Genomic DNA, 54163 nt, shown 5'->3' on the forward strand with positions numbered 1-54163 from the left:
CATGGATTTGAGCGTGTCGATATCGCGGTAGATCGAGCGCTTGGAAACGCCCATTTCCTCGGCGAGGATCCGGGCGCTGACCGGGCGCTTGCGGCGTCTCAAGGCCTGCATCAGTTCAAGCAAACGCTCGGAACGGGCGGACATTTGCGGTTCGCGATCCTGCTGACAAAAACTGGCACAATGCCGCGTCAGCATAGCGCCATTGGACGCATCGGCAAGGAGATGAACGATGACACGGTTGGCAATCCTTTTGACGGAAGGCTTTGCAGATTGGGAGTGCGCGCATGTGATGGCATCGGGGCGGGAATATTTCGGGATGGAGATCGTCGTTGCAACGCCCGGTGGGATGCCCGTTACGTCGTCGGGCGGGCTCAAGGTGACGCCGGATGCGGATTGCGATGCGCTCGATCCTGAAGAGTTCGACGGCATTGCGATTTGCGGCGGTACCATCTGGGAGACCGACGCGGCGCCGGATATTTCGGGTGTGGTGCAGCGGTTTACGGAGGCCGGCAAGCTGGTTGCGGGCATTTGCGCGGGCGTTCTGGCGTTGGCGCGGACCGGGGTGCTCAATGACAAGCCGCATACGGGAAACGATGTCGGACAGCTCAAGTCCGCTCCGGCCTACGAGGGGCACGCGCATTATGTCGATACGCCCCGGGCGATGCGCGCGGAGGGGCTGGTGACGGCGTCCGGTCTGGCACCGGTGACGTTCATGGTGGAGGTGTTCAATGCGCTCGGGTTCGGCGGTGACGATCTTGAGGCTTATCGGGGCATGCTCGCTGCCGAGCATCGGCCCGCGTAAGGGGCTGGTCACTATTGGTAACCTGGGCTAAATTGGGTGCCCGATTGTAAAGTGAGAGTGCCCAATTGTGACCCAGGCCCAACCCCTTGCCACGAAACCGCTCGCCAAGCGGGAGCCCGATCCGGCGGATCACACCACCTGCGCGGTAATGAGCGATATTCTCAACCGGATCGGAGACAAATGGAGTGTGATGATCGTCGGTCGCCTCGGGCACGGGACTAAGCGGTTTTCCGAGCTCAAGCGGGCGGTGGAGGGGATTTCCCAGCGCATGCTGACGCTCACCTTGCGCAATCTCGAGCGCGACGGGCTGGTTGTCCGTACCGTGTATCCGGAAATTCCGCCCCGGGTGGAGTACAAGCTCACGCCCTTGGGCGAGACGCTGCTCGAGCCGATCAACGCGCTCTGGGATTGGGCCAGTGTGCACGGGGAGGACATCGCCCGGGCGCGCGAACGCTATGACGGGCCTTGAGAACCCGAGTTTTAGATCGGGCTCTGAACCGATCAGAAGCCCAGCCGTTCGCGGACGTCCTCGGGCGTCCAACCCAACGCCCGCAGGTCGCGCAGGCTTTGCGATCCTCGGGATTTCGCCAGCTTTTCGTCGTGTGGATCGCGAATGAGGGTGTGGTGGCAATAAACCGGTGAGGGCAATCCCAGAAGCGCCTGCAAGAGCACGTGGATGTCGGTCGACCAGTAGAGGTCCATCCCGCGCGTCACGTGGGTGATGCCTTGCACCGCGTCGTCGAGGGTCACCGACAGGTGGTAGCTCGTGGGTGTGTCTTTTCTGACGATCACCACATCGCCCCAGCGCTCGGGGACGGCCTTGCGCATACGTATGGGATCGGCGGGTGAGGGTTCGGCTTGTGCGATTTCGAGTGCGCAGGCTTCGGCGGTCGCTCCTGCCATATCGAGGCGCCATTGTACCGGCACGCCTGCTGCCAGCAGCCCCTGCCGCTCAGCCATGCTCAAGCGCTTGCAAGTGCCCGGATAGATCGGCGCGCCATCGGGGTCGGTCTGTCCGCCGCTTGCCGCGCGTATGTCGCTACGGGAACAAAAGCAGGGGTAGAGCAATCCCTTCGTTCGCAGGATGTCGGCGGCTGCGGCATAGTCCGCGAAATGCCTGGACTGGCGCCGGACCGGTTCGGGATAGGTGAGCCCGAGCCATGCCAGATCCTCAATGGCGGCGGTGATAAAATCGGGTCGACAGCGCACCGTATCGATGTCTTCGATCCGCAGCAGCGCTATCCCGCCCATCTTGCGCGCCCAGCAATCGGTAAACAGCGCCGAATAGGCGTGGCCGAGATGCAGGTAACCGTTCGGGCTTGGCGCGAAACGAAAAATCGGTTGAGATGCCGCCACTTGCAATCCGCCGGACGAAAACGAGGAAAGTCATTCCCTATCATGACCGTACCCGACACTCCACTGCGCCTCGATACCGAAGAAGCGTTGGCCGTCCATCTTAGCGGCCTTGCGCAAAAGGACGAGCGGCTGGCGCGCGCCATCGCTCGAGCGGGCGCAGTCTCGCTGCGCACCTCACCGCGGGGGTTTGAGGGCATGGCGCGAATCGTCTGCGGGCAGCAACTCTCGGTCGCCAGCGCGCGGGCGATATGGGGCCGCGTCGAGGCATTGGGCGCGGTTCGAGCGGACGCCTATCTGTCGTTCGACGAGCCGACCCTGCGCGCGACCGGGCTTTCGCGGAGCAAATACGAAACGATTCGCGGGGTTGCCGAGGCGGTTTCGGCAGGGGCGCTCGATTTCGACATCATCGACGACCTTCCCGCCGAGGAAGCCATCGCGGCCCTCACCGAGCTCAAGGGTGTGGGGCCATGGACCGCCGAGATTTACCTGCTTTTCTGCGCGGGGCATCCGGATATCTTTCCAGCAGGGGATCTTGCGCTGCAAAAGGCCGTCGCGCATGCCTTCGAACTGCCTGAACTCCCGCCGGCGAAGGCGCTCATCGATATCGTAAGCCCCTGGTCGCCCCATCGCGGCGCAGCGGCACTGATGTTCTGGCGGTATTTTTCCGTCATGAAGAATTCCGGCGCGTGGGATGCGCTTTGAAAAAGGAATACGAATGATCTCCAAACTTTCCGGCCCGATGCTGCAGCCCGTCTCGGGCGATGCCAAACAGCTCGTCGTTCTCCTGCATGGGTACGGCTCGGATGGGCAAGATTTGATCGCGTTGGGCCAATACTGGCGCGATACGGCTCCAGATGCGCTCTTTGTGGCGCCCAATGCGCATGAGCCGGCCGGGTTCATTCCAGGTGGCTATCAATGGTTTCCCGTCGAGGCCGATTCCAACGGTGCCGTGGTGGATCCTGGCGGAACGGGGGCGGCCCGTCCAGTCATCATGCAGTTTCTCGAAGATCTTTGGGAGCAAACCGGCCTCGGTCCAGAGGATACGGTTCTCGTCGGTTTTTCGCAGGGCGCGATGATGGCGCTCGATGTCGGGCTGCGGCTTAAGCGTCCGCTCAGGGGCATTATCGCCTTTTCGGGCATGGTCATTGCACCGGAAAAGCTCGCCGACGAGAAGGGCTCGACGCCCCCGGTGCTGCTCATTCATGGCGATAACGACGAGATCGTCCCGGTCGCGGGCAGTAGGGACGCGCATGCACTCCTGGACGGGCTGAGCGTTCCTGTGCGGCTCCATATCGAGCCGGGCGTGGGGCATATGATCACGCAGCAGGGGCTTGATATCGCCACGGCTTTTCTCAAAGACGCGAGCCGGGAGGCCGGTTCTCGCCCTTTGGAGCGCAACCGGACTGAATTATAATCTTCACAGGGCTGTCATATCGGGCATAGAATATATCCATGGAATCGTTTGAATCCATTGCCCGGAGGGGTCTGTGACAGTCCATGTGTCACCGCAAGCCTGTCCTGCTCTTGTCCTGAACGCCGATTTTAGGCCGCTCAGCTATTATCCCTTGTCTCTTTGGAGCTGGCAGGACGCGATCAAGGCGGTTTGTCTCGAGCGTGTACATATTGTCTCTCACTACGACAAGGTGGTGCGAAGTCCGAGTTTTACGATGCGTTTGCCCAGCGTCGTCTCGCTCAAGGACTATGTTCAGCCCGCCAAATACCCCGCCTTTACCCGCTTCAACGTCTTTCTCCGCGACAAATTCCAGTGCCAATATTGCGGATCCAAGCACGATCTGACCTTCGATCACGTCGTTCCCCGCTCACGCGGCGGCCGCACAACCTGGGACAATGTCGTCGCCGCCTGCTCGCCATGCAATTTGCGCAAGGCGAACCGCATGCCCAAGGATATCGGCATGATCCCCATGCAGGCGCCCTTCCAGCCGACCGTACACGATTTGCATAATAACGGCCGCGCGTTTCCGCCCAACTACCTGCACGATAGCTGGCTCGATTTTCTCTATTGGGACATCGAACTGGAGCCGTGATCAGGCCGCGCGCCGGCGGCTCACCTGACCCCAGATGCTCATTGTGAGCAGGATGACGATCACCGCCGAGATGATGGCGTTGAACCCGGCCAGCGAAACGCCAAACAGTTCGAACTGTACTGCATCGCACGGGACGATCTGGGCGCCGCTCATGTCGCCAAGGCTGTCGAGGCTGACGGCGGCGTCACCGGTGCCGGTACAGGTCTGCGGACCCTCGAAGACACCGTATTCAACACCAGCATGATAGACCGCGACATAGGTGCCCCAAACGAACAGCGCGCCGACAATCGCCGTGAGCGCGATCCGCACCGGCTCAGGCACGCGCTCCCAGGCAAAAACGACGACGGCGAGCAGCGGCAGGCCGATATAGTATGGCCAGCGTTGGGTGAGGCACAATTCGCACGGGTAAAGCCCGCCGATATACTGGAACGACAGCGCGCCCAGAATGGTGAACAGCCCGATGGTGAAGGCGGCGTTGGCGCGGTTGCGGTTGGGGCCTACGGTCTGCGGGGAATGGAGTGTCATGGTGGTGATATCCCAGGGCCTGTTAACACTAATGGATAGGGGTTTGACGGGCCATAGTCCGAGAGCCTTGCGTGGAAAATTGCGCGCCATGGACGCTTGTCCACAAGCGGGATTTTTCGCGACAAGGGGCCGGACTATGACCCGCCCGGAGGGTTTTGCATAAATCGTCCACTGCCGGCGCGTTTCCCGCAGCACGGGGGATAACCCCGCCCTTCGGAAAACACTTGGCATTGAACGATTTATGCAAAATCAAACCCCTATCCATTAGTGTTAACAGGCCCTAAAGCAGCCTGATCGCGACGAACCCGCCGACCAGAAGAACGCCGAAGACCGCAGTAACCAGTCCGAGGCGTCTTTCGATGAAGTCGCGAATCGGCGCTCCAAAGAAGTAAAGCAGCCCCGCCACGAGGAAGAAGCGGGCGCCGCGCGAAAGGATCGAGCCGAGGACGAAGACGGGGAAAAAGAGCCCGGCGAATCCCGACGCGATGGTGAACACTTTGTAGGGAATAGGCGTAAACCCGGCGACAAATACAATCAAAAGTCCGTAATCGGCAAACCACGCCTGAAGCTGGGCGAAGGCGTCTTGATAGTGGTAGAAATCGATGAGCGGACGCGCCAGCGGTTCAAACAAATAGGCGCCGATGAGATAGCCGAAGATGCCCCCGACGACCGAGGCGATCGTGCAAATGAGCGCATTGCTCCAGGCGCTTTCCCTCTTGGCGACGACCATCGGGATCAACATCACGTCGGGGGGGATGGGAAAGAATGCGCTTTCCGCAAAGCTGACGCCGGCAAGCGCGGTGGGGGCGTGGCGTCCGGCAGCAAGGCCCATCACCCAGTCATAAAGGCGGCGTAGCATCGGTTATTCGGTCTCTGGTTCGGCTGCACCGGCCCAGGCCGGCACCCATATCTTGTGTTCAATACGGCGAAGCAGACGACAATGAGGCGCCACCGCCGAAATAATCGATACGCTAGCAGCCAATTCCTGACAATGGGTACACAACAGCGATTGACGCGCGCCTCCGAATACCTATAGTCCGGCGCGTCGCCGCGGGCGTGGCGGAACTGGTAGACGCGCCAGACTCAAAATCTGGTTCTGGAAACAGAGTGTCGGTTCGATTCCGACCGCCCGCACCACCCTTCGCGCTTACGCGCTTCGGGTGGCGAGCCACCCCCGGGCTCATGCGGCTTTTTGTGCTTTTTCGAAGATTGGTGCTGCCGCGTTGGCGATGGCCTCATGATAGGGCGTGCCGAAATCGGGGCCGAGGATGGCATCGAGGCGGTCGTCCTCGAGGCGCATTTCGTAATCCCACAGATAGCGCATTTTGACCAGTTCACGCAGGACCGGCATGACGAGGCCTGCGAGCTTCAGTGTCGTCCAGGGTGTTGAAACGAGCTTGAGCTTGCGTTGGGCCACGCGCTCGACGGCGGCGAAGGTCTCGTCGGGCGAGACGAAATGACCGGCGAAGTGGAAAGTCTCGAAGGCTCCGAATTGATCGCGCTTTTCGGCGAGGATGGCGAAGACCTTGGCGAGATCTGGAAGGTAGGCCCAGGCGTGACGGACGGTGCGCTCGGAACTGAGCGCGACCTTGCCCTTGGCGGCTTCGCGCAGGACCAGCGCGTCGAGGATCGTGCCATCGGTGTCCGGGCCGAAGAAATCGCCGGCGCGAAGGATGATGACCTGGACGGCGCCCGCGCCGCTGGCCTTTTTGAGTTGGTCTTCCATGCGGACGCGGATGGCGCCGCGCGGCGTTTGCGGGTCCTGCCGCAGGCCGGGCGTGACCACTTTGTCTGTTGCCTTGTAGTTGTAGATGTTGCCTGGGAAAAGAAGGGTACGGTTTTCGCCGGAAACCGCTTCGATGACGCGGGCGTTGAGGGCTTCGGCGGCGCCGTTGAACCATTTGTCGTAAGGCAGGTTCAGGCCGTTGAAGACGACGCCGGCGTCAGCGACTGCGGCCCTGATGTCAGCGATTGAATCCGCGTCGCCCTTGATGAATTCGACGCCCGCGACGGGTTTTTTGTTCGACCGGCCGAAGCCGATGACGCGCCAGTTGCGGGCGACGAAGGCCTTGGCGACGGCTTGGCCGATATGGCCGTTGATTCCGAGAATGGCGATGGTCTTGTCTTTGGTGTGGGTCATTGTCCTGCTCCGTTTGTGCGGTTGACACGCCGACAATCATTCATTCACATGAGAATGGAAATTGGTGAAAACTGCAGAGTAACTATTCATCTATGAATAGCGTGTCGGACTGGACCTTGTGGCGGAGTTTGCGGCGGTGGCCGAGCATGGATCGCTGTCGGCGGCGGCGCGCGCTCTGGGGGTGTCGCAGCCGACGATCGGGCGACACATCGAGGCTCTGGAGATCGGGCTGGGGGCGAAGCTCTTTGAACGGTCGCTTTCGGGGTTTACGCCCACGGAGTTGGGGTTGCGGGCTTACGAACCGGTGCGGCAGGCGGCACAGGCTTTGGCTGAGGCCGAGCTTTACGCGGCGGGGTCGAGCATGGTTCTTGGGGGGAGCGTGCGGATTACGGCGTCGGTGGTGACTTCGCACTATACGCTGCCGCCCATGCTACGGCGGTTGCGGGACGAATTTCCCGATATTGCGCTCGAGGTCGTGCCGACGGATTCGCCGGAAAACCTTCTGATGCGGGAGGCGGATATCGCCGTGCGGATGTTCCGGCCGACGCAGCTCGATCTGGTGACCCGCAAGGTTGGGGAAAGCGCGATCGTCGCTTGCGCGCATGAAAGCTATATCGCGACGCGTGGCGCGCCGGCGACGCCCGAGGAGCTTAGGGCGCACGAACTCGTCGGGTTCGACCGATCCGAATTGCTGATTGCGACGGCGCGGGCGCTGGGGTTCGAGCTGTCGCGGAACGATTTTTCGATCCGGTGCGACGACCAGAGCGCGCTTTGGGAGATGGTCAAGGCGGGATTGGGAATCGGGTTCGCGCAAAAGAATATCGTCAGTCAGACGCCGGGGATGGTGGTCATCGACCTGCCGCTGCCTATCCCGCCGCTCGAAGTCTGGCTCACGAGCCACAGGGAACTTTACGGGGCGCGGCGCATTCGGGTTGTTTATGACCGGCTGGCCGAAATGCTCGCCGTCTGGCTGCGGGCGTGACCATTTGCACGAAGCCGCGAATTCGGGCATGTGCTACATCAAAGGCCCAAACGCGACACGGCCAGCGGGAAAGCACAAGTCATGGAAACATTCGTCAATATTGCCCTGATCGCGGCCGTTTTTGCCGTGGCGGTGATCCTGTTCATGGGGCTTTACAACATGTTCAAGGGCGGATCGGGGAATCGCAGTCAGCAATTGATGCGCGCACGCGTCATCATGCAGGCGGTTGCGGTGTTGCTGCTGATGGCGGCGCTTTACTTTTTCGGAGGGCCGGGAGCCGGCTCGTAGACCATGGTCAAGCTCAACAAGATCTATACCCGCACGGGCGACGACGGCACGACGGGACTGGTAGACGGTCCGCGCCGGCGCAAGGACAATCTGCGCGTTGAAGCATTCGGCGCGGTCGACGAGACCAATGCGGCGGTCGGAATGTGCCGGCTCCATACCAAGGATATGGCGCGGGTCGATTCGGCACTCGGGCGCATCCAGAACGATCTCTTCGACCTCGGCTCCGACCTCGCGACGCCGGGGCCTGACGAGGGGCGGAAATATGCGCCCTTGCGGGTCACCGAGAAGCAGGTGGCCTGGCTCGAGGCGCAGATCGACCGGCATATCGAGGCGCTGGAACCGCTGACGTCGTTTGTTCTGCCGGGCGGTTCTCCCTTGGCGGCCAACTGCCATCTGGCGCGCACAATCGCGCGGCGGGCCGAGCGGGTGGTGGTGGCACTTTCCACCGAAGAGACGGTCAACCCCCAGATCCAGCGTTATCTCAACCGGCTTTCGGACCTGCTTTTCGTCTTGGGCAGGCTTGCCAATGCCAACGGAACAAAGGATGTTCTGTGGGAGCCGGGACGCAATACGGGCACTTCGAAAGAAGGGTGACGAGGTCAGGATACCGAACTCAGCCTGTGATCGCGGCGGGCAGCCTCTTCTGATACATCGTGTGGTCACGGCTGATGCCGAGCGATACGAATCCCAGATCCAGGTAGTATCTGTTCAGCCGTTCATTGCCTGCAACGCAGTCCAGCCGGAGAAAGGTATCGCCGTTCATTCGGCACTCATCCTCGATCCAGGCGATGAGCTGCGCGCCGATGCCGCTGGCCTTTCCGTTTCGAACGGCGGTGAGCCTGTGTAGATAGATCGCATCGTCGGAACGCTCGCCCCAGATATGGCTGTCCCATTCGCTTTGTGCATCGTAGAGCGTAAACGTCCCCACGACATCGCTGTCTCGTCGCGCAAGCCAGGTCTTGCCGTGCCGGATCGCTTGGCGGATTTCCTCGTCCTCGCCACCTTCGCGCAGGAAGCGCCATTGGTCGATCTTCCTTGAGTGAAGCCAGTCTGCCGCGTTCTTGAGCAGCGTCGCCACCAACGGGAACTCATGGAGACGCGCAGGGGCAATCGAGAGGTTGTTTTCAGTCATACTGCGCTTCATCGCAGGGTTCGCTCATATACGGGATTGGGGACAGGTCAGCTACCGCTCCACCGGCGGAACATCTCTCAAAATTGCGCTCAGTTCGTCCACCTGGTCACGCGTCCATCTGGATTGTTTGCGCTCCTTGCCGGCCGGATGATGTTTCAGTCCGAGCTTCAGGTGTTCCCGGTAAGCCTTCCGGGGACGAATAGGCCGGGGCGATAGTCCGCCGCCACACGTTGGACATACGTTATGCAACACAGTCTCCACGCAATCGGCGCAATAGGTGCACTCATAGCTGCATATCCGTGCCTCCGTAGAATCCGGTGGGAGATCTCTACCGCACCATTCGCAATTCGGCCGCAGTTCCAGCACTCATCTCTCCATAGCAATTGATCTGCCGTTTGGTAGCGCAGATGATGCAATCCGGCAAAGGGATCAAACACGTAATTGACTGCGTTGGCAGCGCTTTTCAGCGGCGGTTAATCTTTTCGTAAAGGTTTGTTTAGGCGCGGCCTCTATGCTTGGCATACCGCAGAATGCGAGGAGGATCCGCCAGAATGAGCGATGTTACCGCGACCGCGGTTGCGTTAAATCAGGCGCAGACCAAGCATACCGCACAGGTTCTCATGCTCAAAAAGGAGCATGAAATGCAGCAATCGATGATCGACATGCTCGCGCAATCGGTCGAGGCCACCAAGCCGCCGGCTCCTTCGGGGCAGGGTAGAGTGGTCGACAAATCGGCGTGAGGGCGCTGCGATGATCGTTCCGCAGGCGGCTCCGGTTATTCTTCACCGCATGGCTCTTATAGAGGCCAGGGAGCTCTCGACGACGGGGGCGCTGGTTGCGAAATTCCGCGGCGACGCGTTCAATCGCGCGGCGATCGAGCGGCTTAATGCGGTTGATGCGCCGAAGGCCGAGGGGCCGGCCGGGGTGGACAAGACGGCCTAAATCTCCAGCAGCGTTTCGATCACACGCCTGCCGTCCTCGCTGTCCCAATGTGCAGGGCCTTGCAATACGGCCATCTCGCAGCCCTCGTCATCGAGCAGAATCGTCGCGGGCAGGCCGAGTGTCACCGCTTCGTTCCGCAGCCGCTCGAAGACCTTGTACGAAGGATCGGCATAGAGCGCGAGGTGGTCCGCGCCGATCTCATCGAGGAAATCCTGAGCGGCAGTAGGGCCATCTTCGCCCAAATCGAGGCTGATGGCGACGACTTCGAAGTCCTCGCCGCCATATTCGGCCTGGATCGTGTCGAGGTCCGGCATTTCCTCGCGGCAAGGGGCGCACCACGTGGCCCAGAAATTGACCAGGAGCTTTTTGCCCGCAAGATCGGCGATGGTCAGCGCGTTGCCGTCGGCGTCGATGAAGGCGAGGTTGGAGAAATTCCGCCATTCGGTCGACGGCAGGAGCCCCGCGAGTTCGCCGGTCGCTGCCTCGTCGATCGCCTGCGCGGCTTCGGCGCGCGCGGGGCAGGCCGCCGCGATACCCGTGCCGCCATTGCTAACCCATACTGCGACCGCTATAGCTACCGCCGCACCGAAAAGCCCCGTGCCCGCAAGAATCGTGCGGCGTTTGTTTTTGGGTGTGTCGTTCATGGTCATCCATTTTTAAACACGAAGCTAGAGGCGCCGATGAGCAATCGCATGTGGGGAGGACGATTCGCGTCCGGTCCCGACGCCATCATGGAAGAGATCAACGCATCGATCGGCTTCGACAAGCGCCTCTACCAGCAGGACATCGCCGGGTCGATCGCGCATGCGAACATGCTCGGTGCGGTCGGCATTCTGAGCGCGGAAGATAAAGACGCGATCGTCTCCGGTCTAGAGACTGTCCGCGACGAGATCGCGCAGGGCAAGTTCACCTTTTCGCGAGCGCTCGAGGACATTCACATGAATGTCGAAAGCCGGTTGAAGGACCTGATCGGGGATGCGGCGGGGCGGCTCCACACCGCGCGCTCGCGCAACGATCAGGTGGCGACCGATTTCAAGCTCTATGTCCGCGAGTGCGTGGACATGCTCACCGCGCAGATCGAGACGCTGCAGCGGGTGCTTCTGGACAAGGCCGAGGCGCATGCCGGGAGCGTGATGCCGGGGTTCACGCATTTGCAAAGCGCGCAGCCGGTGACGTTCGGGCACCATATGCTTGCCTACGTCGAAATGCTGGCGCGCGATGCGGGGCGTTTCCGCGATGCGCGGGCGCGGCTCAATGAAAGCCCGTTGGGGTCGGCGGCGCTTGCGGGCACGTCGTTTCCCATCGACCGGGAGATGACGGCGCAGGCGCTCGGGTTCGACCGGCCGACGGCCAATTCGCTCGATGCGGTGTCGGACCGTGACTTCGTGCTCGAAACGCTCTCGGCGGCCTCGATTTGCGCCATGCATCTGTCGCGGTTCGCGGAGGAATTGGTCATCTGGTCCTCGGCCCAGTTCGGCTTCGTGACCCTTTCGGACAAGTTTTCGACCGGCTCCTCGATCATGCCTCAAAAGCGCAATCCGGATGCCGCCGAACTGATTCGCGCCAAGATCGGTCGGATTTTCGGAGCATTCTCTTCGCTTTTGATGGTGATGAAGGGGCTACCGCTCGCCTATTCGAAGGACATGCAGGAAGACAAGGAAGTCGCCTTCGACGCGCTGGACAATTTCTCGCTTTGCCTTGCGGCGATGACCGGGATGGCGGGCGATCTTTCGGTCAATACCGACAAGATGGCCGCTGCCGCTGGGGCGGGCTTTTCGACCGCGACCGACCTTGCCGACTGGCTCGTGCGGGTCGCCAACGTGCCGTTCCGCGAGGCGCACCATATCACCGGCCGCGCGGTGGCGGCGGCGGAAGCGAAAGGCTGCGGGCTCGACGCGCTCACCATCGAGGATTTCAAAGAGATCGATGAGCGGATCACCTCGCAGGTCTTCAAGGTTCTGTCGGTCGAAAATTCGGTGAAATCGCGCACCAGCTTCGGGGGCACGGCGCCCGAGAACGTGAAGGCGCAGGTTGCGGCGTGGCGCGAGCGGCTTGGGCCGCAGGATTAGAGTGTGTTGGCGCTTCGTTGAATCGCCAACATGCTCTAAGTCTTTGTTTTGTCGCGTTCTCGAACCGGAAAAGTCTGTCAACTTTTCGCTGACGCGGCCCTTCGGGTCCTGAGAACGCTCTAGATTGAAGGCATAATCGTGGTTCATTATTTCGAATATCGCGGCGGCGCGATGAAGGCCGAGGAGGTCGACCTGACGGCGCTGGCCGAGGCGGTCGGCACGCCGTTTTATTGCTATTCGGGGGCAACCTTCCGGCGGCATATCAGGGTCATGCGTGAGGCGTTCGGGGGGCTCGATACACTTCTGGCGTACGCCATGAAGGCCAACTCCAATCAGGCCATGTTGCGGATTGCCGCGCAGGAAGGCGCGGGGGCGGACGTAGTGTCGCTCGGTGAACTCGAACGTGCGCTGGCGGCGGGCATTGCGCCGGAGAAGATCATTTTCTCGGGTGTTGCCAAGACGCGTGCGGAGATGGTCCGGGCGCTCGAAGTGGGGATTTTGTGCTTTAACGTCGAATCCGAGCCCGAACTCGAGCGGCTCAATCAGATCGCCAGTGAATTGGGGCAAGTCGCGCCGGTCTCGGTGCGGATCAATCCCGATGTCGACGCCAAGACCCACGCGAAGATTTCGACGGGCAAATCCGAAAACAAGTTCGGTATTCCGTTCGCGCGCGCCGAGGCGGTCTATAGCCGCATTGCCGAATGCCCCAATCTTCGGGCAGTCGGTGTCGACATGCACATCGGCAGCCAAATCACCGATCTCGAGCCCTTCGACAACGCGTTTGCAGTTTTGGCCGAACTGGTCGGAACCCTACGCGCCGCCGGGCATGGAATCGAACACGTCGATGTCGGCGGCGGGCTGGGTATCCCGTACCGCAAGAACGCGCCGGCGCCGCCGGATCCGCTCGCTTACGCGGAAATTGTCAAGCAGCGCGTATCTGAGCTCGATTGCCGGCTTATCATCGAACCGGGGCGGTTGATCGCGGGGAACGCGGGCATCCTCGTCACGCGCGTGGAATACGTCAAATACGGACCGGAGAAGAATTTCATCATCGTCGATGCGGGCATGAACGACCTCATCCGTCCCACGCTCTACGAGGCGCATCACGACGTTCTGCCCGTGGCCGTGCCCGAGGACGAGGACAAGGCCATGCGGGCGGACATCGTCGGGCCGGTCTGCGAGACGGGCGACTATCTCGCGCTCGACCGGGTGATGCCGCCTCTGGCCGAGGGCGACCTTCTGGCCGTAATGACCGCGGGTGCCTATGGTGCGGTGATGAGCAGCACCTACAACACGCGCCCGCTGATCGCCGAGGTGCTCGTTGAGGGCGACCGCTACCACGTCATCCGCTCGCGCCAGACGCTCGAAGAGCTGATCGGGGCGGATAGCGTGCCGGAGTGGTTGGTCTAAAGGCCATTGGCCGCGCGACATCGGCTGTCGGTGGCATTGAGTTCGCGGGGGAAGGAAACGCGCTTGAAAAAGGCCGTTGTGCTCGGGGGTTACGGTTTCATCGGTCAGGCGTGTATGCGGGCGTTGCGCGCGGCCGGATACGAGGTGACCGGCGTTGGCCGGTCGCGCGCGGCCGCCGCGCAATGCACCCTCGACGTTTCCTGGGTCTTCGCCGACATTGCAACCGCAACGGTTGACGACTGGAAGCAGATATTTCGGGGTGCTTCCGTCGTCGTGAATGCGTCCGGCGTGCTTCAGGATGGATCGAAGGACAGCTTGTCCGTGATCCATGACGTGGCGGTCGGCAATATGCTCGATGCTCTGGCCGGGTCGGATGTCCGGTTCATTCAGATATCGGCAGCGGGTGCCGGCGCCGGTGCTGCAACCGAATTCTTTCGCTCCAAGGCTAGAGGCGATGCGCGCGTGCAGCGGTCCGAGATCGACTGGATCGTTCTCCGTCCGGTTCTGGTGTTCGGGGCGCAAGCCTATGGCGGTACGGCGCTTCTCCGCGCTGCTGCTGCCATGCCGATGGTCGAACCGGTCGTTTTCGAAAATGCACCGATGCAGGCGATCCATGTCGACGATCTGGCTGCGGCGGTGGTTACCGCAGCAAGTGGAGCGCTCGGAACGCAGTTCGTGGCCGATCTTGCCGAGCGTGACTCCCGTGCCTTTCGTGAGGTGGTGCGGACAGTCAGGGCCTGGCTCGGATATCCGGAATGGCGCTACGCGATCCCGATCCCGCGTGGCCTGGTCGGTCTGGCCGGACGGGTTGCGGATGGACTGGGTTGGCTCGGTTGGCGGTCGGCGCTGAGAACGACGTCGCTGAAGTCCCTTGAAACCGGAATCGTTGGTAATCCGGGCGAATGGATTGAACGGGGCGGTTCTCCGTTTCCTGCGTTCGACGATACACTGCGCGCGATACCGGCCACCAACCAGGAACGCGTTTTTGCGCGTGCGCAATTGATCCTGCCGATCATGATCGCGGTATTGTCCATATTCTGGGTTCTCTCCGGCGCGATCGGCCTTTGGGCGTATGACAGGGCCGTGGCCGTTCTTACCGGTAGCGGAGTTTCGCAGGCGTTGTCCGGTACTGTCGTTTCTGTCGGTGCATTGATCGACATCGCGCTTGGTGTGGCGGTTCTCAAGCGTTCCTGGAGCCGTTATGCGGCGGTCGGGATGGTCCTGGTTTCAGTGGCCTATCTGCTTGGGGCAACGCTGTTCGCGCCCGGGCTGTGGGCCGATCCTCTGGGGCCTTTGCTCAAAGTGCTGCCGTCCATAGTTCTGGCGCTCACCGTCGCCATGCTTATCGAGGTGCGCTAGTGGTTTACGAATTCCTCCGCTTCGCGCATGTCGTCGGCGCCTGCGTCCTGCTTGGAACCGGGGCGGGCATTGCGTTCTTCATGGTGGTCTCGAACCGTAGTCAGGATCCGGCGCTAATTGCGCATACAGCGGGGATCGTGGTTCTGGCGGACACCGTGTTCACGGCCACCGCAGCGCTTTTCCAACCCGTCACGGGGTGGTTGTTGACGCGGGAGCTCGGCTATCCGCTCCTTGAGGGATGGATATTGGCTTCGCTTGGGCTTTACGTGTTCGTCGGCGTGTTCTGGCTGCCGGTTGTCTGGATTCAGCTTCGAATGCGGGACATCGCGATTGACGCGCGGGATCGCAACGCGCCGTTGCCGCTCGCCTATCACAGGCTCTATCGCATCTGGTTTGCTTGCGGATTTCCCGCCTTTGCGGCGGTGCTCGTCATCATCTGGCTGATGCTGACGAAGCCCAATCTGTTTTAAAGCGCCGACCGCGCCAGAGGAATGATTTCGGCCGGGCGCCCGGCGAGCGCGTCATCGACCTTGGAGATGAGCTGGGCGAGCGAAAAGGGCTTGTTGACGACGTCATAGATGAGCGCGTCAAGCCCATGAGCGCGTTCGCGCTGGTCGGCGAAACCGGTCATCAGCATGATGGTCAGATCAGGGTATTGGGCGCCAACCGAAAGGGCGAGCGCGATGCCGTCCATGACGGGCATCTTGATGTCCGAGAGCAGGAGGTCGAATTCGCCCTTGTGCTCGTCGGCCAGTTCCGCTGCGAGACCTCCGTCTTCGGCCTCGAATACTGTGTGGCCGTGCATTTCGAGCGCGCGTACGACGAACGCACGTACATTGTCGTCATCTTCGGCAACCAAGATCCGGGCCATCGTCCCTAACGCCTTTGCTTCTTTCGTTTTCGCGCTGCGTCAGCGCGTTTTTCTCTATCCCGCCGCGTCGGCACGGCCCTGACCTTCCACAAAGGAGAGACGGACCGTCTTGATCCCTTCAGGAGGCGCGGTCAGTTGCGTGTCGATCGGTAGAACGTCACCGGGCAAGATATTGCGCATTTGCGGGGTGACGCCCCATTCGTAGACCACTTCCCCGTCCTCACCGATAAGGCTGACCAGCACCGGCGGAACGAAGGTTACGCGATTCGTGGTGTTCGTTATCTTAGCGGATACGATTAACACGCTGTTTCCATCGCGGGTGGTTCGCAAAGTGTTAATGGATCCGAACTCGAGCCCGATCACATTGGTTCCAAGTCCGAAAGCGGCGTAGAGACTGTTGAGATCGGGAAAGGCACGGACGATTTCCGTGCGCTGGGTAATCACAAATACGCCCAGGAGAACCACCAGCACTGCGAGCGTTATACGCGCGGCACGCCGGATACGGGCGATGGGCAGGGCACGGGTCATGTCGTGCTTGCGCTTGGCGAGCGCGAGCTTGCGTTTGAGCGCCTGATCGGCGCACTGAGCGGCGGGCGGCGCGTCCTCTCCGGGAATGACGCTTTTGCCCAGAACCGGGCCGTCGGTGGCGTTGCCTTGGATTTCGAACGCCTTGTCGGCGAGCGCTTCATCTGCCTCTGAGAAGCGGTTGTCCTGATCCGCGCGGAAGATCAGTTCGTCGTCATCGTGGTCGGGGTCGATTGCGGACCTTTTCGGCGCGGGAAAGCTCGGCGTCGCGGCCCAGGTGGTCTCGCAGCTGGCGCATTTGACCTGACGTCCCAAAGCCCCCAGCGCATCGGGCGCGAGGCGGTAGCGCGTATGGCAATTTGGGCATGTGATGATCACGCGTCTTGCGCCGGCTGCTGGTTTCAGGCAATGGCGCGAGACTATCGGGGATAGGGTTAAAACTCTTGAAACACCGCCCCAATCCCGCCATGGGAACGGGATGATTGCTAGTATGGCGAAATGCAAGTGATTCGGAGAGTGGCGGTTTGATCGCGTTCGAAAATGTCGGGCTGCGCTACGGGCATGGGCCGGAGATCCTGAAGGACCTGACTTTCAAGATTTCACCGGGCTCGTTCCACTTCCTCACCGGGCCGTCGGGGTCGGGTAAGACGTCGCTGTTGCGGCTATTGCTCCTGTCGCTCAAGCCTTCTCGCGGAACAGTCTCGATGTTCGGCGAGGACGTCATGCGGCTCGACCGCGACCGGCTGTTGCAGATGCGGCGGCATATCGGGATCGTCTTCCAGGAATTCCGCCTGCTCGAGCACATGACGACGTTCGAGAACGTCGCGCTGCCTTTGCGCGTGCGCGGGCAGAACGAGGCGAGCTATCGTGCCAATGTCGAGGAATTGCTCGATTGGGTGGGGCTCGGGGACCGGATGGACGCGCACCCAGAGGTGCTTTCGGGCGGGGAAAAACAGCGCGCGGCCATCGCGCGGGCCGTGATCGGCAAGCCGGACATCCTTCTGGCGGACGAGCCGACGGGGAATGTGGATCCCGAACTGTCCGAGCGGCTGCTGCATCTTTTCGCCGAACTCAACAAGATGGGGACGACGGTGATCCTGGCCACGCATGAAGTGGGCCTTCTCGAAAAGTTCGATCACCCGCGCATGCTCCTCAATGACGGGGAGCTGACGATCCATGAGTGAGGGCGGGCTGAGACTCAATTGGCCGCGGCAGAACCCGATCGTTCCTGCCGGATCGGTGGCGGGGCGCACGCTGATGCTGCTGATCGGCATCATGACGTTTCTCTCCTGCGTCACCTTCGGGGGCGTGCTGCTCGTGCAGAAATCGGCGCTCGGGTGGTCGGCGGATGTGGGGCGGGAGCTGACGATCCAGATCCGCCCGCTCGACGGGGAGGTGCTCGATTCCAACGTCCGGCTGGCGATCTCGCTGGCCGAGGCCATTCCGGGGGTGGACAGCGCGCGGGCGCTCACGCTCGAGGAAAGCCAGGCGCTGCTTGAGCCGTGGCTGGGCGAGGGGATCGACCTCACCGACCTTGCGATTCCGCGGCTCGTCGTGGTGCGGTTGTCCGATCCTGCGGCGGTCGATGTCGGGCGGCTCGAAAGCGAGATCGCGGGGATTTCGGGGGCAAGCGTCGAGACGCACGCGGCGTGGCGTATTCAGCTCAACACCATGGCGGGAACCATCGTCGTTTCGGGCGTTCTGAGCCTGGGGCTTATTCTGCTCGCGACCGCGCTGGCGATCGTTTTTGCCACGCGCGGGACCATGGCGACCAATCGCGAGATCGTCGACGTGCTGCATTTCATCGGCGCGTCGAACCGGTTCATCGCCGGCGAGTTCCAGGGGCGGTTCCTCCTGATCGGGCTCAAGGGCGGCGTGGTTGGCGGGCTGGCGGCGATCGTCTTTTTCATCGTCGTGAGCGCCGCTATGAGTGCTGTGATGCCCGAGACGTCGTCGCAGCAATTGGGCGTACTCTTCGGGCAGTTTGCGCTGGGGATCAGCGGGCTTTTGGGGATTGTCGGCGTGGTGCTGGTGATTGCCGGGCTTACCGCTATTACCTCGCGCTTGACGGTACGGCGCTATCTGTCGCAAATCGCTTGAGAGAACCGCTCGGGCCCGGCCCAGGCGGGTTTTCGGTTGGGCTCTTACAGGACAAAGTCGGCGGAGAGGCCGGGACATGATCGTACAGGCCATTCGCTCGACGCTGTTCTATGTCGTCTTTTTTCTCCACACGATCCCGCTCGCGATCATTGTGGGGCTGATGGCGAAGCTGACGCCCGGCCTCAAGGCGCAGGGCTGGGCCATCGGGCAGTACTGGAACAATGCGAATCTCTTTTTCCTTCGCTGGATCGTGGGGATCCGGACTGAGGTGACCGGGGGTGAGAATATCCCCGAGGGCGGCTGTATCATCGCCTCCAAGCACCAATCGGATTGGGATATCTTCGCCATCCTGCCCCATACGGGACACCCTGCCTTCATCGCCAAGAAGGAGCTTCTGGATATCCCTCTGTTCGGCTGGGCGGCCAAATGGATCGATACCATCCCCGTCGACCGCAAGAAGGGCAAGGATGCGCTCCCCGACATGATGGCCAGCGCCGCGGAGCGCCTGGAACGCGGTTGCCGCGTGATCATCTTTCCCGAAGGGACGCGCCGCCCGCCGCTGGCCGAGCCGGCTTACCGCTCGGGCGTCGCCAAGATGTATGAGGCGCTCGGCGTGCCGGTGGTGCCCGTCGCGCTGACATCTGGGCTCTATTGGGGGCGCAACAACCTCGTTCTGTGGCCGGGCAAGGCGCGGGCCCACATCCTGCCGGCGATCGAACCGGGGCTTCCCGCGGCGGAATTCCAGAAGCGATTGATCGAAACGATCGAGGCAGAGACAGACCGGATGATCCTCGAAGATGTACGCAAAGGCATCGCGCGGCCGATCTCGCCGCGCCTCAGGAACCGGATTTCCGAACTCGAGGCGAAGATCGGCGACCATCTTGCCTGATGCTATCCTTGGTAGTTACCCTAATTAAAACCACAATATGTTGACAAAAGCAGATGCGTCCGCTTTTCTGCTCGCGCAGACGCGTTGACTTTTAAATGCATTTGTTCTAATTTTGTTCTTTCAGCCGGGTTGGTTGAGAATGTGTGTGAGTGAAGGCTCGGCCAGTGGACGCGAAGGTTCTGGCCGGCGCGGTTTGGACAAGGCCGTGTGAGGGTGGCCATGATCAATAGGCATGACAACATAGCGAATATGAAGGGCGCCGAGGCGCGGGTGGTGTTGTGGACCGGCCGGTCCGGGCGCCGCTATACGATGACGCGCGAAGCCGAGGATGCCGTGGCGATGGCACCGGCCAAGATCTACCTGCTTTCGGTTGGCGATGTTATTCGCTGGGCGGGAACTGCTGGCGACCTCATCGACGACCATGCCAGCCGGGCGCGGTTCCGCAGCGCTACGGCGCGGGGCGGCGAGATGCTCTCCATGCCCGCGCCCGAGGATGAACTTGCCCGCATGACGCTTGTCTGGGATCTCGAGGGCATGCCGCATTATCCGGGGCGTAACGCCGCTTAGTGCCTCCGCGCTGTGATTTTGGCAAGTTGCGTTGCCTCTCCCCCGCTCCGTCACCGTCGCGCTCGACACGAGGGCCCGCTGCGCAGGCAGGGGGGATGAGTCGGTGCGGGAGGCCTATGTTCAAAGGAAACGACTCCTTCACCACCTGACGCAAAGGCTGCGGGTCCTCGCGTCGAGCGCGAGGATGACGGAGAGGGGCCAGCAGCACCGCGCAACCTAGGCACTGCTTCACGCGAATGCCCCGCAACAGTGTGTGGGGAGGCGCGCCAGCCCAATACCATTAGTGGGGGAGCACAGTGATTATGACGGGTTGGCGCCGTATCTGCCCTCCCACCGCCGTCATCCTCGCGCTTGACGCGAGGACCCGCAACGCTGCCGCGTGCGGAGCAGAAGCCGGGCGCACCACGCAAGCTCAAAGCGCCCAACCCCTGCTCGGGTGGCTTCGAGCCTGCGGGGTTTCGCGTCAAGCGCGAGGATGACGGCGGAGTGGAGGCGAGGTCGTGCAATCCGTCAAACTCTCTGTGCAGAGGGACTAGGCAGAATCACTACCCCGCCTTGCGCTCGGCTTGCAGCATGGTGCTCAATTCAAGCACGGGCCGATCCAGAATCCCCATACGCGTCAGGTGTTCGGCGGTGTTGATCACGTAGTCGCGGTTGGCGCCGGACAGGCCGTTTGCGCTGCGGACCAGTGCGAGTTGCTCGGCGAGGCTCAGCCGACCGGCATATTGCTCATGGGTGGGGTCGACGAGATAGACCAGAGCGGTCACCGTCTCCCCGCTCGCGAGACGAATCGGGCGCAGCGTTTCGCGATAGACCTCGGTCACCTGTTCGCGTTCGCGCAGATAGGCGTGTACCTCGGCCCAGTTCTCCCGCGCAACCTTATAGGCCATGCCCACGCACGAGCCGCCGCGCTCGAGTCCGAACACGAGGCCGGGATTGTCGAGCGTGCCGCGGTGGTGGTGGGAAATGACGCAGAGCCTGCGATGCGCGCCGCGCAGCAAGGCTTTATCTGAGGTTTCGAACGGGAACCCCGGACGCCAGATCAGCGATCCGTAGCCGAAGACCCAAGGCGTAGCGCTGTCGGTGCTCATTTGTCTCCTTATGGCGGCAAAATCCAGGCCCGTCAAAGCACCTTGCCGCGACTGGTGACGTTGCACGGTGGTTTCAACAGGTTCGCCCATCAATCGTCGCCCACCGAGATGCCAACCTCCCGGCAAACCAGTGCTTTTAAAGTGGGAGTGGCCTGTCAAAATTCTGGTGCAGGACCATCGGCGGCAATTTGCCGGATGACGGCCTCAATTGGGCGCGATAAGAGAGGTCCATGAAGCGCTTTATCGTTCTGCTCGTTGCTATTCTCGCTGTCGTCGGGCTTTGGACCGGTGGTTGGTTCTATATTGCCGGTCAGGTCCGCGCCAATATCGCGGCCTATGCGGAGGCCGACGGGGTCACCATGCCGCGTCTCACCTGCGCACGGCTGGAGGTCGGCGGATTCCCGTTCAAGTTCAGCCCCCATTGCACGGAAGCGGAAATCGTCTCGGGCGACTATACGATCCGGCTGGCCGATCTGGCGGCAACCGCGCTCTTTTACAGGCCCAGCCATATGCAGATTTTCGCCAATGGGCCGGCATTGATCGTCGATGCTTTTACCGGCTCCGAGCAGGAGGTGCGCTGGTCGAATTTGCGGGCCAGCCTGCGGCTTGAAGGTGGAGAGATCGAACGGCTATCGATCGTTGGTGATGACCTTGTTTACGCCGACGCACTCTTCGGCGATGTGACCTATGCCGATGCGGGGCACGCGGAGTTCCATGTGCTCGATGCGGCGGTCGAAACGCAAGCGGACATGCTGGGCAATGTCATAGACGTCTATTTTTCGTTCGAAGACGGCAATTCGGCACCGCTCGAAATCGCTGGCGCCACCGGCGATATCGACGCACGGCTCTCGGGCATGCCGCCCATGGCGCTTTGGGGGCATCCGGATTTCATGCGCATCTGGGCCGGTAATGGCGGCGTGGCGACGCTGCGGGACCTTTCGCTCGAAGCCGACGGCATGACGATCGACGCTACGGGCGAAGGCAGTGTCAGCGAGACCGGGCAGATCGATGCCAGCCTGGACCTGGCATCCGAAGGCGTCATCGACCGGATCGACATGCTTCAGAACGATCCGCGCGCACCGCTTTTAACCGGTACGCCCGACGCGGAGGGCGTCTACCGGCAGAGCATTTCAGTGCGCGGGGGCACGGTGTTTGTGGGGCTCATCCCGGTGATGGGGCTGGCGCCGGTGTTCTGAACGCGCCGTCACAGCCGCGCGCCTATTCCCCCGGCTTGCCCGTCCCATGCACACGTCCGAAATCGGGTGCGTCGGTTTCCTGGCCGGCTTCGATAATCGAGCGGCGGATAGCGCGGGTGCGGGTGAAGAGGGCTTCGAGGGCCTCGCCATCGCCCATGCGGACCGCGCGCTGGAGGACGCTCAGGTCTTCGAGGAAGCGGCCAAGCATTTCGAGCACCGCGTCGCGATTGGTGAGGAAGACGTCGCGCCACATGATTGGGTCGGAAGCGGCGATGCGGGTGAAATCGCGGAAGCCCGAGGCGGAGAATTTAATCACTTCGGACTTGGTGTGCTGCTCGAGATCGTCCACCGTGCCCACGATATTGTAGGCGACAAGGTGCGGGACGTGGCTCGTTATGGCGAGCACCAGATCGTGGTGCTCGGCACTCATCGTCTCAACGCTCGAACCCAGCCCTTGCCAGAATTGCGTCAGCGTTTCAATGGCTTGCCTTTCGGTGCCGTCCTCGGGGGTGAGGACACACCAGCGGCCCTCGAAAAGGTCGGAGAAACCGGCGGCAGGACCGGAATGTTCGGTGCCGGCCAGCGGGTGGCCGGGGACCAGATGGACGCCCCGGGGCATGTGCGGCCGGATCACGTTGAGGACATGCGCCTTGACCGACCCGACGTCGGAGAGGATGGCGCCGGGTTTGAGATGGGGTGCGATCTGCTTGATCAGTGTTTCATAGGTGCCCACAGGCGAACACAGGATGACCAGATCGGCATCCTCGACTGCCTCGGCGGCGTCCAGGGTATAGATGTCGCCAAGGTCCAGCGCGCGCGCTTCCTCCAGCGTTTCGGGGCGGCGCGTGGCAATGGCGATGGTGCGGACAAGACCCTTCTCTCTTGCGCCGCGCGCAATCGAAGAGCCGATGAGACCGATGCCGATGAGGGCAAGTTTATTAACCTGCATTTTTCAAACTCCTTGTGCCCTGCGCCGGTCCAAAATGGTGAGAGGGCAGGAAGAGAACGCAGTGCGTATTTGGACATACGTGCAAGCGCTCTGACGCCCTCTGTCGCCATTTTGGACCGGCCCGCCAGATCGAATTTTGGCGGCCGCCTCCGGGCACGGAGCGAAAAACCGTATGCCCGATACGCTTTTTCGCTCCGTACCCGTATGCGACGCGCCAAAATCCGACGCAGGACGTAAGGCGTTTGAAAAATGCGGGTTAATCATCTCTCTTCCATGAATTTGCCAAGGCAGTCGGCGACTGCCTCCATCGCCGCGGCGCTGCCGATCGAGATGCGCAGGCCGTTATCGATCCCGTAGCCGCCCATTTCGCGCACGACAAGGCCGTCTTCGAGCAGCGCGGCATTGGCGGCGGTGGCGGTTTCGGCGTCGCTAAACAGCGCGAGGATGAAATTGCCCTGGCTGGGCAGGACGCGGATGCGGTTCGAATTGAGTTTTTTTGTAAGCCAGTCGCGCCAGAGTGCGTTGTGAGCGCATAGCGCCTTGGTGAATTCGGTGTCACGCGCGGCTGCGACGCCCGCAGCCTGCGCGGGAGTCGAGAGATTGAACGGGCCCCGGATGCGGTTGAGGGCATCGACAACGTGCTCGGGGCCGTAGAGCCAGCCGATCCGCAATCCCGCGAGGCCCATTTTGGAAAAAGTGCGAACCATGACGACGTTTTGCGCACGGCCGACCAGTTCGATGCCGACAGTGTAATCCTCGGCTGTGACGTATTCAGCGTAGGCACTGTCGATGACGAGCAGGACGTCGGAGGGCAGGCCAGCCTGCAGGCGTGCGAGCGCGGCGGCATTGAGATAGCTACCGGTCGGGTTATTGGGATTGGCAAGGAAGACGATTTTCGTCCTTTCCGTCACCGCGCCGATCAGCGCGTCGATATCGGCGCAATAGTCCGTCTCGGGCGCGATGACCGGCGCGCCGCCCGCTGCTTGGGTGACGATGGGGTAGACCATGAAGCCGTATTGGCTCATCACCGCCTCGTCGCCATCCCCGATATAGGTTTGGGCCAGAAGGTGCAGCAACTCGTCCGAGCCGGCACCCGCGACGATCCGCTCTGGATCGAGCCCGTGCACTTCGCCCAGCGCCGCGCGCAATTCGCGCGAGGAGCCCTCAGGGTAGATCTCGAGCTTGTCGGCGAAGGTGCGATACGCCGCGATAGCCTTCGGGCTTGCGCCCAGGGGCGACTCGTTGGCCGAAAGCTTGATGCCGGGCTTGGCACCCGGAGCGGCGGCGCGGCCAGGCACATAGGGCGCAATCTTCAGGATGCCCGGCTGGGGCGTTGGCTTGTCGGACATGGTTTGAACTCAAAGGCTTGGATCGGCGCGGACAATATTGGAGCGCGGAGCGCAAGGCAATTGGCACCCGCCTAATAAATCCGCGCGGTTTGCGGGGAGAGGGCTCGTTCGCCGGCGCGCTGTGCGACGCGTTTGCGGCGGGCGATGGCGGGGAATTGTTCCTTGCGCGCCTTGACGCACAGAATGCCCGCGAAGGTCGAGCCGAACAGCCGCCCCGTACGCTCGAAAAGCCGGGCGGATTTGATGACCGGCGCGCGGTTGATTGGAGGCAGGTAGAGGCAGTCGCGCCATTCGAGCGGGGTGAAGGAATGCTCGCGCAGGAGCACGTCGAGCTGGCCGCGCGAATAGGGGCGTCCGAAGCCGAAAGGGTTGTTGTCCCATTGCGCCCACGGGCCGCGCCGGCGGGGCACCGCAATGACCAGTTCGGCGCCCGACGCGCAGATGCGCCAGAGCTCGCGCATCAGCTCTTCGGCGTCGATGACGTGCTCGATGGCGTGGACGGCAATGACGAGGTCGACCGCGGAGTCGGTCAGGGGCATTTCCATGGGGTCGCATAGGACCGTATGCGATGGGCCTTCGCGCGGCCATGCCGACGCGCCCTGGCGCGCGGGCATGAAGGCGAGAACGCGTTCGGCGCCGGCCAGAGCACCCCGAAGATAGGGCGTGGCGAAACCCAGCCCGAGAATGCGCTTGCCAGTGACATCGCCCGCAAGTGCGCTCATCTGTTCCCGGATCAGGTGCCGCGAGAGCCGGCCCAGCGGGGATTTATAGAAGCGGATCAAGCCATCGACATCGGGGGTCATCGCACCGCCTGTTCGGATATTGCTCCGACTATTTGGGCGCATCCGGCGCGAAGGTCAAATTTCCCGCCTCCGCTTGCCAATGCGGAGTGACGTGCCTAGCCTTCGAGATGGAGTATGGGAGGATATGAAATGCCCGCGCAAATCGCCGTTTTCACAGCCCGTTCGGACAATTTCGGGTATCTGGTCCATGACCGCGAAACCGGACGGACGGCGGCTATCGACGCTCCGGAAGAAAAGGCCATTCTCGATGCGCTTGCCGCGCATGGCTGGACGCTGAGCGATATTCTCGTAACGCATCATCACGGCGACCACACAGAGGCCATCGGCCCTCTCAAGGCACGGTTCGGTGCGCGGGTTGTCGGCCCAAGGGGCGAAGCCGACAAGATCGAGGGCCTCGATGAGCTGGTTTCGGGCGGCGATCGGATAAGCGTGGGGGCGCTCTCATTCGAGGTCATCGACGTGCCCGGACATACTTTGGGGCACATTGCCTATCACGCGCCGGAGGAGAAGGCGCTGTTTTCAGGCGATGCGCTGTTTTCGCTCGGGGTGGGACGGATGTTCGAGGGCACGCCGGAGCCGATGTGGGCGGGGCTCAAACGGCTCAAGGCACTCGACCCGCAAACAGCGGTCTATTGCGGGCATGAATATACGCTCGCCAACGCCAAATTCGCGTTGAGCGTCGACCCTTCCAACGAGTCGCTGATCGCGCGGGCCGAGGAAGCGAAGGGCCAGATCGAAAGCGGGTTGCCAACCATCCCCGCGCGGCTGGGCGACGAGATCGCGGCCAATCCGTTCCTGAGGGCGGATACCGAGGCGCTTGCTGGCCGGATGGGGCTTCAGGGCGCAGACCCGGTGGAAGTCTTCGGGGCTTTAAGAAGGGCCAAGGACCAGTTTTGAGGCACGGCCATGACCCCGTGTCCTTCATCCAAATCGGCAGGCTGACGCCTGTCAATTTGGATGAAGCGGGGCACTAGAGAAACTGATGCTGCCAACGCCGCGTTACCCCGCAAAGCTGATCCGTTTTGCAGCGGTCATCTTGGCATAAAGCGGTCTTGATGTAGGCCGCAAAACCGTTTAGCAACCGGTCTGCTCGGCCCTCACGCCATAACCGCCAGCTTCCAGGGCCTGTTAACACTTATAGACAGGGGTTTGATTTTGCATAAATCGTTCAATGGCAAGTGTTTTCCCGCAGCCAAGGGGCTTCCCTTGGCAAGGGGAAACGCGCCGGCAGTGGACGATTTATGCAAAACCTTCGGGCGAGCCATGGTCTGGCCCCTTGTCGCGGAAAATCCCGCTTGTGGACATTTGTCCACGGCGCGGGATTTTCCACGAAAGGTTCTCGGACCATGGCTCGTCAAACCCCTGTCTATAAGTGTTAACAGGCCCTAGGACGTTCACTATGACCTATGTCGTCACCGACAATTGCATCAAGTGCAAATATACAGACTGCGTCGAGGTCTGTCCGGTGGACTGTTTTTACGAAGGTGAGAACATGCTGGTGATCCATCCCGACGAGTGCATCGACTGCGGGGTGTGTGAGCCTGAATGTCCCGCCGAGGCCATCAAGCCCGATACCGAGGGCGGCCTCGACAAATGGCTCGAGGTCAATGCCAAGTATTCCGAAAGCTGGCCCAATATCACCGAAAAGAAGCCCGAGCCGCCCGACGCGAAGGAATTCGACGGGGTTGAAGGCAAGTTCGAGAAGTACTTCTCCGAGGCGCCCGGCGAAGGCGATTAATTCAAGTGGCCTTGAAACAGAGGCGCGCCGACACGATATGAGGGAAGGTTCGAACCGGCCCGGCAACAGGCCCGGCCGGTACGGTTTTTGATGTAGAATCACGCATTTTGATTTCGTCATGAAACTGTGGTATTGTGTCCACAATCAGTTGTGAGCCTGCTTTTGTCGAACCCGTGTGCCCCGCGAGGGGGCATTTTTTTGTGACAGATGAGTGAGAAACTCAGCGGACCGGAGAAATCGGAGCCGGGCCGGGGTGACTTACGACTGAAACGGCCCCCAAAAGAGGCCGATCGCGTAAGAGAGAATGGTACGCGCACCAGGCGCGGCCATCGAGGCGTCAACAGGAGTAGCCCAATATGGCAACTAAAAAGACCACGCAGCGTGCGGGTTTCAAGACCGGTGAGTACATCGTCTATCCCGCGCACGGTGTCGGCCTGATCCAGTCGATCGAAGAGCAGGAAGTCGCGGGCCTTTCGCTCGAGCTTTTCGTTATCTCCTTCGAGCAGGACAAACTGACGCTGCGCGTGCCCGTTGCCAAAATCAAATCCGTCGGCATGCGCAAGCTGGCCGAGCCTGAAGCCGTCGCCAAGGCTCTGGAGACCGTATCCGGCCGGGCGCGCGTCAAACGCACCATGTGGAGCCGCCGTGCCCAGGAATATGAGGCGAAGATCAATTCGGGCGATCTCAATTCGATTTCCGAGGTTGTGCGCGACCTGTACCGGTCCGAGGACCAGCCCGAGCAATCCTATTCCGAGCGTCAGCTCTTCGAGCAGGCCATGGATCGGATGAGCCGTGAAATCGCTGCAGTCAACAAGCTTACGCTGACCGAAGCGGTCAAGCTCATTACCAAAAACCTCAACAAGAGCCCGCGCCGCGCTGCCGCCAAGGCCGACGAGGCGGGCCCCGAGGAAGCCGCGGCGTAAAACGCTGCTGCTGTCTATTTGAAAAAGCCGGTCCGTTGGGGCCGGCTTTTTTGCGCGTACACCGTTCAGGGCCGCATTAAACCACTTCGACCACCTTGTACGATGCGCCAACCTCTACCGGATCCCCCGGCAGCAGATTGTTGAGCACCAGAAAGAGTTCGCGCCCGCGATTGAGCGCGCTCATCCGCCGTGCCAGAGCATTCGCCGTGTCGCCCGAGCGCGCGGTAACGAGCTCGAGTTTGGCCTTGCGGATCGAGGACAAATCGCTCGTCCGCGTGCGGCGGAAGCTTGCAACGGTGCGTTCCGCATCCCGGCGGAAAGCTGCTGTATCCTCTTTTCCAGCAAAGATGAAGCGGTAGACGTCCTCGCCGATTCGGGCCACGGTGACGTGGAAATACCACTGGTCGGTCTGCGCCCGCCCCGAGGCCATCTCGATGCCGTTGACGGTCTGCGTGGTGACCGTTTCGGGCATCAACCCGGCGATCCAGCCTGAGCGCAGATAATCGGCAAGCGTGACGCCCGGCTGTACCGACGCGCTATCGAACCGCAGCGCCGCGCCATCCCCGGCTACCGCCACAACTGCCGCGTTGGAAATCTGCAGCTCGTAGGCGCTGGGCACCTCGAAGGTGATCTCGCGCGCCGCGTTGACATAGCGTTTGCCTACGATTGCACCCTGCCGCGTATTGTCGCCGAAATCCATTCCGTCGATCGCTTGGAGATAGCCCTCCCGATCGGTGGTCCCGGTCCCTGGCGCTCCATATTCGCGCGCTGCCTCGACGGCGCGCTGGATACGGTCGGGTGTCGAGGGATGCGAGGACAGGAAGTCCGCGCCCATTCCCGGCGTTGAGACGAATTGCGCGAACCGGCCCATCGCGGTGAGGAATCGCGCGGCGGCGTGCGGATCGTACCCGGCGCGCGCCGCGATCTTGATGCCTTCCTTGTCGGCCTCGAGTTCCTGGCGCTGGGAGAACGCGGCAAGCGATTCCGCCGATCGTTGCGCGGTTTCGTTGGGGTCGATCACCCCGCCCAGGATACCGGTCACCACGCGATCGACGATCTCTGAGGTCCGGACCCGGTTCGAGCGCGCCCGCGCGTGCCGCAGGATCACATGCGCGATCTCGTGCGCGATCACGGCGGCGAGTTCGCTCTTGTCGTTGGCGAGCGCGAGAATGCCGCGCGTCACATAGATATATCCGCCCGGCAACGCGAAAGCGTTGACCTCGGAGGAGTCGAGAATTGTGACGGTGAATTGCGTGTCCGGCTGTCCGGCGGCGGCCAGCAGCCGCGACACCATGCGCGCGAGCATCACCTCGGCCTTGCGGTACTCGTATATCCCGCCGTAATTGGCAATGATGCGCGGGTGTTCGCGCAAACCGATGACAGCGTCGTCCGGATCGGTCCCCGCAGGGACGGCCGGCGCCGTGCCTGCGGTCTGCCGCGTCGCGATATCCGAGCCGCTCAAAAGCCCTACGCAACCCGAAAGCGATACGGTGAATAGGGCCGTGCCGCCCAGGAGGAACTGGCGCCGGGATATTGGAAACCCGCTCATCATTGGCCCAAAATCTCGATCTGTTCGGGGTGGGTCACGTCTATCCGGGGTCCGTCATGGCTTTCGATCCAGCCCCGCACCCGGATCAGTCGCCCTTCGAGCGCCAGAGGATCGATATCCGCCGATTGGAAAACGCGCAATCCGCCCTCCTCGATCACAACGGTGAAGTCCTCCTTCCAGTAGCGCCCAAAATTAAGATAGACGCGACTGCCCACCTTGTCGGCGTTGAGAACTCGTCCCTCGACGAGTTCGTAGCCGCCCACGCGGTCCAGCAGGGTGGTGACGTCGGTGGCGTCCTGTAAGGCGTAATAGGTGTCCTGCCAGATCCCGAGACCTTCCGCGCGTCCGATCCGTTCGGCTGCGTAAAGCTCGGCAAGGCAGCTGCGGTTGTCAGGGAACGAATACACCCGCGCCAATCCGTTTGCGAGCATCTCGCCTTGCACCCAGACCGGTCCATCCGAGCCATCGATGAAAAGATGCGCCAGCGCCCGTCCGTGCCGGTCCCTGGTTTCTCCACCATAATAAAGCCTTACGGTTTCGCCCAGGACGAGGTCCGCAAGCGCGGTTTTCGCCTCCTCGCCCAAAGGCCAGGCCTCAAACCCGTCTCGTCCGAGTGGCAATTTGGGCGCCTGCATCCCCACGAGCCGGACGGTCAGCCCGGTATCGAGGTCCACGGTATCCCCATCGGAGATCGAAACGACGCGCGCGCTCGGCCCGGGCGTCAGCGCTGCGCAAATCTGCGCGTGCGCCGGCAATGTCCAGAGCGTGGCGAGGCCGAGAACTATCACAAGTAACCGATCGAGCAAATATCAGGGCCTGTTAACACGAAGGGATAGGGGTTTGACGCGCCATAGTCCGAGCGACTTTCGTGGAAAATTACGCGCCGCAGGCTGTTGCCTGCAAGCGGGATTTTTCGCGACAAGGGGCCGGACCATGACCCACCCGGAGGGGTTTGCATAAATTGTCCACTGCCTGCGCGTTTCCCCTTGCGAAGGGGTGCCCCTGCGCTTGGGGGAAACACTTGGCATTGAACGATTTATGCAAAATCAAACCCCTATCCCTTCGTGTTCACAGGCCCCTAGCCTCTATCCTATAAAAGCGTAAGGCGCACCATTCCATATACGAGCCTGCCGCTCCTTAAACGACGCAGCCATGTCTACTGTGCACGCAATTGCGGCAAAAATCATCCCTGCGGTCACACGAGCGACACGCAATTGTGCCGATTTACGTCAAAGAAAGCGCAGCGGGGAATTTCTAGTGCATATGCCAAGCGTCATTCCGACAACTTGGCCGGACGAAGCAATGCACGCTACAAGGGAACAATACACCTTCGGAACCGAACCATCGGAGAGAAAAAGATGGATATGGTCAAATCGGGCCTATGCGTGCTGGTTTTGACAGGAGCGCTCGCGGCCAGCCCGGCTGTCGCCCAAGTCGCGAGCTTCGATTGCCCAAAAGCCCGCACCGATACCGAATGGGCCATTTGCAACACGCCGCAATTGGGCGCGCTCGACGTTCGAATGGCGGCCAACTATGCGCTCCTCGAAGCTATCGCCCCAGCGGGTTCCTCGCTTTCCGAGAGTTTGAAGTCCAGCCAGGGCGCATGGATCGACGGTACCCGCAACCCGTGCGGTGGCGCCGTCGCCTGTCTTGCAACGGCCTATCGGAACCGGATCGAAGCGCTGACCACGCTCGCCCAATCGTCCCTGACGGTCAAATAAGCGAGAAGGATTTCACAATGCCTGTTTTCCGCTGTCTGACCCTGATCGCACTGACCCTCACCGGCTTCACTGCCCCGGAAATCTTCGCTCAGGATACGATCCCGCTCGTTCCCGATTGCAGCACGGCCGATACCACGACGGCGGACAATCCTGGTTATGCGCAGCTGATCTGCTCGAATTCCGAGTGGGTGGAGAGCGTCAGGGATATCAAATCGCAAGGCGATGCGCTTGCCGCCCAGCTTCCCGATGACTGGCAATCGGCCTTCACTGCCCACCAACTGGCCTTTCCTCAATTCGTCAATAACTGTCCGGCCGGGACCGCCGCCCGCGCGAGCTGTATCGAACGGGTCCTGGCTCAGCGGCTGACCGACATTGCCGATCTCGCCGCGTATTACGATGCCGATATGCCCACCTGCACAAGTGGCGAACTGACGATCGCCGATAGTGGCCTTGGCGACGCGGGCATGTCCAAATCGACCGAGGTTTATACTCTGACCTATACGGGTGACGCATCCTGTCGTCTGCTCGGTTATCCCGCGATCACGGCCACCGATTCAAACGGCGTTACGCAATGGACGGTACCGGTCTATTCGACCACCGGAAGTTACATCACATTCGCGGGCCCGCCGCTGCCCGTAACGCTCTCGGCATCGAACGCGCAGGCATGGTTTGCAGTTTCTGTGTCCTCGGGCTGCGATCCGGCTTCGGGTTCACCAGGCTATACGGTTGCCGTCGCGCCACCGCTTTCCGCAGACGCCATCACATCGCTACCGTTCCCCGACGCCACTTGCGATGCGATAACGGTCTCACCCATAGGCATGCTTTCGATGCGGGAAGCCGCGATCTACTGAATGGCGGGAAAAGAAATGGTGATCCCGGCGCGATTCGAACGCGCGACCCTCAGATTAGGAATCTGATGCTCTATCCTGCTGAGCTACGGGACCACGACCAAAACCAATGCCTCAACATGCCGCAAACGACAACCCCTGCGGACTCTAGCGGTGGACAATTTATCTCGCGTGCGGCGGCGTAGAGACCCTGTCTTTACGCGGACACGTGTCGCGCGTTAAGCAAATCCCCATCGTGCTATCATTGCGCCAGCGCCCAAAGCCGGAGATCTTTCCATGCCCACATCCGCCCTCAACCGGCTTCAACGCGCCATCGCTGAACTTGAAGCCGGCGTTTTGGCCCGCGGCGCCACGTCCAAACCGGCGGATGTCATCGCGCTCAAATCCGAGATCGAAATTTGCATCCGCAAGCTCGATGAACTGCGGCAGAAGCTCTAGCCCGCATTTTGCAGCTTACTCGTCGGTTTCAGACGCCGACGACGGTTTCCAGGCGGGCATTTCGAGGCGCCTTGGTGCGTCGGGAGAGCGATCCTCATAGAGCAGGATAGCATCGCGCGCCGGGCCGCGTCTTTCAGCGAACCCGAGGATTTTGAGGACGCGCAGGCGCTCGTGCAGCACGAACGTCAGCCCATCCCCAATCCCGATGCGGGTGCTGGTGTCGCTCACACGCTGACCGTTGACGCGGACGGCTCCGCTCAGGATCAGCTTTTGTGCAAGCGTACGCGACTTCACCACCCGCGCGTGCCAGAGCCATTTGTCCAGCCGCTGACGGGTGGTCGCCGTCATGACTTCTTGAGCGCAGCCAGGGCCGCGAAGGGCGAATCCGGGTCGATCGGCTTTTCGGCGCGCGGCTTGTGGGAGCGATCGCCCTTGGGCTTGCCCTCGGATTCATGCCGCTTGCCGCTGGGCTTCTTGCTTTTGAAGCCCTTGTTCTGTTGCCGCGCCTCGCCTTCGGGCCGCTTGCCGCGCTGTGCGCGGTTGCGATCCGGCCGCCGACCGGCAGGGAACCAGACTTCATCGAATTCGGGTTCCGCCGGTTCTGCGGCTTGGTCCGGGGTTGCGGCTTCCGCCGGTGCGGCGTCGGCTGTGACGGGCTCCGACTCAGGGTTGGCGGGCATCTCGACCGGAGCGGGTTCGGACGCCGCGGGCTCCGTCTGTGCCGACGCTTCAGCTTTTGGCCTGGGTGTGCGCCGGACCTTGTATCCAAGCGATTTGAGGACAGAGGCGAAATCCTCGCCCGCGCAGCCGAGAAGCGACGTCATCTCCACGGTCACCCGGAAGCCATTGGCTTCGGCGGCACCTTCGGGAGGTGGGGTGTTCGACGGGCGGCTTGCGTCGTGCGCGATCAGCGGACGGATGATATCGGCGAGCCGCTCGAGAATGTCGACGCGCACGATCCGGTCGCCGGCGACCTTGAACCCTGCAATTTCGTAGAGCCGTGGGTCGAACGTCGTGTCGATCGGGAACGAGGTGCGGCCCGAAAGGATGATATGGGGCAGTTCCGCGATGCCGGGCTGGCGTACGCCGCCGTTCTTCAGGCCCCACAAGATCAGCGCCAGCTCGCGGGGGGCGGGTTTCAGCGTCATCGGCAGGTAAATGTGATGCGCGCCGAATTTGACACCCATCTTGCGCATCTTGCCGCGGACGTCCTGATCGAGCGCCCGCACGTCGTCAGCGACCTGGGCGCGGGGGATCAGTCCAAGATTTTCCGAAAGCTGGAACGCGATGCCCCGCGCGGTGCCTTCGAGGTCGACGGGCTCGGCGAGGGCGACGATCTGCTCAAGCTGGGTGTTGACGTGATGGCGCAGCCAGAGCGAGAGCCGGTCCTCGACCTTTTCGAGATCGGGGCCCGACAGCGCCTCGTCGGCAAGGATGATGACACGCGGGCTTAGAAGCGTCGGGCCTTCGGCCAGTTCGGCCACGACCTCGCCGCGCCAGCGGATGACGCCATCCGTGGTCAGGACGAACTCCTCATTAGGTGCCCCCGCGAGCCTGTCGGCGCGTTTGGCGATCTCCGGCGCGACTGCGGTATGCGCCGCGGTGCGCAGGCTTTTGGAATCGGCTTCCCCGTCAAGGCGTGAGAGCGTGAACCGGAACCCTTCGATCGTGCCGATGACCTCGCCTTCGATCGTGAGTTCGCCCGTTTCGGTAATTTGTGGTGATACCATATGCTTGTCTCTGAGATGACGCATCAACACGCTGGTCCGCCGGTCGACGAAACGCTGGAGCAGCCTTTCGTGCAGAGCGTCGGAGAGAGCGTCCTCAATCCCTTTGGTTGTTTCGCGCCAGTGTGCGGGGTCTTCCAGCCAGTTTTTTCTATTCGAGATGAATGTCCATGTCCGAATCTGGCGGATTCGGTTGGACAGGGTATCGATGTCCCCAGTGGTATTGTCGCAGAACCGGACCTGCTCGGCAATCCAGTCGGCGTCGATCTTGTTGCCTAAAACGAGGTCGGAATAGACCCTTGCGACGATTTCGCCGTGCGCGGCGGGTGAAATATCGCGATAGTCGGGGATCTGGCAACACTCCCAGGCGAGCCGCACGCGCTCTTCGGACGTCGCAAGGTGCGCGGTATCGCGGCGCATCAGGTGTTCGAGTGCCTTCTGGTCGATGGCCACGGGCACGCGGGTGAGGCTCGCGTGCTCGGGCACCGCTTCGAGACTTTTTTGCAGATCGGCAAGGGATGAGAAATCGAGGTTCGCGTTGCGCCACTGGAGTTGTTTGACCGGTTCGAATTCGTGGGCTTCGAGACGTTCAATCACCTCCTCGGAAAAAGGTTCCGTGCCGCCGGTGATCCCGAAGGTGCCGTCGCGCATGTGCCGTCCGGCGCGGCCAGCGATCTGGCCGATCTCGGACGGCGTTAACGGGCGGAACTGGCGACCGTCATATTTCGAATCGGCGGCAAAGGCGACGTGCGTGACGTCGAGGTTGAGCCCCATGCCGATGGCGTCGGTGGCGACGAGGAAATCGACGTCGCCGTTCTGGAAGAGTTCGACCTGAGCGTTCCGTGTGCGGGGGGAAAGCGCGCCCATCACGACCGCCGCGCCGCCGCGCTCGCGGCGCAAGAGCTCGGCGATGGCGTAGACCTCGTTTGAGGAAAACGCGACGATGGCAGACCGGCGGGGCAGGCGGGAGAGCTTTTTCGAGCCGGCATAGGTCAGTTGCGAAAAGCGGGGACGGAACTGGATATCGGCGTGCGGGAGCAGCCGGCGGAGCACCGGTTCCATGGTCTGCGCACCCAGGAGCAGGGTTTCGGTGCGGCCGCGCCGGTTGAGTATTCTATCGGTGAAGACGTGGCCTCGGTCGAAATCGGTCGCGGTCTGGATTTCGTCGACGGCGAGGAAGTCGACTTCGAGATCGGACGGCATCGCCTCGACGGTGGCGACCCAATAGCGCGCGTTTTTCGGGACGATTCGTTCTTCGCCCGTCACCAGCGCAACCGCTGCTTCACCCACGCGCTCGACGGCGCGGGTATAGACCTCGCGCGCCAGAAGCCGCAACGGCAGGCCGATCAGCCCGCTGCGGTACGCTAGCATCCGCTCGATTGCGTAGTGGGTCTTGCCGGTATTGGTCGGTCCCAGGACCGCCTTTACCGTTTGGGATGGGGTGTGGAGCATCGCTTAGCGCGGTGGTTACGGAAGGGGCGGCCAGTCGTGGGTTGGAACGTGGTGTATCGAATTGGGAATAACAAGGCCTAAACGGGGGGTCCGTTTAACTTATCGAACGAAAAAAGAACAAACGAGAACCGAATCGGCATTTTCGGTCGAATCCGGGTTTGTTCCCTACAGCATCTTGTATGGTGCAAGCCAAGGGTTGCACAAGTGAGGTCAAGTGCACTGTCGGGGCGTGAATTTGGCGTGTTTTTTCCCCCAATTCCGTTCACGTTCGTTAGTAAGTGGTAAATTCGCCCAGAATCGGGACGAATGCTAACGGGGCGTAAACGTAAAAAGAATCAAAGAGTTGATTATGGAAACGGGTTTTTTCAGCGTTTCCGGGACGGTTCAGTGCTCATTTAAACGAAAAAGATTTTGACCGTTCAGAAATGGGACAGTGGCGACTCAGAAGCCGTTAGCGGTCCTGCGTTGTGTTTTGACAGGTTGCGCGCCCTCTCCCTCCACTCCGTCATCCTCGCGCTTGACGCGAGGACCTGCAAGCTCGAAGCGCCCCGAGCAGGGGGTGGGAGCATAGAGCGTGACTTGGCGGGGGTGCGTCCGACTTCTGCCGGGGATGCCGCGCCGCTACGGGTCCTCGCGTCAAGCACGAGGATGACGGAGTGGGGGGCAGGAGTATTCGGTGGGTACGCCCCCGTGGGCTCCCTTTCCGTGTTCCCTAGTCGATATCCACCAGGACCATCGAAAGATCGCCGAAGCTCGTGCCCATCAGGACGCGGTAGGGGATATAGAAATCCGAGCCGTCGAGCGGCATGTACCAGGTCATCATGCGGGTCGAATCGGCGAGGTAGCTGGTGATCTCCGAGCTTGTGAAATGGCCCGAGATCGGGATGTAGCGCATTGTGCACAGCACCACAGGGCCCTGATATCCCGTACGAGTGGAGGTCGCCTCCTGGCTGTCGGCATACCTTAGCGCCATATCGAAGCGTTCGATGCCGGTGAAGATGTCGAACCGGCGGTTGCATAGAGACGAGTCGAGTGCAGGGCCGCGCAGGATAAAGGCCGCGAGCGGATCGTTAACGCCGGTGCGATGGCTGCTGGTGACCGGTATGCGGTCTGGGTTCTCGGCAAGCGGCGGCGAGACGATACCGTCTGAGGCATTGCCACCCGAATAGCGTGTTTCAAGCGAGAAGCGTTCGCCCTGGCTACGGGTTTCAAGATAGAAGCGGCTGGAGGCCAGACCCGTAGAGGTGACCCGCCCGCCCGAATTTACCGATCCTGCCCCCTGGGACACGACCTGGGCAAGGCCGGTCACATCGGCGGAGAGGTCGAGCCGATAGCTTTCGCCTTCCACATCGAGCCGGACATTCATATATGCGACGTTGATACCGCCCAGACTGATGACGTAACGGGCAAGCGCGTGTGCCTCGTTTGCGAATGCTGGTGTGGTGAATCCGATTGCCGTGAGGCCGGCAGCGAGAAGAGAGGAAAAAGCAAGCTGTCTCACACGCGCACTCGTAACTTTCGAATGGGTCAGGTAATGGCCAAATCGCTGGCGGCGAATCGGATTTTTCCCACGTTGCCCGCTTGATCGTGCGGTGTCTAGCGTCCAAACCGGCGGGAGTCGCTTGACGGGTGCGGCGGGTTTCTTTATATCCCCGCCAAACTTTCCGTTTGTACCCAGACTGGTTGACTGGGGCTTATGCCCCGGTCCCGGTCTTTGATTGACAGGATAAAACAAAATGGCACGGCGCTGTGAACTGACCGGCAAGGGCGTTATGACCGGCAACAATGTGAGCCATGCGCTCAACCGCACCCGTCGCCGCTTTCTGCCCAACCTGTGTGATGTGACGCTGATTTCCGAGACGCTCGACCGTCAGGTCAAGCTGCGCATCTCGGCGGCCGCGCTGCGCACGGTCGAGCATCGCGGTGGTCTCGATGCGTTCCTCATGAAGGCCGACGATGCCGAGCTTTCGGCGCGCGCGCTCGGTCTCAAGAAGGAAATCCGTCAGGCCCTGGCCTCTTAAGCCCCCGGGGTTGAACGGAGTGATCCGGCTTTTTCGCGCCGCGCGTTGAGATTCAATGCGCGGCGTTTGGTTTATCCCGCCGACCGAAAGAAAGGGTGGGAGGCCGCACCGGTCATTTGCCGGGGCGCGGCCAGAGAAAGCATCCGGCGGTCATGTTGCCGCTCTGGGTAAGAAAGGAATTCGCGTCATGAGCACGCGTTTTGTTCTGGCCATCGCAGCGATGGCCATCGTGGTTACAGCCTCCAATTATTTCGTCCAGTTTCCAGTCCAGGCGCAGCTTGGGCCGATCAATCTTGCGGACCTTTTGACCTGGGGCGCGTTCACCTATCCGGTGGCGTTTCTCGTCAACGACCTCACCAACCGGCATTTCGGGCCGGAAAAGGCGCGCGTCGTCGTGCTGGTGGGGTTTGTGCTCGCTGTTGCCTTGAGTATGCTGCTTGCCAGCCCACGCATCGCGATCGCTTCGGGTACGGCGTTCCTCATCGCGCAGACGCTCGACATCGCCATCTTCCATCGCCTGCGTCAGGGCCGCTGGTGGCAGGCGCCGCTGATCTCCTCGACCATAGGATCTGCGATCGACACGGTCTTTTTCTTCGGTGTCGCGTTTGCGGCTAGTTTTGCCTTTCTCGACACAGGGCTCGGTCGTGAAGATGCATCGCTCGCCTTCCCCGTACCGTTCCTCTCTGTCGGCGGTGAGGTGCCTCTGTGGGTGTCGCTCGCGGCGGGTGATTTCGTGGTCAAGATGCTCGTCGCGCTCGCACTGCTTGTTCCCTACAAGGTGCTGCGGGGCTGGATCCCCGACCGGGTCGTGATCGCGACGTAGTCAAAAAGGGCGCCTCCGGGGCGCCCTTTTCGGTTCAGTGCTTTTCAAGATAGGCGACGAGAATGTCGAGCGCCGCCTGCAGGTCGGTCTTGTCGATCATTTCGGTGACCGTGTGGATATAGCGCGTGCCGACTACAATCCCGACCGCCTTGGCTCCAGCAGCCGCCTGCTGCGCCGCAGCACCGTCTTGGCCGCCACGAGCGAGGATGGTGCGCTGGTAGGGGATCTTCTTTTCGATCGCCAGATCCTCGATTTCCTCGACGAGCGCGATATCGGCGATGAACGAGGAATCCTTGATGTGGAGGCCGAAGCCTTTCCCTTGCGTGTTGACCGCCTCGTTTTCGGGCACGCCCGGGGTGTCGCAGGCGAGTGAGGTGTCTATGCCGAAGCCGATATCGGGCTTGATCGCGTAAGCTGCAGTGCGGGCGCCCCGCAGGCCGACTTCCTCCTGGGCGGTGAAGGCGACGTGGATCTCGCAATCGTGGTTGCCGCCGTTTTCAACGAGCTTCCGGATCACCTCGATGCCGAGCCAGCAGGCGATGCGGTTGTCGAGGGCTTTTGAGACGATCTTGTCGCCCATTTCGATGAGCGGTTCGTCCATGACGATGAAGTCACCGACCTTGATCTTGTTCCGGGTCTCCTTACCCAGTCCGATATCGACGAAGAAATCCTTGGGCTCGGGGATCTTCTTGCGCTCGTCGGGACCCGAAATGTGGATCGGGCGGCCGCCGGGGTTCATGACACCCTTGTATTCGCCGTCACGGGTGACGACGAGAACGCGGCGCGAGAAGAGGTTGCGCGCGTCGAACCCGCCGACAGGGTCGACATGGATGTAGCCTTTCTCGCTCACATGGGTGACGAGGAAGGCGATTTCGTCCATGTGGCACAGGAGCATAACCTTTTCGGGGTTCTCGCCCTTGCCGTTGCGCTTGCATAGAAGCGAGCCCATGGCGTCGGTCGTCACCTCATCGAACAGGCCCTCGATTTCCTTTTCGATGAGGGCGCGGACCTTGTGCTCGCGGCCTGGCGCGCCCGGCGTTTCGCACAGCGCGCGCAAGAGATCGATGTTCATGAGCTTTCTCCTTGGGTCCGTTTGATGTTCAGGCGGGGTCTGCCGACAGATGCTCGTGGACGATCAGCCAGCGGCCCTCGCGTTTTTCCAATACGCTTGTGCCACGGCCCGCGCCCGAGGCCGGCTGGCCATCGATTTGGGCTGTCCAGTTGAACTTGTAGATGCATGCGGCAGCGGTGTCGCCCCTGGCAATCCATTCAAGTTCGGTCAGCCAATAGGTTTCGTTTTGGAGCTGTGCCCAGGTCGCATCGAATGCGCGGCGGATTTGTTCAAGGCCACGATGGCTTCCATCGGAGAACCAGAAGAAGGCATCCGGCGCGATCAGGTCGGAGACGGCGTCGAACGACATTTGGGCAAGCCGTTGCTCATAGGTTGCGATGAGGTCTTCGGGGGTCATAGGAAACGCAATCGATGGGGTCAGGGCAGGGTGAACTCGTAAAGCAGGGTTCGCTGAAAGCTATTGAAATTATCGTCCGAGACAATGGCAAGACGTGTTTCGCCGCCCGGGTGAGGATAAACGGCCAGACCCTCGAAATTGTCGACGTCGCGGCCCGAAGCCTCGAACAGCACTTCACCGTCCATGACGGCGCCTGCGTGCACGTCTTCGGCGGCGATGCGGCGGATGCGGGTGGTGAAGGAGAGCATGAACAGCCCGCGTTCGAGAACGAGCAGGTCGCCATCGGGCAGGAAGGCGCAGCCTGTGGGGTGGAGGTCGCCGGTGCGGCTCAATGCAAGGTCGCCGCGATCTTCGATACCCAACAGCGTTGCGGCCCAGCCAGAACCGTCGGTTGCGCCCTCTGTAAGGATGAGGGTCGATCCGGCGATAGGGGATGCGGGCGGGGCGATGCAGAGCGCTTCGATGGTCTCGTTGCCGCGCAATTGGCTGAGCCAGGCGGGAATTGCGACAGATCGGGCAGGGGGGACCGGACGGTTTCCGGAAAGCGCGTAGTCCACTACGCGGGTGAGGCGCTCGAAGCCGACGCGGACGGCTGCCGGAGCGCCATCGCGGACAACGACATCGACCGCCTCGGCGTCCTTCTCGCGCCAGCCATAGGGGCGTTCGCCCCTATTGTCCGTCACCGTCGTGATCTCGACGGCGCAGAGGCCGGATGGGGTGCCGGAGGCGTCGTGCTCGAGTTGCCCGGAGAGAAGCCAACCGCTGTCGATGACGGCGACGAAGCGTGCGCCGTTGAAAATGGCAATGTCGGAAATGCCACCGAAATCCTCGGTGGGGCTATTGAGCTCAAGGCCACCCCGGAAGATGAGGCCATCGACGGGTTCACCGATGTGAGCGCCCTGGAAGGTTGAGATGCGCCTGGCATCCACGGTGATGGGGTCGGCGTAGGCCGGCGCGGTGGCGAGCAGAACGAACGCGGCGAGGGCCGGCCCCCTTAGCGCCATCGCCTGCGCGCCTCGCCGGGGGCTTCCTCGTCAAAGAGCGCGGCGAGGTTGTCGGTCATCGCGCCGGCGAGTTCGTCCGCATCGAGAATGGTGACGGCGCGGCGGTAGTAGCGCGTGACATCGTGGCCGATGCCGATGGCGACGAGCTGGATGGGTGAGCGTGTCTCGATGTCCTCGATCACCGAACGAAGGTGGGTTTCAAGGTAGTTGCCGGGATTGACACTCTGGGTGGAGTCGTCGACCGGTGCTCCGTCGGAGATCACCATCAGCATACGCCGGTTTTCCGGGCGGCCTAGCAGGCGCTTGTGGGCCCATTGCAGCGCCTCGCCGTCGATATTTTCCTTCAAGAGGCCCTCGCGCATCATCAGCCCGAGATTGCGCTTGGCGTGCCGCCAAGGCTCATCGGCGCTTTTATAGATGATGTGGCGGATGTCGTTGACGCGGCCGGGATTGGGCGGGCGTCCGGCATCGAGCCAGGCTTCGCGTGACTTGCCGCCTTTCCAGGCGCGGGTGGTGAAGCCAAGGATTTCGACTTTCACACCGCACCGTTCGAGCGTGCGCGCGAGAATGTCCCCGCAGATCGCCGCGATGGTGATCGGGCGACCGCGCATCGAGCCGGAATTGTCGATCAGCAGAGTGACGACAGTATCGCGGAACTCGGTGTCGCGCTCTTCCTTGAACGAGAGCGCCTGCAGGGGATCGGTCACGACGCGGGTCAGGCGCGCGGTATCGAGAATACCCTCTTCGAGGTCGAAGTCCCAGCCGCGATTCTGCTGCGCCATAAGGCGGCGCTGGAGCTTGTTGGCGAGCCGCGCGACGGCACCGGCGAGGTGTTCGAGCTGCTTGTCGAGCAATTGCCGGAGCTGATCGAGTTCTTCGGTCGGGCACAGCTCGGCGGCGGAAACGATCTCGTCGAACTTGGTCGTGAAGATCTTGTAGGCCGGCTCGTTGGAGAGCCGGTGTTCGCCGTCGGCCTGTGGTGGTGGCGCGGGTGTATCCTCTCCGGCCTGAGCGGCTTCTTCGTCACCCTCGGCCATGTCGGCTTCCATACCCTCGACGTCGCCGGCTTCTTCGTGCTCGCCGGGTGCCTCCTCGGTGCCTTCCATTTCGGCGCCGTCTGATTCGCCTTGTTCCTGATCCTCGTCACCGTTGACGGCCTGATTGTTCTGGGCGTCCGCGTCGCCGCCGTCGCCTTCCTCGGGCTCTTCGTAGTCGAGCTCTGAATCGGGGATCAGATCAAGGTCGCGCAGGATGGTGCGCGCGGCGCGGGAGAATTCGGTCTGGTTGTCGAGGTGCTGTGCCAGCGCATCGAGCGAGGTGCTTGTCCGTGCTTCGATTTTTTCGCGCCAGAGATTGACGATCTCGCGGCCAGAGGGAGGTATGTCGATACCCGCGAGCTTTTCGCGCAGCATCAGTCCCAGCGCTTCGGCGAGCGGAGCGTCGCCGAGTTCGGTCACGTTGGCGTAGTTGGCGCGGAAGAGCCGGTCTTCGAGCATTTCGGCAAGATTGGCACCCATACCGGCCATGCGCTTGGCGCCCAGTGATTCTACGCGCGCCTGTTCGAGCGCGTCGAAGACGGCGCGGGCTTCGGGATCCTGCGGCGCCATTTTCCGGTGACAAGCCGGGTCGTGGCTTGCCATGCGCATCGCCATGGCGTCGCCCTGACCGCGCGCTATTGCGATGTCGCGGCTCGTCGGCAGGCGCGGCAGGGCCGCAAGCCGCGCTTTATCCGAGGTGAGGATCGGACGGTCGGCGGTAAAGCTCACCTCGAGATCGGGCTTGCCCGCAACGGTGCGCACGGTCGCGCCCACGGCGGCTTTGAACGCCAAGGTCGAGTCGGGCTTATTGGCTTTTGAGCGCGGCGGGGTGGCCATGGGCAATCATCCGGCACGGCCCGGATGCCTAGGGTCAGGACCTATCAAATTCGCGCTCACGACGCAGCCGGATTTGGCCAGCCCGGCAGGAAAAGCACGCTGCGCGTATCGGGGATACGGGCGAGTGCTTTGACGCACCGGATGGCCAAATCCGGCGCGCCCCTCCGGGGTGGGATGCAAATGGCCAACTGGGGCGTCAGAGAGCTTGACCGTATATCCGATACGCTCTGCGCTCTCTTCCTGCCATTTGGCCATTTGCGTCTCCATCGTGAGTGCGAATTTGATAGGTCCCTGACCCTAGGGGCCGTGCATAGAAATGAGGTTAAGCGGAAATAGCCAGATTGGCTGCGGACTCGGGCAGGTCTTCGCCAAACACGCGTTGATAGAACTCAGCCACCACAGGGCGTTCGAGTTCGTCGCACTTGTTGAGGAAGGTCAGCCGGAAGGCAAAACCGATATCGCCGAAGATTTCCGCGTTTTCCGCCCAGGTGATCACACTCCGCGGGCTCATCACGGTCGACAGGTCGCCGTTGATAAAGGCCGAACGGGTGAGGTCGGCGACGCGCACCATGTTGGAAACGATCTTCTCGCCCTCGGGGTTCTGGTAGGACTTGGCCTTGGCCAGAACGATCCCGGTCTCCTTTTCATGCGGGAGATAGTTGAGCGTCGTCACGATCGACCAGCGGTCCATCTGGCCCTGGTTGATCTGCTGGGTGCCGTGATAGAGCCCCGACGTATCGCCCAGACCGATGGTGTTGGTGGTCGCGAACAGGCGGAAGGCCGGGTGGGGGCGGATGACGCGGTTCTGGTCGAGGAGCGTCAGGCGACCCGAGGCTTCGAGAATACGCTGGATCACGAACATCACATCGGGCCGGCCGGCGTCGTATTCGTCAAAGACGAGCGCGATGTTGTTTTGCACCGCCCAGGGCAGGATGCCGTCGCGGAACTCGGTGACCTGCTTGCCGTCCTTGAGAACGATCGCGTCCTTGCCCACGAGGTCGATACGCGAGACGTGGCTGTCGAGGTTGACGCGCACGAGCGGCCAGTTGAGGCGGGCGGCAACCTGCTCGATGTGGGTGGATTTGCCCGTGCCGTGATAGCCCTGCACCATCACACGACGGTTGAACGCAAAGCCGGCGAGAATCGCAAGCGTGGTGTTGCGGTCGAACAGGTAGTCGGGGTCGAGCTCGGGGACGTGGGGATCGGTTTCCTTATATCCCTTGACCACCAAGTCGCTGTCGATGCCGAACGTGTCACGGACGTTGTAATCGGTATCGGGCAGGTTGGAAAACTCAGTCATATCTTTGCCTCTTGAAAAGGCGCGTCTTTAATCGCGTCGGCAGGAGAAGTGCGCTGACCTATAACAGCATTGTCGCTGTTGGCCTAGACGGTCGTTTGCTGCTTATTTGTGCAGGCCGGCGCGCCTAGACAAGGCCTTTCGCTTTCAAGTGATTGTAGGCCGAAATGATCGCGCGCAGGCGCTCCTCGGAGCGCTTGTCGCCGCCATTGGCATCCGGATGGTGGATTTTGACGAGGCTCTTATAGGCCGATTTGATTTCCTCGCGCGATTTGCGGCCCTCGAGCCCCAGGGTTTCGAGTGCCATGCGGTCCTGGCCGGTGAGCGTGACCTCGCGTTCGGTGTGCGTGCTGCCGGTGGCGCGGGCCTGGTTGCGCTGGAGGCGCGCGAACAGGTTATTGGGGTCGTGCATGCGCTTGCCCGTATAGTCGCGCGTCTTGAACTTGCGCGGCTGCGGGTTCGATGCGCCGAATCGGTTGGATCCGAACGCCCATGTTTCCTTGCTGCCTGGCGCGTTCATCTTCTGGGCATGGTTTGCGATCTCCTCGTCGCTCATGCCGGAGAAGTAGTTGTAGGCCTTGTTGTAGTGGCGCACATGCTCAAGGCAGAAATTGTGAAACTGGCCTTCGGAGGCGGCACCCTTGGGGGCCTTGTAGATCCCGGGGTTGTCGCAGCCATCCCAATCGCAGCCCGGATGCGTCTCGGCCTGTGCCTCGGTGGCGCCGCCGCGGCGGGGCTTGATGCGAATGGATTCGAACAGTTTATTCGTCTCTTTCATCGTCACTTTCTTGTCGTCAGAATACGTGCCAACGCCTTGCGCAAATCGCAGCCCATGAGCATATACCCTTTCGTATCCTTTTGCCCCGGCCTTATTGGCCAAAATCGATCCCGAGGCCTGTTGACATCATCATGAGCGTACGTGACACGATAGAAGCCACGCTGACCGAGCGGTTCTCCCCCACCTTTCTCGAAGTCGAGGACCAATCCGAGCGCCATCGCGGTCATGCCGGCTGGCGCGAGGGCGGCAACACCCATTTCCGTGTCCGTATCGCCAGCGAAAAGCTCGCGGGGCTTAGCCGTGTGGCGCAACATCGTGCCATCAATGAGGCATTGAAGCCGCAATTCGACGCCGGTCTCCACGCGTTGGCGATCGAGGTGGAGAGTTGAGTCCCGGCGTTTTGCGCTATTTCACCGCCACCGTCTGATCGATCGGCGTCACCCGCAGCTGCGTGATCCGGTTGTGGCTCTTCTTGAGCACTTTAAAGCGCAGGTTGTGGAAGGTGAACTGCTGGCCCGGCTCGGGAATGAGCTTGGCTTCGTGAATCACGAGACCAGCCAGCGTTGTTGCTTCCTCATCGGGCAGGTTCCAGTCGAGCGCGCGGTTGAGGTCCCGGATCGGCAAGCTGCCGTCCATAATATAGGAACCATCGGCCTGCTTTGTCAGGCCCTCGATGACGGTATCGTGCTCGTCGGCGATATCGCCCACGATTTCCTCAAGGATGTCCTCGAGCGTCACCAGCCCCTGCACTTCGCCATATTCATCGACGACCAGCGCAAAATGGAGCTTGCGCTTCAAAAAGGCGTTCAACTGAGCCTGGACCGATGTCGTGTCGGGCACGAACCATGGCTTGAAGGCGATGCGCTGGACGTTAACCTTGGAAATATCGCCCTCGGCCTTCTGGATGGCGCGCAGCAGGTCCTTGGCGTGGACGACGCCGACGATATTGTCCTGCTTGTCGCGGTAGAGCGGCACGCGCGTAAAGGGGCTGTCGAGAATGGCGCCAATCAGCTCGTCCGCCGGCATGTCCGCGTCGAGCGCCAGCATACGGGTGCGGTGCACCATGACGTCGGAGACCTCAAGCTCACGCAGGTCGAGAATACCATCGAGCATGTCGCGGTCGTGCTTGACCACCTCGCCTTCGGAATGGAGATAGTCCACGGTGCCGCGCAGCTCTTCATGGGCAGAGATCGCGCTGGCCTTGGAGGTGTCGAGACCGAAGCCGCGCAGGATGAGATTAACAAGTCCCTGGACCGCGTGTGTCACCGGCGCGAACAGGAAAACGATGACGCGGATGACCGGCGCGACGACGAGCGCGAAGCCGTCGGGGCGCAAAAGCGCGAGGGTCTTGGGCAGCACCTCGGAGAAGATGACGACCGCAGCGGTCATGGCGAGCGTCGCATAGGCGATACCGGCTTCCCCGAAAATCTGGATCAGCACGCTCGCGGCGAGGGTCGAGGCGAGAATGTTGACGACATTGTTGCCCAGAAGGATGGCGCCGATCAGGCGTTCCTTTTCCGCCGTCAGCTTTTCGACAACGGTTGCGCGCGGATTGCCCGAGCGCGCAAGCTGATGCATGCGCGCCCGCGATGCAGCCGTCAGCGCGGTTTCCGAGCCCGAAAAGAAAAAGCTCATCGCCAGAAGTGCGATGATGGCACCAAGAGACAACCAGAGGGTTGCGTCCATTATCGTATGTCCTCAAGGAAGGCGTGTACCTGTGCCGGATCGACGTTGCGCTCGATGAACGACTGCCCGATCCCGCGCGTTAAAATGAACGTCAGAGCGCCGCGGGAAACCTTCTTGTCCTGCGCAATCATATCTATCAACTGGGAAGTGGGCGGCAAGTCTCCGGGAATGTCAGCCAATGTAGTGGGCAGGCCCGCGCTTTGCAAATGGGCGATGACGCGGCTCACGTCCTGCCCCGGGCAGAGTCCCAGTTTTTGGGAGAACTGATGCGCGAGCACCATGCCGATGGCGACACCCTCGCCATGCAGAAGACGGTCTGAATAGCCTGTGGCTTTTTCGAGCGCGTGGCCGAAGGTGTGTCCAAGGTTCAAAAGCGCGCGGGCGCCGGTTTCGCGTTCGTCTTCTGCGACCACGCGAGCCTTTGCGGCGCAGGAGCGCGCGATGGCTTCGGCGCGGGCGGGGCCGCCTGAAGCGATATCGTTGAAATTGTCCTCGAGCCAGAAGAAAAATTCCGCATCGTCGATCAGCCCGTATTTGGCGACTTCGGCGTAGCCCGCGCGGAACTGGCGCTCGGGGAGCGTGTCGAGCGCGGACAGGTCGGCGAGGACGAGGCGCGGCTGGTGGAAGGCGCCGACGAGGTTTTTGCCGTATTGCGAATTGATCCCCGTCTTGCCGCCGACCGAAGAATCGACCTGGGCAAGAAGCGAGGTGGGGACCTGCACGAAATCCATGCCGCGCCGGGCGACGGAGGCGGCGAAACCGGCGAGATCGCCGATCACGCCGCCGCCGAGGGCGATGACGATGTCATTGCGCTCAAGTTTCGCCGCAAGAACGGCGTCGACGACATGTTCGAAGTTCGCATAGGACTTGCTCGCTTCGCCCGCAGCTACGGTTATGGTGGTGTGCGCCAGCCCTTGCGCATTGAGCGACGCGATGAGCCGCGGGAGCTGCGCCTCTGCGACGTTCTCGTCGGTGACGATGCCGAAGCGGGCGCCGGGGAAAAGCGTTTTGAGCCGTTCGCCCGCGCTGTCTATGGCATTCCTGCCAATGACGATATCGTACGCGCGGTCTCCCAGCGGGACGGTGACGATGGTCTCGGCGGGATTATCGGTCATGGTCGGCTTTCCGCTTTCAGAAAGGTGTCGAGCGCTTGGAGGATGTCGTCGACGACGGCGTCGTGCGGTACGTCGCGCGAAGTGATGGTGATGTCGGCGAGCGCGTAGGTCGGATAGCGTGCGTCGATCAGGGCCTGCAGCGTTCCGCGCGGGTCGGGTGTTTTGAGCAAGGGTCGGTTCGAGCGGCGCGAGACGCGGGAAAAGAGCAACTCGAACTCCGCCTTGATCCAGATCGAGACCGCCAGCTGCTTTGCGAGCGCGCGGGTCTCAGCGCTCATGAAGGCGCCACCACCGGTCGCGATGATGCCTTTGTGTTCGCGCAGGAGCCGCGCGATGACGCGGGTCTCGCCAGCGCGGAATTCGTCTTCGCCATGGGTGGAGAATATGTCGGGGACCGGCATGCCGGCGGCGGTTTCGATCTCGGCATCGGAGTCGACGAAATCAAGCCCCAGGCGCGCTGCGAGACGGCGGCCGACGGTGGTCTTGCCGGCGCCCATCATCCCCACGAGCAGGATCGGCCGCCCGGCGAGAAGCTCTACGATCTCGTCATTGGCCGATCGCAACATGGCTTGGCGTCCCTTCTCGTCCCATCTTCGGCCCGATCCTTCCGCGTGCCCGCCGTGTTCAAGCGCCGGGAGCCGGCAATGTCAAGCGACCATGCTGCGCGATAAATCTGGAACTTGTTTACCTCAATGGAGTAAGGTCCGGCCATGCCTACACTGTTCCGCCTCCTTATTCTGACCGCCTTTATCGTCGGGCTCGCCTATGCGGGGATGTTCGCGCTCATGGTTTTCGTCGAGCCGCGGGAAAAGGAGGTCGTTGTCCGCGTGCCCACCTCCGCGCTTCTGGCCGAGAGCAACAGGCAATGAGCTCCGAGGACCATATCCTTGAGGCCTTCCTCGAAATGATGAGCGCCGAGCGCGGTGCGGCAGCCAATACGATTGCGAGCTACAGACGGGACATTGAGGACTATCTGGGCGCGCTCGCGGCCAAGGGGCAGCGGGCGCTTGGTGCGCCGCGCGAGGCGGTGGCCGATTACCTCGCCGGGCTCGAAGCACAGGGGCTCGCCGCAAGCTCGCAGGCGCGGCGGTTGAGCGCGATCCGGCAGTTCCACCGGTTTCTCGTTTCGGACGGTCTTCGTGAAGACGACCCGACGCGGATCATCGCAAGCCCCAAGCCGGGCCGGCCGCTGCCCAAGGTGATGAGCGTTGCCGATGTCGACAGGTTGCTTGCGCTTGCCGAAGAGGAAGCGTCCAGGGGCGAGGAAAAGGCGCTTCGGCTCTATGTGTTGCTTGAACTGCTCTACGCCACCGGCTTGCGCGTTTCCGAACTCGTGGCGCTCGAGCGTAAGGCGCTGATGCGGGATGCGAGCTATCTGACGGTCACCGGCAAGGGCGGGAAAGAGCGGATCGTGCCGCTCAACGACCGCGCGCGCGACGCGCTGATGGGGTGGCTCGAAAAGCGCGAGAAGACGCGGTTCATGTTTCCGGCCTCGGGTGCAGAGGGGCATCTGGCGCGGCAGGTGTTCGCGCGAGATTTGAAAGCATTGGCCGCGCGGGCGGGATTATCGGCAGCACTGGTCAGCCCGCATGCGCTCCGGCATGCTTTCGCCAGCCATTTGCTGCAGCATGGCGCGGATTTGCGGGTAGTGCAGATGCTTTTAGGCCACGCGGACATCTCGACAACGCAGATTTACACCCATGTCCTCGATGAACATTTGCGCGACCTTTTGGAAACACGGCATCCATTGAGCGAGAGCAGTTCTTGACAATCCCCCACGATCTAGACACTTTCGCGCCACTTTGGGGGCATAGCGAAAGCCGCCCGCACCGGACGGTCTTCCAGGTCTGGTCTAGCCTTAAGAAAAATGAGAAGGTTGCCCGAAAAACCGGGCAGAGTGCATGCAGTCATATCTCGATTTCGAAAAGCCGGTCGCTGAGCTCGAAGGCAAGATCGCCGAGCTCAAATCCCTTGCGCAGACCGATGACGCAGTCTCGATTTCCGACGAGGTGCTGCGGCTTCAGCAGCGTGCCGACGACGCACTCAAGGATATCTACAGAAAGCTTAGCCCCTGGCAGAAAACGCAGGTCGCGCGGCACCCGCAGCGCCCGCATTTCTCCGATTATTGCAAGGCGATGGTGACCGAGTGGACGCCGCTTGCCGGCGACCGCAAATATGCAGAGGATCCGGCAATTCAGGCCGGGTTCGGGCGGATCGACGGGCACCCCGTCGCCATTCTTGGCCAGGAAAAGGGCAGCGACACCGAAAGTCGATTGAAGCACAATTTCGGCATGGCGCGGCCCGAGGGCTACCGCAAGGCGGTGCGCCTGATGGAGATGGCCGACCGGTTCGGACTCCCCGTTGTTTCGTTTGTCGATACCGCCGGTGCCTATCCGGGTATCGGCGCGGAAGAGCGGGGACAGGCCGAGGCGATTGCGCGCTCGACCGAAAAGTGCCTCGAACTCGGCGTGCCCAATATAGCGCTGGTGATCGGCGAGGGCGGTTCGGGCGGGGCGATTGCGATTGCGACGGCCAACAAGGTCCTCATGCTCGAACACGCGATCTATTCGGTGATCTCGCCCGAGCCCGGCGCGGCGATCCTTTTCCGCGATGCGGGCCGCGCGCAGGATATGGCGGCGGCGCAGAAGATCACGGCGCAAGACCTACTTTCGATGGGCATTATCGACGGCATCATCGATGAGCCGATTGGAGGAGCGCACCGCAAGCCCGATGTCGTGATCGCGGAGGCGAAGAAGCAGATCGTTTCGTTCGTCGATACGTTCGGGAAAGGCTACGGCCCGCTGGAGATCCGCGAACACCGGCGCGAAAAATTCCTGGCCATGGGGACCGCGCTCTCCTAAAATTGAGCGGGATTTTTTTGCAAATTGCGCGGATTTGTGCTTCGGGCGCGCGAAAATCTTACCCCGTCTTAACCATCAAGGCGCGATGGTTGGCTCTTGGGGGCGGGCTACTAGGGCAAGGGCATAAATGGTCGTCTCTATCATCCGCACGGTGCTGGCCGCTTTGGTCGTGGGCGCATTTGTTATCGCGTGTTCGCCGCTTGAAGGCGATGGGCGTCATCTGATTCCGCTCTCGCGTGTCGCCGAATCCAAGCTTGCCTCGATAGGTTCCTCGCCCGGTGCCGCGATGATGGTGCGGATTTTCAAGGAGGAGGCCAAGCTCGAGGTCTGGAAGCAGGCCAGCGACGGCACCTATAAACTCTTCGATACTTACGACATCTGTGCGTGGTCGGGCGAGCTGGGCCCCAAATTCGCCGAAGGCGATCGGCAGGCGCCCGAGGGATTTTATACGATCACGCCGGGGCTGATGAACCCCAATTCGAACTATCATCTCGCGTTCAATCTGGGCTTTCCGAACAAGTTCGACCGTGCCCACGGCCGCACGGGGTCTCATCTGATGGTCCATGGCGCATGCTCTTCGGCCGGGTGCTACGCCATGGAAGACGAGCAGATCACCGAAATTTATGCGCTCGCGCGCGAAGCCTTCGAGGGTGGGCAGCGCAATTTCGAGGTACAGATCTTCCCCTTCCGGATGACGCCTGAAAATCTCGCGCGGCACCAGGAGAGCCCGCACATGGATTTCTGGCAGAATATCAAGGAAGGCTACGACTATTTCGAAGTCGCCAAGCAGCCGCCGGCATGGGATGTGTGCAATGGGCGCTATGTCTTCGTGCAACCGTCAGCCGCCGCCGCCGCGGCCAGTATGGCCGGCTCATGTCCGCCGGTCAGGGCCGATGAGGCGATCGTGACCGCATTCATGGCCAAGCAGCAGGCCGACGCGCGGGCGCTCAATGCTGAAATAACCCGGCTTGCCGAGGCCGAGGCGGCGGCGCTTGCGGCCGAGCAGCGCAGGGCGGAGGCTCAGGCCGCCGCCGAGGCGCGGGGCGACGCGCTCAACGATGCGGTCAATGGTTTCTTCGATACGCTGTTGAGTCCGTTCGGTGGCGGCGAAGAGGCCGTCGAGGATACCGAAACGGCGTCGGGCGAGACTGCCTCGAACGCGGGTTAGCGGAACTCGCACAGTGATTTTGACAGGTTGCACGATCTCTCCTTCACTCCGCCGTCATCCTCGCGTCAAACGTACTGCTGTCCGGTTCATGGCAAAGCCGTGCCTCCCCCACCACCGTGTCACCCCGGGACGTGTTCCCGGGATCCATTGCCAGGTGCACAGGACCTTGTGCGTGCGAACCGGGCGCTGATTACCCGGTTCGTTTGAACACAAGGACGAGTCCTTCCACGCGCTGGACAGCGCGTGGCTGGTTTCCGGGGACAAGCCCCGGCATGACGGCGGGGGGAGGCAAGGCCGTGCAACCTGTCAAAATCACTGTGCAGAACAACTAGCCCGGATGCCTTTTATGGTCATTGTTATCCTGAATGCGCATGCCATATCCACTTCGCGCACAGATTTGAAACGCCCTGTGAAAAGTAAATCTTGATTAACCCTGAAAGCACTAGCTCGGCTGGATCGGTTACTTTTCAAGGGAGACAATAGGTGCAGCAAAGCCGGGTCGACGCGCTGGATGCGCGTCTTGAATTCATGGGAATGGACGCCGCGTCCGTCGAGCGGATTGCTTCACTGCAGCCGCTTGTTGCCGACCATATCGGTGGCGCGCTCGATACGTTCTATAAAAAACTGGTCACCGTGCCAGAAGTGTCACAGTTCTTCTCCGATCCGGCGCATATAGAGCATGCACGGAGCCGTCAGAGCCAGCATTGGGAATCCATCGCCGCTGGCCGGTTCGATGAGGCATACTTCAAGGGCAGTAACGTCATTGGACAGGTGCATGCGCGTATCGGGCTCGAGCCGAAATGGTATATCGGCGGTTATGCTCTCATCGTTGAGGAGCTGATCAAGCGCGTAAGCGCCGCTTATTTCAAGAAGGCCGTATCGGGTAAGCGAAGCTTCGGTTTTGGTGGCGGCTTTACTGAGCATGACATGGAGGACTTTGCCAGCAGCCTGGCGGCTCTCATCAAGGGCGTGCTCCTTGATATGGACATCGCCGTCAGTACGTATTTCGACAAGACTACCGAAGAGTGTCACGACCTCAACCGGCAGATCACCGACGTCGTTGCGGCAGCCGAGAACGGCGATTTTTCAGGCCGTGTCCAGATGAAGGCGCACGATCAGTCTCTTCAGGCTCTCGGAGATAGTATCAATAACCTCATGACGCTCGTCGGAACCGGGATCGCCAAGGCCGGCGATATGCTCTCGGCATTGGCGAATGCCGACCTGTCCGGGCGGATGACGGGCGAGTTCAAGGGCGCCTTCAAGGATCTGCAGGACAACGCCAACGCCGTGGCCGACCGGCTCACCGAGATCGTCGGACAGCTGCGGCAATCATCGGCCTCGCTACGGACGGCGACGGGGGAAATCCTCGCCGGGTCTGGAGATTTGGCCGAGCGGACGACCAAGCAGGCTGCCGCGCTCGAAGAAACCAGCGCGGCCATGGAGCAGCTCTCCGCGACCGTTGCGGAAAACGCAGAGCGGGCAAAATCCGCGAACGCCAAGGCCGGCGACGTCTCGGATGCCGCCGAGCAGAGCGGCCTCGTCATGGATCGCGCCAACAGTGCCATGGACCGCATATCGCAGTCGGCGAGTCAGATCTCCAATATCATCGGCATGATCGACGATATCGCGTTCCAGACCAATCTTCTCGCGCTCAACGCTTCGGTCGAAGCCGCGCGTGCCGGGGAAGCCGGCAAGGGGTTCGCGGTCGTAGCGATCGAGGTGCGCAGGCTGGCCCAGAGTGCGGCGGACGCGTCCGCGGAGGTCAAGGCGCTGATCGAAAAGAGCGCCGACGAGGTCGAGGGCGGCTCGAAGCTCGTTGCCGAGGCGGCGGACAAGGTCGCGCATATGCTCAACGACATCCGGGAAAACCGGACCCTCATCGAACAGATCGCGGCAGCCAATCAGGAGCAGGCAGGCACGATCCGCGAAGTGAGCAGTTCCGTGCGCCAGATCGACGAGATGACGCAGCACAATGCGGCGCTCGTCGAGGAGACAAACAGCGCGATCGCGCAGACCGAGGCGCAAGCCAACGAGCTCGACAGGATCGTGGACGTTTTCAAAACGGAGGCGGATACGCCCTCCGCAAGCGGGACGCAGCCGCCGCGGTCCCCTCGCACGGCGGCCAGACTTTACGGGATCGATGGCAACGCCGCCATCAGCGAGGATTGGCAGGACTTCTAGTCCTTGCCAGCGGTGCGGCCCGGGGGCATACGGGCCGCACCACCCTCCTCATAGCGGCCAGACGAGCATGATCATCGGCACCGCGACTGCCGTGACGATC

General features: G+C 61.7%; 62 protein-coding genes and 2 tRNA genes (2 of these 64 cut by a window edge). 34 read left to right on the top strand and 30 right to left on the bottom strand.

The annotated features are described in order from the left end of the window. Positions 1–144 carry the start of a helix-turn-helix transcriptional regulator gene (locus LG281_RS13730; RefSeq protein WP_404401620.1) on the bottom strand. 549 nt of this gene lie to the left of the window's left edge, so the window shows 144 of its 693 coding nt (coding positions 1–144); its start codon is at positions 142–144; its stop codon lies off the left edge, out of view. 85 nt (positions 145–229) lie between these two features. Between LG281_RS13730 and LG281_RS13735 the strand changes: the two genes are divergently transcribed. Both LG281_RS13735 and LG281_RS13740 read left to right on the top strand, forming a co-directional pair. Next, positions 230–802, top strand: coding sequence for a type 1 glutamine amidotransferase family protein (locus LG281_RS13735; protein WP_404401622.1), 573 nt, complete (start codon positions 230–232; stop codon positions 800–802). Positions 803–866: 64 nt separating this feature from the next. Further along, positions 867–1271 (top strand): winged helix-turn-helix transcriptional regulator, encoded by a 405-nt coding sequence (locus LG281_RS13740; protein WP_404406753.1) that lies wholly within the window; start codon positions 867–869, stop codon positions 1269–1271. Between the two features lie 32 nt (positions 1272–1303). Here the strand turns inward: LG281_RS13740 and gluQRS are convergent, their stop codons facing one another. After that, positions 1304–2158: a tRNA glutamyl-Q(34) synthetase GluQRS gene (gene gluQRS, locus LG281_RS13745; RefSeq protein WP_404401624.1), complete on the bottom strand. Its 855-nt coding sequence runs from the start codon at positions 2156–2158 to the stop codon at positions 1304–1306. Between the two features lie 42 nt (positions 2159–2200). Here gluQRS and LG281_RS13750 point away from each other — a divergent pair, with 42 nt between their 5' ends. From LG281_RS13750 to LG281_RS13760, 3 genes are all read left to right on the top strand, one after another. After that, a complete protein-coding gene (locus LG281_RS13750; protein ID WP_404401626.1) occupies positions 2201–2860 on the top strand; it encodes a DNA-3-methyladenine glycosylase family protein in 660 nt (219 codons plus the stop codon). 13 nt (positions 2861–2873) lie between these two features. Further along, positions 2874–3572 carry an alpha/beta hydrolase gene (locus LG281_RS13755; RefSeq protein WP_404401628.1) on the top strand — a complete coding sequence of 233 codons (699 nt, stop codon included), beginning with the start codon at positions 2874–2876 and terminating at the stop codon, positions 3570–3572. Positions 3573–3645: 73 nt separating this feature from the next. Continuing rightward, entirely contained in the window at positions 3646–4203 is a 558-nt protein-coding gene (locus LG281_RS13760; protein ID WP_404401630.1) for an HNH endonuclease, read from the top strand. Here LG281_RS13760 and LG281_RS13765 read toward each other — a convergent pair whose 3' ends face one another. Both LG281_RS13765 and LG281_RS13770 read right to left on the bottom strand, forming a co-directional pair. Continuing rightward, on the bottom strand, positions 4204–4728 hold the full coding sequence (locus tag LG281_RS13765; protein WP_404401632.1) for a disulfide bond formation protein B: 525 nt from the start codon (positions 4726–4728) through the stop codon (positions 4204–4206). A gap of 280 nt (positions 4729–5008) precedes the next feature. After that, on the bottom strand, positions 5009–5587 hold the full coding sequence (locus LG281_RS13770) for a YqaA family protein (protein ID WP_404401634.1): 579 nt from the start codon (positions 5585–5587) through the stop codon (positions 5009–5011). Between the two features lie 191 nt (positions 5588–5778). On the opposite strand from LG281_RS13770, the gene LG281_RS13775 reads away from it, so the two are divergent. After that, positions 5779–5865, top strand: a tRNA-Leu gene (locus LG281_RS13775). 43 nt (positions 5866–5908) lie between these two features. Here LG281_RS13775 and LG281_RS13780 read toward each other — a convergent pair. After that, on the bottom strand, positions 5909–6868 hold the full coding sequence (locus tag LG281_RS13780; protein WP_404401636.1) for an NAD-dependent epimerase/dehydratase family protein: 960 nt from the start codon (positions 6866–6868) through the stop codon (positions 5909–5911). A gap of 118 nt (positions 6869–6986) precedes the next feature. On the opposite strand from LG281_RS13780, the gene LG281_RS13785 reads away from it, so the two are divergent. The 3 genes from LG281_RS13785 to LG281_RS13795 all read left to right on the top strand — a co-directional run bounded on the left by LG281_RS13785 (position 6987) and on the right by LG281_RS13795 (position 8732). Beyond that, complete coding sequence (locus LG281_RS13785; RefSeq protein ID WP_404401638.1) at positions 6987–7850, top strand: LysR family transcriptional regulator; 864 nt, start codon at positions 6987–6989, stop codon at positions 7848–7850. Positions 7851–7931: 81 nt separating this feature from the next. After that, a complete protein-coding gene (locus LG281_RS13790; protein WP_404401640.1) occupies positions 7932–8138 on the top strand; it encodes a twin transmembrane helix small protein in 207 nt (68 codons plus the stop codon). 3 nt (positions 8139–8141) lie between these two features. After that, complete coding sequence (locus LG281_RS13795; RefSeq protein ID WP_404401642.1) at positions 8142–8732, top strand: cob(I)yrinic acid a,c-diamide adenosyltransferase; 591 nt, start codon at positions 8142–8144, stop codon at positions 8730–8732. Positions 8733–8751: 19 nt separating this feature from the next. Here the strand turns inward: LG281_RS13795 and LG281_RS13800 are convergent, their stop codons facing one another. Both LG281_RS13800 and LG281_RS13805 read right to left on the bottom strand, forming a co-directional pair. Continuing rightward, positions 8752–9270 (bottom strand): GNAT family N-acetyltransferase, encoded by a 519-nt coding sequence (locus LG281_RS13800; RefSeq protein ID WP_404401644.1) that lies wholly within the window; start codon positions 9268–9270, stop codon positions 8752–8754. Between the two features lie 51 nt (positions 9271–9321). Beyond that, a complete protein-coding gene (locus tag LG281_RS13805) occupies positions 9322–9636 on the bottom strand; it encodes a DUF1272 domain-containing protein (protein ID WP_404401646.1) in 315 nt (104 codons plus the stop codon). A 185-nt stretch (positions 9637–9821) separates the two neighbouring features. On the opposite strand from LG281_RS13805, the gene LG281_RS13810 reads away from it, so the two are divergent. Then, positions 9822–10010, top strand: coding sequence for a putative motility protein (locus LG281_RS13810; RefSeq protein WP_404401648.1), 189 nt, complete (start codon positions 9822–9824; stop codon positions 10008–10010). A 10-nt stretch (positions 10011–10020) separates the two neighbouring features. Continuing rightward, positions 10021–10212, top strand: a complete 192-nt coding sequence (locus LG281_RS13815) for a hypothetical protein (RefSeq protein ID WP_404401650.1) — start codon at positions 10021–10023, stop codon at positions 10210–10212. On the opposite strand, the gene LG281_RS13820 is transcribed toward LG281_RS13815, so the two are convergent. Then, the gene (locus LG281_RS13820; RefSeq protein WP_404401652.1) at positions 10209–10856 is read right to left on the bottom strand and encodes a TlpA family protein disulfide reductase; all 648 of its coding nucleotides are present in this window, start codon (positions 10854–10856) and stop codon (positions 10209–10211) included. The genes LG281_RS13815 and LG281_RS13820 overlap by 4 nt on opposite strands. Before the next feature lie 36 nt (positions 10857–10892). Here LG281_RS13820 and argH point away from each other — a divergent pair, with 36 nt between their 5' ends. The 4 genes from argH (at position 10893) to LG281_RS13840 (ending at position 15520) form a co-directional block, all read left to right on the top strand. After that, entirely contained in the window at positions 10893–12281 is a 1389-nt protein-coding gene (gene argH / locus LG281_RS13825) for an argininosuccinate lyase (RefSeq protein WP_404401654.1), read from the top strand. 171 nt (positions 12282–12452) lie between these two features. Beyond that, on the top strand, positions 12453–13691 hold the full coding sequence (lysA, locus tag LG281_RS13830) for a diaminopimelate decarboxylase (protein ID WP_404406755.1): 1239 nt from the start codon (positions 12453–12455) through the stop codon (positions 13689–13691). Positions 13692–13754: 63 nt separating this feature from the next. Beyond that, entirely contained in the window at positions 13755–15050 is a 1296-nt protein-coding gene (locus tag LG281_RS13835; protein ID WP_404401656.1) for an SDR family oxidoreductase, read from the top strand. After that, a complete protein-coding gene (locus tag LG281_RS13840) occupies positions 15050–15520 on the top strand; it encodes a DUF2269 family protein (RefSeq protein WP_404401658.1) in 471 nt (156 codons plus the stop codon). The genes LG281_RS13835 and LG281_RS13840 overlap by 1 nt, the downstream gene beginning before the upstream one ends. Here the strand turns inward: LG281_RS13840 and LG281_RS13845 are convergent. Next, positions 15517–15921, bottom strand: coding sequence for a response regulator (locus LG281_RS13845; RefSeq protein ID WP_404401660.1), 405 nt, complete (start codon positions 15919–15921; stop codon positions 15517–15519). The two genes, LG281_RS13840 and LG281_RS13845, sit on opposite strands and share 4 nt — an antisense overlap. 54 nt (positions 15922–15975) lie before the next feature. Further along, positions 15976–16824, bottom strand: coding sequence for a zinc-ribbon domain-containing protein (locus LG281_RS13850; RefSeq protein WP_404401662.1), 849 nt, complete (start codon positions 16822–16824; stop codon positions 15976–15978). A gap of 146 nt (positions 16825–16970) precedes the next feature. On the opposite strand from LG281_RS13850, the gene ftsE reads away from it, so the two are divergent. The 4 genes from ftsE to LG281_RS13870 all read left to right on the top strand — a co-directional run bounded on the left by ftsE (position 16971) and on the right by LG281_RS13870 (position 20002). Next, complete coding sequence (ftsE, locus tag LG281_RS13855) at positions 16971–17630, top strand: cell division ATP-binding protein FtsE (protein ID WP_404401664.1); 660 nt, start codon at positions 16971–16973, stop codon at positions 17628–17630. Next, positions 17623–18546: a cell division protein FtsX gene (locus LG281_RS13860; protein ID WP_404401666.1), complete on the top strand. Its 924-nt coding sequence runs from the start codon at positions 17623–17625 to the stop codon at positions 18544–18546. Before ftsE ends, LG281_RS13860 begins: the two co-directional genes overlap by 8 nt. A gap of 76 nt (positions 18547–18622) precedes the next feature. Next, on the top strand, positions 18623–19435 hold the full coding sequence (locus LG281_RS13865; RefSeq protein ID WP_404401668.1) for a lysophospholipid acyltransferase family protein: 813 nt from the start codon (positions 18623–18625) through the stop codon (positions 19433–19435). A gap of 219 nt (positions 19436–19654) precedes the next feature. Next, positions 19655–20002 carry a hypothetical protein gene (locus tag LG281_RS13870; RefSeq protein ID WP_404401670.1) on the top strand — a complete coding sequence of 116 codons (348 nt, stop codon included), beginning with the start codon at positions 19655–19657 and terminating at the stop codon, positions 20000–20002. A gap of 545 nt (positions 20003–20547) precedes the next feature. On the opposite strand, the gene LG281_RS13875 is transcribed toward LG281_RS13870, so the two are convergent. Further along, the gene (locus LG281_RS13875) at positions 20548–21093 is read right to left on the bottom strand and encodes a gamma-glutamylcyclotransferase (protein ID WP_404401672.1); all 546 of its coding nucleotides are present in this window, start codon (positions 21091–21093) and stop codon (positions 20548–20550) included. 230 nt (positions 21094–21323) lie between these two features. On the opposite strand from LG281_RS13875, the gene LG281_RS13880 reads away from it, so the two are divergent. Beyond that, positions 21324–22289: a DUF2125 domain-containing protein gene (locus LG281_RS13880; protein WP_404401674.1), complete on the top strand. Its 966-nt coding sequence runs from the start codon at positions 21324–21326 to the stop codon at positions 22287–22289. 22 nt (positions 22290–22311) lie between these two features. Here LG281_RS13880 and LG281_RS13885 read toward each other — a convergent pair whose 3' ends face one another. The 3 genes from LG281_RS13885 to LG281_RS13895 all read right to left on the bottom strand — a co-directional run bounded on the left by LG281_RS13885 (position 22312) and on the right by LG281_RS13895 (position 25390). Then, positions 22312–23238 (bottom strand): prephenate/arogenate dehydrogenase family protein, encoded by a 927-nt coding sequence (locus LG281_RS13885; protein ID WP_404401676.1) that lies wholly within the window; start codon positions 23236–23238, stop codon positions 22312–22314. Positions 23239–23498: 260 nt separating this feature from the next. Next, the gene (gene hisC, locus LG281_RS13890; RefSeq protein WP_404401678.1) at positions 23499–24587 is read right to left on the bottom strand and encodes a histidinol-phosphate transaminase; all 1089 of its coding nucleotides are present in this window, start codon (positions 24585–24587) and stop codon (positions 23499–23501) included. Between the two features lie 71 nt (positions 24588–24658). Further along, the gene (locus LG281_RS13895) at positions 24659–25390 is read right to left on the bottom strand and encodes a methyltransferase domain-containing protein (RefSeq protein ID WP_404401680.1); all 732 of its coding nucleotides are present in this window, start codon (positions 25388–25390) and stop codon (positions 24659–24661) included. A gap of 129 nt (positions 25391–25519) precedes the next feature. Between LG281_RS13895 and gloB the strand changes: the two genes are divergently transcribed. From gloB to LG281_RS13910, 3 genes are all read left to right on the top strand, one after another. Continuing rightward, complete coding sequence (gene gloB, locus LG281_RS13900; protein WP_404401682.1) at positions 25520–26287, top strand: hydroxyacylglutathione hydrolase; 768 nt, start codon at positions 25520–25522, stop codon at positions 26285–26287. 502 nt (positions 26288–26789) lie between these two features. Further along, positions 26790–27128, top strand: a complete 339-nt coding sequence (gene fdxA, locus LG281_RS13905; protein ID WP_404401684.1) for a ferredoxin FdxA — start codon at positions 26790–26792, stop codon at positions 27126–27128. Positions 27129–27484: 356 nt separating this feature from the next. Further along, the gene (locus tag LG281_RS13910) at positions 27485–28051 is read left to right on the top strand and encodes a CarD family transcriptional regulator (protein WP_404401686.1); all 567 of its coding nucleotides are present in this window, start codon (positions 27485–27487) and stop codon (positions 28049–28051) included. A 76-nt stretch (positions 28052–28127) separates the two neighbouring features. Here LG281_RS13910 and LG281_RS13915 read toward each other — a convergent pair whose 3' ends face one another. Both LG281_RS13915 and LG281_RS13920 read right to left on the bottom strand, forming a co-directional pair. After that, entirely contained in the window at positions 28128–29603 is a 1476-nt protein-coding gene (locus LG281_RS13915) for a M48 family metalloprotease (RefSeq protein ID WP_404401688.1), read from the bottom strand. Then, the gene (locus tag LG281_RS13920; RefSeq protein ID WP_404401690.1) at positions 29600–30388 is read right to left on the bottom strand and encodes a thermonuclease family protein; all 789 of its coding nucleotides are present in this window, start codon (positions 30386–30388) and stop codon (positions 29600–29602) included. Before LG281_RS13920 ends, LG281_RS13915 begins: the two co-directional genes overlap by 4 nt. A gap of 570 nt (positions 30389–30958) precedes the next feature. Here LG281_RS13920 and LG281_RS13925 point away from each other — a divergent pair. Both LG281_RS13925 and LG281_RS13930 read left to right on the top strand, forming a co-directional pair. After that, positions 30959–31321: a lysozyme inhibitor LprI family protein gene (locus tag LG281_RS13925; protein ID WP_404401692.1), complete on the top strand. Its 363-nt coding sequence runs from the start codon at positions 30959–30961 to the stop codon at positions 31319–31321. A gap of 17 nt (positions 31322–31338) precedes the next feature. Next, on the top strand, positions 31339–32172 hold the full coding sequence (locus LG281_RS13930; RefSeq protein WP_404401694.1) for a DUF4232 domain-containing protein: 834 nt from the start codon (positions 31339–31341) through the stop codon (positions 32170–32172). 16 nt (positions 32173–32188) lie between these two features. Here the strand turns inward: LG281_RS13930 and LG281_RS13935 are convergent. Continuing rightward, a tRNA-Arg gene (locus LG281_RS13935) sits at positions 32189–32265 on the bottom strand. A 180-nt stretch (positions 32266–32445) separates the two neighbouring features. On the opposite strand from LG281_RS13935, the gene LG281_RS13940 reads away from it, so the two are divergent. Next, positions 32446–32607, top strand: a complete 162-nt coding sequence (locus LG281_RS13940) for a hypothetical protein (protein ID WP_404401697.1) — start codon at positions 32446–32448, stop codon at positions 32605–32607. 15 nt (positions 32608–32622) lie between these two features. On the opposite strand, the gene LG281_RS13945 is transcribed toward LG281_RS13940, so the two are convergent. The 3 genes from LG281_RS13945 to LG281_RS13955 all read right to left on the bottom strand — a co-directional run bounded on the left by LG281_RS13945 (position 32623) and on the right by LG281_RS13955 (position 37287). Further along, on the bottom strand, positions 32623–32955 hold the full coding sequence (locus LG281_RS13945; protein WP_404401699.1) for an RNA-binding S4 domain-containing protein: 333 nt from the start codon (positions 32953–32955) through the stop codon (positions 32623–32625). Next, positions 32952–35786 (bottom strand): helicase-related protein, encoded by a 2835-nt coding sequence (locus LG281_RS13950; protein ID WP_404401701.1) that lies wholly within the window; start codon positions 35784–35786, stop codon positions 32952–32954. Before LG281_RS13950 ends, LG281_RS13945 begins: the two co-directional genes overlap by 4 nt. A gap of 712 nt (positions 35787–36498) precedes the next feature. After that, the gene (locus LG281_RS13955) at positions 36499–37287 is read right to left on the bottom strand and encodes a DUF3108 domain-containing protein (RefSeq protein WP_404401703.1); all 789 of its coding nucleotides are present in this window, start codon (positions 37285–37287) and stop codon (positions 36499–36501) included. A gap of 235 nt (positions 37288–37522) precedes the next feature. Here LG281_RS13955 and rpmB point away from each other — a divergent pair, with 235 nt between their 5' ends. Together rpmB and LG281_RS13965 are read left to right on the top strand one after the other, a co-directional pair. Beyond that, positions 37523–37807: a 50S ribosomal protein L28 gene (gene rpmB / locus LG281_RS13960; RefSeq protein ID WP_404401705.1), complete on the top strand. Its 285-nt coding sequence runs from the start codon at positions 37523–37525 to the stop codon at positions 37805–37807. Positions 37808–37994: 187 nt separating this feature from the next. Beyond that, on the top strand, positions 37995–38630 hold the full coding sequence (locus tag LG281_RS13965; protein ID WP_404401707.1) for a VUT family protein: 636 nt from the start codon (positions 37995–37997) through the stop codon (positions 38628–38630). Positions 38631–38664: 34 nt separating this feature from the next. Here LG281_RS13965 and LG281_RS13970 read toward each other — a convergent pair whose 3' ends face one another. From LG281_RS13970 to LG281_RS13995, 6 genes are all read right to left on the bottom strand, one after another. Further along, positions 38665–39702 (bottom strand): M42 family metallopeptidase, encoded by a 1038-nt coding sequence (locus LG281_RS13970; RefSeq protein WP_404401709.1) that lies wholly within the window; start codon positions 39700–39702, stop codon positions 38665–38667. A 28-nt stretch (positions 39703–39730) separates the two neighbouring features. Then, the gene (locus LG281_RS13975; protein ID WP_404401711.1) at positions 39731–40099 is read right to left on the bottom strand and encodes a YybH family protein; all 369 of its coding nucleotides are present in this window, start codon (positions 40097–40099) and stop codon (positions 39731–39733) included. A gap of 20 nt (positions 40100–40119) precedes the next feature. Continuing rightward, positions 40120–41103: an esterase-like activity of phytase family protein gene (locus LG281_RS13980; RefSeq protein ID WP_404401713.1), complete on the bottom strand. Its 984-nt coding sequence runs from the start codon at positions 41101–41103 to the stop codon at positions 40120–40122. Then, positions 41094–42977: a cobaltochelatase subunit CobT gene (gene cobT / locus LG281_RS13985; protein WP_404401715.1), complete on the bottom strand. Its 1884-nt coding sequence runs from the start codon at positions 42975–42977 to the stop codon at positions 41094–41096. The genes LG281_RS13980 and cobT overlap by 10 nt, the downstream gene beginning before the upstream one ends. A 322-nt stretch (positions 42978–43299) precedes the next feature. Then, entirely contained in the window at positions 43300–44277 is a 978-nt protein-coding gene (cobS, locus tag LG281_RS13990; protein ID WP_404401717.1) for a cobaltochelatase subunit CobS, read from the bottom strand. A gap of 124 nt (positions 44278–44401) precedes the next feature. Then, entirely contained in the window at positions 44402–45052 is a 651-nt protein-coding gene (locus tag LG281_RS13995) for a J domain-containing protein (protein ID WP_404401719.1), read from the bottom strand. Positions 45053–45183: 131 nt separating this feature from the next. On the opposite strand from LG281_RS13995, the gene LG281_RS14000 reads away from it, so the two are divergent. Then, on the top strand, positions 45184–45441 hold the full coding sequence (locus LG281_RS14000) for a BolA family protein (RefSeq protein WP_404401721.1): 258 nt from the start codon (positions 45184–45186) through the stop codon (positions 45439–45441). 16 nt (positions 45442–45457) lie between these two features. Here LG281_RS14000 and LG281_RS14005 read toward each other — a convergent pair whose 3' ends face one another. From LG281_RS14005 to LG281_RS14015, 3 genes are read right to left on the bottom strand one after another with little or no spacing between them, the layout of a single operon-like run. Beyond that, a complete protein-coding gene (locus LG281_RS14005) occupies positions 45458–46738 on the bottom strand; it encodes an HlyC/CorC family transporter (protein WP_404401723.1) in 1281 nt (426 codons plus the stop codon). Further along, positions 46738–47853, bottom strand: a complete 1116-nt coding sequence (aroB, locus tag LG281_RS14010; RefSeq protein WP_404401725.1) for a 3-dehydroquinate synthase — start codon at positions 47851–47853, stop codon at positions 46738–46740. Before aroB ends, LG281_RS14005 begins: the two co-directional genes overlap by 1 nt. Continuing rightward, positions 47850–48419 (bottom strand): shikimate kinase, encoded by a 570-nt coding sequence (locus LG281_RS14015; RefSeq protein WP_404401727.1) that lies wholly within the window; start codon positions 48417–48419, stop codon positions 47850–47852. The genes aroB and LG281_RS14015 overlap by 4 nt, the downstream gene beginning before the upstream one ends. A 144-nt stretch (positions 48420–48563) precedes the next feature. Here LG281_RS14015 and LG281_RS14020 point away from each other — a divergent pair, with 144 nt between their 5' ends. From LG281_RS14020 to LG281_RS14040, 5 genes are all read left to right on the top strand, one after another. Continuing rightward, positions 48564–48722: a histidine kinase gene (locus LG281_RS14020; protein WP_404401729.1), complete on the top strand. Its 159-nt coding sequence runs from the start codon at positions 48564–48566 to the stop codon at positions 48720–48722. Continuing rightward, a complete protein-coding gene (locus LG281_RS14025) occupies positions 48719–49621 on the top strand; it encodes a site-specific tyrosine recombinase XerD (protein WP_404401731.1) in 903 nt (300 codons plus the stop codon). The genes LG281_RS14020 and LG281_RS14025 overlap by 4 nt, the downstream gene beginning before the upstream one ends. 133 nt (positions 49622–49754) lie before the next feature. Next, a complete protein-coding gene (locus LG281_RS14030) occupies positions 49755–50714 on the top strand; it encodes an acetyl-CoA carboxylase carboxyltransferase subunit alpha (RefSeq protein WP_404401733.1) in 960 nt (319 codons plus the stop codon). A gap of 127 nt (positions 50715–50841) precedes the next feature. Continuing rightward, the gene (locus LG281_RS14035) at positions 50842–51882 is read left to right on the top strand and encodes a L,D-transpeptidase family protein (protein WP_404401735.1); all 1041 of its coding nucleotides are present in this window, start codon (positions 50842–50844) and stop codon (positions 51880–51882) included. A gap of 483 nt (positions 51883–52365) precedes the next feature. Further along, positions 52366–54063, top strand: coding sequence for a methyl-accepting chemotaxis protein (locus LG281_RS14040; RefSeq protein WP_404401737.1), 1698 nt, complete (start codon positions 52366–52368; stop codon positions 54061–54063). 48 nt (positions 54064–54111) lie between these two features. On the opposite strand, the gene LG281_RS14045 is transcribed toward LG281_RS14040, so the two are convergent. Further along, positions 54112–54163, bottom strand: partial view of an SLC13 family permease gene (locus LG281_RS14045; protein ID WP_404401739.1) — the 3' portion only. The gene runs 1718 nt beyond the window's last position; only the last 52 of its 1770 coding nucleotides appear in the window; the start codon falls outside the window, past its right edge; its stop codon occupies positions 54112–54114.

The organism is Pelagibacterium halotolerans (genome assembly GCF_044811015.1).
Lineage (GTDB): Bacteria > Pseudomonadota > Alphaproteobacteria > Rhizobiales > Devosiaceae > Pelagibacterium > Pelagibacterium halotolerans_A.

What these genes read in the sequence shown, in the direction of transcription:
- LG281_RS13735 (WP_404401622.1), top strand. Translation starts at nt 230, where the DNA reads ATGACACGGTTGGCAATCCTTTTGACGGAAGGCTTTGCAGATTGGGAG.
- LG281_RS13750 (WP_404401626.1), top strand. Translation starts at nt 2,201, where the DNA reads ATGACCGTACCCGACACTCCACTGCGCCTCGATACCGAAGAAGCGTTG.
- LG281_RS13755 (WP_404401628.1), top strand. Translation starts at nt 2,874, where the DNA reads ATGATCTCCAAACTTTCCGGCCCGATGCTGCAGCCCGTCTCGGGCGAT.
- LG281_RS13765 (WP_404401632.1), bottom strand. Translation starts at nt 4,728, where the DNA reads ATGACACTCCATTCCCCGCAGACCGTAGGCCCCAACCGCAACCGCGCC.
- LG281_RS13770 (WP_404401634.1), bottom strand. Translation starts at nt 5,587, where the DNA reads ATGCTACGCCGCCTTTATGACTGGGTGATGGGCCTTGCTGCCGGACGC.
- LG281_RS13780 (WP_404401636.1), bottom strand. Translation starts at nt 6,868, where the DNA reads ATGACCCACACCAAAGACAAGACCATCGCCATTCTCGGAATCAACGGC.
- LG281_RS13790 (WP_404401640.1), top strand. Translation starts at nt 7,932, where the DNA reads ATGGAAACATTCGTCAATATTGCCCTGATCGCGGCCGTTTTTGCCGTG.
- LG281_RS13795 (WP_404401642.1), top strand. Translation starts at nt 8,142, where the DNA reads ATGGTCAAGCTCAACAAGATCTATACCCGCACGGGCGACGACGGCACG.
- LG281_RS13800 (WP_404401644.1), bottom strand. Translation starts at nt 9,270, where the DNA reads ATGACTGAAAACAACCTCTCGATTGCCCCTGCGCGTCTCCATGAGTTC.
- LG281_RS13810 (WP_404401648.1), top strand. Translation starts at nt 9,822, where the DNA reads ATGAGCGATGTTACCGCGACCGCGGTTGCGTTAAATCAGGCGCAGACC.
- LG281_RS13815 (WP_404401650.1), top strand. Translation starts at nt 10,021, where the DNA reads ATGATCGTTCCGCAGGCGGCTCCGGTTATTCTTCACCGCATGGCTCTT.
- LG281_RS13820 (WP_404401652.1), bottom strand. Translation starts at nt 10,856, where the DNA reads ATGAACGACACACCCAAAAACAAACGCCGCACGATTCTTGCGGGCACG.
- argH (WP_404401654.1), top strand. Translation starts at nt 10,893, where the DNA reads ATGAGCAATCGCATGTGGGGAGGACGATTCGCGTCCGGTCCCGACGCC.
- lysA (WP_404406755.1), top strand. Translation starts at nt 12,453, where the DNA reads ATGAAGGCCGAGGAGGTCGACCTGACGGCGCTGGCCGAGGCGGTCGGC.
- LG281_RS13845 (WP_404401660.1), bottom strand. Translation starts at nt 15,921, where the DNA reads ATGGCCCGGATCTTGGTTGCCGAAGATGACGACAATGTACGTGCGTTC.
- LG281_RS13860 (WP_404401666.1), top strand. Translation starts at nt 17,623, where the DNA reads ATGAGTGAGGGCGGGCTGAGACTCAATTGGCCGCGGCAGAACCCGATC.
- LG281_RS13865 (WP_404401668.1), top strand. Translation starts at nt 18,623, where the DNA reads ATGATCGTACAGGCCATTCGCTCGACGCTGTTCTATGTCGTCTTTTTT.
- LG281_RS13870 (WP_404401670.1), top strand. Translation starts at nt 19,655, where the DNA reads ATGATCAATAGGCATGACAACATAGCGAATATGAAGGGCGCCGAGGCG.
- LG281_RS13875 (WP_404401672.1), bottom strand. Translation starts at nt 21,093, where the DNA reads ATGAGCACCGACAGCGCTACGCCTTGGGTCTTCGGCTACGGATCGCTG.
- LG281_RS13880 (WP_404401674.1), top strand. Translation starts at nt 21,324, where the DNA reads ATGAAGCGCTTTATCGTTCTGCTCGTTGCTATTCTCGCTGTCGTCGGG.
- LG281_RS13885 (WP_404401676.1), bottom strand. Translation starts at nt 23,238, where the DNA reads ATGCAGGTTAATAAACTTGCCCTCATCGGCATCGGTCTCATCGGCTCT.
- hisC (WP_404401678.1), bottom strand. Translation starts at nt 24,587, where the DNA reads ATGTCCGACAAGCCAACGCCCCAGCCGGGCATCCTGAAGATTGCGCCC.
- LG281_RS13895 (WP_404401680.1), bottom strand. Translation starts at nt 25,390, where the DNA reads ATGACCCCCGATGTCGATGGCTTGATCCGCTTCTATAAATCCCCGCTG.
- gloB (WP_404401682.1), top strand. Translation starts at nt 25,520, where the DNA reads ATGCCCGCGCAAATCGCCGTTTTCACAGCCCGTTCGGACAATTTCGGG.
- fdxA (WP_404401684.1), top strand. Translation starts at nt 26,790, where the DNA reads ATGACCTATGTCGTCACCGACAATTGCATCAAGTGCAAATATACAGAC.
- LG281_RS13910 (WP_404401686.1), top strand. Translation starts at nt 27,485, where the DNA reads ATGGCAACTAAAAAGACCACGCAGCGTGCGGGTTTCAAGACCGGTGAG.
- LG281_RS13915 (WP_404401688.1), bottom strand. Translation starts at nt 29,603, where the DNA reads ATGATGAGCGGGTTTCCAATATCCCGGCGCCAGTTCCTCCTGGGCGGC.
- LG281_RS13925 (WP_404401692.1), top strand. Translation starts at nt 30,959, where the DNA reads ATGGATATGGTCAAATCGGGCCTATGCGTGCTGGTTTTGACAGGAGCG.
- LG281_RS13930 (WP_404401694.1), top strand. Translation starts at nt 31,339, where the DNA reads ATGCCTGTTTTCCGCTGTCTGACCCTGATCGCACTGACCCTCACCGGC.
- LG281_RS13940 (WP_404401697.1), top strand. Translation starts at nt 32,446, where the DNA reads ATGCCCACATCCGCCCTCAACCGGCTTCAACGCGCCATCGCTGAACTT.
- LG281_RS13945 (WP_404401699.1), bottom strand. Translation starts at nt 32,955, where the DNA reads ATGACGGCGACCACCCGTCAGCGGCTGGACAAATGGCTCTGGCACGCG.
- LG281_RS13950 (WP_404401701.1), bottom strand. Translation starts at nt 35,786, where the DNA reads ATGCTCCACACCCCATCCCAAACGGTAAAGGCGGTCCTGGGACCGACC.
- rpmB (WP_404401705.1), top strand. Translation starts at nt 37,523, where the DNA reads ATGGCACGGCGCTGTGAACTGACCGGCAAGGGCGTTATGACCGGCAAC.
- LG281_RS13965 (WP_404401707.1), top strand. Translation starts at nt 37,995, where the DNA reads ATGAGCACGCGTTTTGTTCTGGCCATCGCAGCGATGGCCATCGTGGTT.
- LG281_RS13970 (WP_404401709.1), bottom strand. Translation starts at nt 39,702, where the DNA reads ATGAACATCGATCTCTTGCGCGCGCTGTGCGAAACGCCGGGCGCGCCA.
- LG281_RS13975 (WP_404401711.1), bottom strand. Translation starts at nt 40,099, where the DNA reads ATGACCCCCGAAGACCTCATCGCAACCTATGAGCAACGGCTTGCCCAA.
- LG281_RS13980 (WP_404401713.1), bottom strand. Translation starts at nt 41,103, where the DNA reads ATGGCGCTAAGGGGGCCGGCCCTCGCCGCGTTCGTTCTGCTCGCCACC.
- cobT (WP_404401715.1), bottom strand. Translation starts at nt 42,977, where the DNA reads ATGGCCACCCCGCCGCGCTCAAAAGCCAATAAGCCCGACTCGACCTTG.
- cobS (WP_404401717.1), bottom strand. Translation starts at nt 44,277, where the DNA reads ATGACTGAGTTTTCCAACCTGCCCGATACCGATTACAACGTCCGTGAC.
- LG281_RS13995 (WP_404401719.1), bottom strand. Translation starts at nt 45,052, where the DNA reads ATGAAAGAGACGAATAAACTGTTCGAATCCATTCGCATCAAGCCCCGC.
- LG281_RS14000 (WP_404401721.1), top strand. Translation starts at nt 45,184, where the DNA reads ATGAGCGTACGTGACACGATAGAAGCCACGCTGACCGAGCGGTTCTCC.
- LG281_RS14005 (WP_404401723.1), bottom strand. Translation starts at nt 46,738, where the DNA reads ATGGACGCAACCCTCTGGTTGTCTCTTGGTGCCATCATCGCACTTCTG.
- aroB (WP_404401725.1), bottom strand. Translation starts at nt 47,853, where the DNA reads ATGACCGATAATCCCGCCGAGACCATCGTCACCGTCCCGCTGGGAGAC.
- LG281_RS14015 (WP_404401727.1), bottom strand. Translation starts at nt 48,419, where the DNA reads ATGTTGCGATCGGCCAATGACGAGATCGTAGAGCTTCTCGCCGGGCGG.
- LG281_RS14020 (WP_404401729.1), top strand. Translation starts at nt 48,564, where the DNA reads ATGCCTACACTGTTCCGCCTCCTTATTCTGACCGCCTTTATCGTCGGG.
- LG281_RS14025 (WP_404401731.1), top strand. Translation starts at nt 48,719, where the DNA reads ATGAGCTCCGAGGACCATATCCTTGAGGCCTTCCTCGAAATGATGAGC.
- LG281_RS14030 (WP_404401733.1), top strand. Translation starts at nt 49,755, where the DNA reads ATGCAGTCATATCTCGATTTCGAAAAGCCGGTCGCTGAGCTCGAAGGC.
- LG281_RS14035 (WP_404401735.1), top strand. Translation starts at nt 50,842, where the DNA reads ATGGTCGTCTCTATCATCCGCACGGTGCTGGCCGCTTTGGTCGTGGGC.